Source organism: Clostridium nigeriense (assembly GCF_050585265.1).
GTDB classification, from domain to species: Bacteria; Bacillota; Clostridia; order Clostridiales; family Clostridiaceae; genus Clostridium; species Clostridium nigeriense_B.
Genome location: NZ_JBNOOE010000020.1, coordinates 1 through 53,806, shown reverse-complemented (window position 1 = coordinate 53,806; position 53,806 = coordinate 1). Strand labels below are relative to the sequence as shown.

General features: G+C 29.3%; 49 protein-coding genes and 1 riboswitch. Of the genes, 45 read left to right on the top strand and 4 right to left on the bottom strand.

Annotated features, from left to right (window positions below):
• Nucleotides 1-271 (bottom strand): HTH domain-containing protein (locus ACQPVP_RS14870; RefSeq protein WP_430851238.1); only part of this gene is annotated, 271 nt, incomplete at its 3' end.
• Between the two features lie 232 nt (nt 272-503).
• On the opposite strand from ACQPVP_RS14870, the gene ACQPVP_RS14865 reads away from it, so the two are divergent.
• The 7 genes from ACQPVP_RS14865 to ACQPVP_RS14835 all read left to right on the top strand — a co-directional run bounded on the left by ACQPVP_RS14865 (nt 504) and on the right by ACQPVP_RS14835 (nt 8,450).
• Nucleotides 504-713: a helix-turn-helix domain-containing protein gene (locus ACQPVP_RS14865; protein ID WP_430842928.1), complete on the top strand. Its 210-nt coding sequence runs from the start codon at nt 504-506 to the stop codon at nt 711-713.
• 11 nt (nt 714-724) lie between these two features.
• The gene (locus ACQPVP_RS14860) at nt 725-1,411 is read left to right on the top strand and encodes a response regulator transcription factor (protein ID WP_430851236.1); all 687 of its coding nucleotides are present in this window, start codon (nt 725-727) and stop codon (nt 1,409-1,411) included.
• A 4-nt stretch (nt 1,412-1,415) separates the two neighbouring features.
• Nucleotides 1,416-2,681: a sensor histidine kinase gene (locus ACQPVP_RS14855; RefSeq protein ID WP_430842932.1), complete on the top strand. Its 1,266-nt coding sequence runs from the start codon at nt 1,416-1,418 to the stop codon at nt 2,679-2,681.
• 113 nt (nt 2,682-2,794) lie between these two features.
• A complete protein-coding gene (locus tag ACQPVP_RS14850) occupies nt 2,795-3,469 on the top strand; it encodes an ABC transporter ATP-binding protein (RefSeq protein ID WP_430842934.1) in 675 nt (224 codons plus the stop codon).
• A complete protein-coding gene (locus ACQPVP_RS14845; RefSeq protein ID WP_430851234.1) occupies nt 3,466-5,895 on the top strand; it encodes an ABC transporter permease in 2,430 nt (809 codons plus the stop codon). The genes ACQPVP_RS14850 and ACQPVP_RS14845 overlap by 4 nt, the downstream gene beginning before the upstream one ends.
• Before the next feature lie 565 nt (nt 5,896-6,460).
• On the top strand, nt 6,461-7,450 hold the full coding sequence (locus tag ACQPVP_RS14840) for a lactate/malate family dehydrogenase (RefSeq protein WP_430851232.1): 990 nt from the start codon (nt 6,461-6,463) through the stop codon (nt 7,448-7,450).
• 187 nt (nt 7,451-7,637) lie between these two features.
• Complete coding sequence (locus tag ACQPVP_RS14835; protein WP_430851230.1) at nt 7,638-8,450, top strand: alpha/beta hydrolase; 813 nt, start codon at nt 7,638-7,640, stop codon at nt 8,448-8,450.
• A 44-nt stretch (nt 8,451-8,494) separates the two neighbouring features.
• Here the strand turns inward: ACQPVP_RS14835 and ACQPVP_RS14830 are convergent, their stop codons facing one another.
• Entirely contained in the window at nt 8,495-8,704 is a 210-nt protein-coding gene (locus tag ACQPVP_RS14830) for a cold-shock protein (protein WP_430842752.1), read from the bottom strand.
• A 255-nt stretch (nt 8,705-8,959) separates the two neighbouring features.
• Nucleotides 8,960-9,143, top strand: a riboswitch (Lysine riboswitch).
• Between the two features lie 143 nt (nt 9,144-9,286).
• Here ACQPVP_RS14830 and ACQPVP_RS14825 point away from each other — a divergent pair.
• From ACQPVP_RS14825 to ACQPVP_RS14780, 10 genes are all read left to right on the top strand, one after another.
• Nucleotides 9,287-10,108, top strand: a complete 822-nt coding sequence (locus ACQPVP_RS14825) for a transporter substrate-binding domain-containing protein (protein WP_430842754.1) — start codon at nt 9,287-9,289, stop codon at nt 10,106-10,108.
• A 43-nt stretch (nt 10,109-10,151) separates the two neighbouring features.
• Complete coding sequence (locus tag ACQPVP_RS14820) at nt 10,152-10,880, top strand: amino acid ABC transporter permease (protein WP_430851228.1); 729 nt, start codon at nt 10,152-10,154, stop codon at nt 10,878-10,880.
• A gap of 59 nt (nt 10,881-10,939) precedes the next feature.
• Nucleotides 10,940-11,674, top strand: a complete 735-nt coding sequence (locus ACQPVP_RS14815; RefSeq protein WP_430851226.1) for an amino acid ABC transporter ATP-binding protein — start codon at nt 10,940-10,942, stop codon at nt 11,672-11,674.
• A gap of 300 nt (nt 11,675-11,974) precedes the next feature.
• The gene (locus ACQPVP_RS14810; RefSeq protein WP_430851225.1) at nt 11,975-12,568 is read left to right on the top strand and encodes a type IV toxin-antitoxin system AbiEi family antitoxin domain-containing protein; all 594 of its coding nucleotides are present in this window, start codon (nt 11,975-11,977) and stop codon (nt 12,566-12,568) included.
• Between the two features lie 58 nt (nt 12,569-12,626).
• Complete coding sequence (locus ACQPVP_RS14805; RefSeq protein ID WP_430851224.1) at nt 12,627-14,156, top strand: DUF1538 domain-containing protein; 1,530 nt, start codon at nt 12,627-12,629, stop codon at nt 14,154-14,156.
• A gap of 13 nt (nt 14,157-14,169) precedes the next feature.
• The gene (locus tag ACQPVP_RS14800; protein ID WP_430851223.1) at nt 14,170-14,877 is read left to right on the top strand and encodes a hypothetical protein; all 708 of its coding nucleotides are present in this window, start codon (nt 14,170-14,172) and stop codon (nt 14,875-14,877) included.
• Nucleotides 14,878-14,938: 61 nt separating this feature from the next.
• Nucleotides 14,939-15,505 (top strand): dihydroxyacetone kinase transcriptional activator DhaS, encoded by a 567-nt coding sequence (dhaS, locus tag ACQPVP_RS14795; protein WP_430851221.1) that lies wholly within the window; start codon nt 14,939-14,941, stop codon nt 15,503-15,505.
• A 91-nt stretch (nt 15,506-15,596) separates the two neighbouring features.
• Nucleotides 15,597-16,049, top strand: a complete 453-nt coding sequence (locus tag ACQPVP_RS14790; RefSeq protein ID WP_430851219.1) for a metal-dependent transcriptional regulator — start codon at nt 15,597-15,599, stop codon at nt 16,047-16,049.
• A gap of 37 nt (nt 16,050-16,086) precedes the next feature.
• Entirely contained in the window at nt 16,087-17,529 is a 1,443-nt protein-coding gene (locus ACQPVP_RS14785) for an FAD-dependent oxidoreductase (protein WP_430851217.1), read from the top strand.
• Complete coding sequence (locus ACQPVP_RS14780; RefSeq protein ID WP_430851216.1) at nt 17,519-18,406, top strand: tocopherol cyclase family protein; 888 nt, start codon at nt 17,519-17,521, stop codon at nt 18,404-18,406. The genes ACQPVP_RS14785 and ACQPVP_RS14780 overlap by 11 nt, the downstream gene beginning before the upstream one ends.
• A 74-nt stretch (nt 18,407-18,480) precedes the next feature.
• Here the strand turns inward: ACQPVP_RS14780 and pflB are convergent, their stop codons facing one another.
• The gene (pflB, locus tag ACQPVP_RS14775) at nt 18,481-20,712 is read right to left on the bottom strand and encodes a formate C-acetyltransferase (protein WP_430851214.1); all 2,232 of its coding nucleotides are present in this window, start codon (nt 20,710-20,712) and stop codon (nt 18,481-18,483) included.
• A 224-nt stretch (nt 20,713-20,936) separates the two neighbouring features.
• Between pflB and ACQPVP_RS14770 the strand changes: the two genes are divergently transcribed.
• The 10 genes from ACQPVP_RS14770 to ACQPVP_RS14725 all read left to right on the top strand — a co-directional run bounded on the left by ACQPVP_RS14770 (nt 20,937) and on the right by ACQPVP_RS14725 (nt 30,838).
• A complete protein-coding gene (locus ACQPVP_RS14770; RefSeq protein WP_430851212.1) occupies nt 20,937-21,257 on the top strand; it encodes a (2Fe-2S)-binding protein in 321 nt (106 codons plus the stop codon).
• Nucleotides 21,258-21,551: 294 nt separating this feature from the next.
• On the top strand, nt 21,552-22,304 hold the full coding sequence (locus tag ACQPVP_RS14765) for a DeoR/GlpR family DNA-binding transcription regulator (protein ID WP_430851210.1): 753 nt from the start codon (nt 21,552-21,554) through the stop codon (nt 22,302-22,304).
• Nucleotides 22,301-23,206 carry a 1-phosphofructokinase gene (gene pfkB / locus ACQPVP_RS14760; RefSeq protein ID WP_430851208.1) on the top strand — a complete coding sequence of 302 codons (906 nt, stop codon included), beginning with the start codon at nt 22,301-22,303 and terminating at the stop codon, nt 23,204-23,206. The genes ACQPVP_RS14765 and pfkB overlap by 4 nt, the downstream gene beginning before the upstream one ends.
• A gap of 15 nt (nt 23,207-23,221) precedes the next feature.
• Nucleotides 23,222-25,093 (top strand): PTS fructose transporter subunit IIABC, encoded by a 1,872-nt coding sequence (locus ACQPVP_RS14755; RefSeq protein ID WP_430851206.1) that lies wholly within the window; start codon nt 23,222-23,224, stop codon nt 25,091-25,093.
• 257 nt (nt 25,094-25,350) lie between these two features.
• Complete coding sequence (gene rbr / locus ACQPVP_RS14750) at nt 25,351-25,938, top strand: rubrerythrin (protein ID WP_430842783.1); 588 nt, start codon at nt 25,351-25,353, stop codon at nt 25,936-25,938.
• 216 nt (nt 25,939-26,154) lie between these two features.
• Nucleotides 26,155-27,810: an ATP-binding protein gene (locus tag ACQPVP_RS14745; RefSeq protein ID WP_430851204.1), complete on the top strand. Its 1,656-nt coding sequence runs from the start codon at nt 26,155-26,157 to the stop codon at nt 27,808-27,810.
• A gap of 13 nt (nt 27,811-27,823) precedes the next feature.
• Nucleotides 27,824-28,411 carry a response regulator gene (locus ACQPVP_RS14740; RefSeq protein ID WP_430851203.1) on the top strand — a complete coding sequence of 196 codons (588 nt, stop codon included), beginning with the start codon at nt 27,824-27,826 and terminating at the stop codon, nt 28,409-28,411.
• A 96-nt stretch (nt 28,412-28,507) separates the two neighbouring features.
• Nucleotides 28,508-28,948: a hypothetical protein gene (locus tag ACQPVP_RS14735; protein WP_430851202.1), complete on the top strand. Its 441-nt coding sequence runs from the start codon at nt 28,508-28,510 to the stop codon at nt 28,946-28,948.
• 667 nt (nt 28,949-29,615) lie between these two features.
• On the top strand, nt 29,616-30,311 hold the full coding sequence (gene sfsA, locus ACQPVP_RS14730) for a DNA/RNA nuclease SfsA (protein WP_430851201.1): 696 nt from the start codon (nt 29,616-29,618) through the stop codon (nt 30,309-30,311).
• A gap of 32 nt (nt 30,312-30,343) precedes the next feature.
• The gene (locus ACQPVP_RS14725; protein ID WP_430851200.1) at nt 30,344-30,838 is read left to right on the top strand and encodes an NAD(+) diphosphatase; all 495 of its coding nucleotides are present in this window, start codon (nt 30,344-30,346) and stop codon (nt 30,836-30,838) included.
• A gap of 222 nt (nt 30,839-31,060) precedes the next feature.
• Here the strand turns inward: ACQPVP_RS14725 and ACQPVP_RS14720 are convergent, their stop codons facing one another.
• Nucleotides 31,061-31,921: an AraC family transcriptional regulator gene (locus ACQPVP_RS14720; RefSeq protein ID WP_430851199.1), complete on the bottom strand. Its 861-nt coding sequence runs from the start codon at nt 31,919-31,921 to the stop codon at nt 31,061-31,063.
• A gap of 106 nt (nt 31,922-32,027) precedes the next feature.
• On the opposite strand from ACQPVP_RS14720, the gene ACQPVP_RS14715 reads away from it, so the two are divergent.
• The 18 genes from ACQPVP_RS14715 to ACQPVP_RS14630 all read left to right on the top strand — a co-directional run bounded on the left by ACQPVP_RS14715 (nt 32,028) and on the right by ACQPVP_RS14630 (nt 53,707).
• Complete coding sequence (locus tag ACQPVP_RS14715) at nt 32,028-33,821, top strand: L-fucose isomerase (RefSeq protein ID WP_430851198.1); 1,794 nt, start codon at nt 32,028-32,030, stop codon at nt 33,819-33,821.
• A 22-nt stretch (nt 33,822-33,843) separates the two neighbouring features.
• Nucleotides 33,844-35,319, top strand: coding sequence for a rhamnulokinase (locus ACQPVP_RS14710; protein ID WP_430851197.1), 1,476 nt, complete (start codon nt 33,844-33,846; stop codon nt 35,317-35,319).
• A 25-nt stretch (nt 35,320-35,344) separates the two neighbouring features.
• Nucleotides 35,345-36,025, top strand: a complete 681-nt coding sequence (locus ACQPVP_RS14705; RefSeq protein ID WP_430851196.1) for a class II aldolase/adducin family protein — start codon at nt 35,345-35,347, stop codon at nt 36,023-36,025.
• Nucleotides 36,026-36,197: 172 nt separating this feature from the next.
• Entirely contained in the window at nt 36,198-38,894 is a 2,697-nt protein-coding gene (locus ACQPVP_RS14700; protein WP_430851195.1) for a sigma 54-interacting transcriptional regulator, read from the top strand.
• Between the two features lie 323 nt (nt 38,895-39,217).
• Nucleotides 39,218-39,634 (top strand): PTS sugar transporter subunit IIA, encoded by a 417-nt coding sequence (locus ACQPVP_RS14695; RefSeq protein ID WP_430851193.1) that lies wholly within the window; start codon nt 39,218-39,220, stop codon nt 39,632-39,634.
• A 20-nt stretch (nt 39,635-39,654) separates the two neighbouring features.
• Complete coding sequence (locus ACQPVP_RS14690) at nt 39,655-40,452, top strand: PTS mannose/fructose/sorbose/N-acetylgalactosamine transporter subunit IIC (protein ID WP_430851192.1); 798 nt, start codon at nt 39,655-39,657, stop codon at nt 40,450-40,452.
• On the top strand, nt 40,439-41,242 hold the full coding sequence (locus ACQPVP_RS14685; RefSeq protein ID WP_430851190.1) for a PTS system mannose/fructose/sorbose family transporter subunit IID: 804 nt from the start codon (nt 40,439-40,441) through the stop codon (nt 41,240-41,242). The genes ACQPVP_RS14690 and ACQPVP_RS14685 overlap by 14 nt, the downstream gene beginning before the upstream one ends.
• 20 nt (nt 41,243-41,262) lie before the next feature.
• Nucleotides 41,263-41,760 (top strand): PTS system mannose/fructose/N-acetylgalactosamine-transporter subunit IIB, encoded by a 498-nt coding sequence (locus ACQPVP_RS14680; protein WP_430851188.1) that lies wholly within the window; start codon nt 41,263-41,265, stop codon nt 41,758-41,760.
• A gap of 30 nt (nt 41,761-41,790) precedes the next feature.
• A complete protein-coding gene (locus tag ACQPVP_RS14675) occupies nt 41,791-42,504 on the top strand; it encodes a sugar isomerase domain-containing protein (RefSeq protein ID WP_430851186.1) in 714 nt (237 codons plus the stop codon).
• A 21-nt stretch (nt 42,505-42,525) separates the two neighbouring features.
• Nucleotides 42,526-43,761: an alpha-L-fucosidase gene (locus ACQPVP_RS14670; RefSeq protein ID WP_430851184.1), complete on the top strand. Its 1,236-nt coding sequence runs from the start codon at nt 42,526-42,528 to the stop codon at nt 43,759-43,761.
• Nucleotides 43,762-44,497: 736 nt separating this feature from the next.
• On the top strand, nt 44,498-45,175 hold the full coding sequence (locus ACQPVP_RS14665) for a hydrolase (protein ID WP_430842797.1): 678 nt from the start codon (nt 44,498-44,500) through the stop codon (nt 45,173-45,175).
• A 135-nt stretch (nt 45,176-45,310) separates the two neighbouring features.
• Complete coding sequence (lysA, locus tag ACQPVP_RS14660) at nt 45,311-46,609, top strand: diaminopimelate decarboxylase (protein WP_430851183.1); 1,299 nt, start codon at nt 45,311-45,313, stop codon at nt 46,607-46,609.
• A 183-nt stretch (nt 46,610-46,792) separates the two neighbouring features.
• A complete protein-coding gene (locus ACQPVP_RS14655) occupies nt 46,793-47,017 on the top strand; it encodes a DUF3006 domain-containing protein (RefSeq protein WP_430851181.1) in 225 nt (74 codons plus the stop codon).
• The gene (gene lepB, locus ACQPVP_RS14650; protein ID WP_430851179.1) at nt 47,017-47,562 is read left to right on the top strand and encodes a signal peptidase I; all 546 of its coding nucleotides are present in this window, start codon (nt 47,017-47,019) and stop codon (nt 47,560-47,562) included. The genes ACQPVP_RS14655 and lepB overlap by 1 nt, the downstream gene beginning before the upstream one ends.
• Before the next feature lie 20 nt (nt 47,563-47,582).
• On the top strand, nt 47,583-49,517 hold the full coding sequence (gene ftsH / locus ACQPVP_RS14645; protein ID WP_430851177.1) for an ATP-dependent zinc metalloprotease FtsH: 1,935 nt from the start codon (nt 47,583-47,585) through the stop codon (nt 49,515-49,517).
• 128 nt (nt 49,518-49,645) lie between these two features.
• Nucleotides 49,646-51,751 (top strand): HelD family protein, encoded by a 2,106-nt coding sequence (locus ACQPVP_RS14640; RefSeq protein WP_430851175.1) that lies wholly within the window; start codon nt 49,646-49,648, stop codon nt 51,749-51,751.
• Between the two features lie 352 nt (nt 51,752-52,103).
• Entirely contained in the window at nt 52,104-52,577 is a 474-nt protein-coding gene (locus tag ACQPVP_RS14635) for a hypothetical protein (protein ID WP_430851173.1), read from the top strand.
• A gap of 20 nt (nt 52,578-52,597) precedes the next feature.
• On the top strand, nt 52,598-53,707 hold the full coding sequence (locus ACQPVP_RS14630) for an ABC transporter ATP-binding protein (protein ID WP_430851171.1): 1,110 nt from the start codon (nt 52,598-52,600) through the stop codon (nt 53,705-53,707).
• Nucleotides 53,708-53,806 lie beyond the last annotated feature (99 nt).

Here is a 53,806-nt window from a genome sequence, read left to right as displayed (position 1 = left end):
TTCTAGTATCGTCTAAACCTAATACTCCATTTTCTTTATATGCTTTTCTCCATCTAGCCCCTGCGCAGTCTATACGTGGTATTCCGATAACATCAACATCAAATCCAGCTTCCTCAAAAATAACTCTTGAAGTCTTTCCTTTACTGTATTCAGCGATAAAATGTATCTTAAATTCATTAGTATATGTTATTGCTTTATCACTTATTTTAAGAACATATTTATTCTTTGATAACTTATCTATTTCATAATTTGAGAATCTTATTTTACTCATAACTAATTCACCTCATAAATTTATTGTACAAAAAAAGAACCTATATAGATAGACTCTCTTTTATAAGTGTCTATCTTATAGGTTCCATTTTAGATGGGACTCCTGTCTTTTTATTGTTCATGGAACAGAAAAGTTACTGAAATCACATCTATGATTCTATTATTTCTTATTGTTACGTGGTATAATAAATTATCTTATTTGTGTAATTTACTTAAAAGGTGAGGTGGAACTTGTGATAAAGAATAATTTTGAAATTGATGTGAAAGTAAAATGTATGGAAGAAGGTCTTACACAAGTACAGTTGGCTGAAAAGGTTGGCACTTCTGCTCCATATGTTAATAGAATTATTAAGAATTCAGAGGGGATAATAAATAAAACTTTTGTATCTATGATGGAAGAACTAGGATATGACATAGAACTTACATACGTGAAACGTTGTTAGGAGGTGGTGTTATGCCAAATATATTAGTCATTGAAGATGATGCGAATGTAAATCGAGGGATAGCTTTTTCTTTGGAAAAATCAGGGAATGTTGTGTTTTCAGCTGAAACAATAAAGTCCGCAGAAGAGATTGCCATTGCTAATAAGATTGATCTTGTTATTTGTGATATTAATCTTCCGGATGGAAATGGATTGGACTTTGTAAAATGGATGAGAAAACAATACAGAACATATATCATTTGCCTTACAGCTTTAGATCAAGAGATAAGCCAAGTAATGGGGTATGAAGCTGGAGCTGACGATTATATCACGAAGCCGTTCAGCCTATCGGTACTTCTATTGAAAATTGAAGCTTATTTCAACCGTGTTAGAAATAGTAATGAAGAGAAAGAAATAACTTCAAAGGATATTCGAGTACTATCCAGGGAAATGAAAGTCTGGGTTAGAGAACAAGAAGTGTTGTTGACAAAAAATGAATGGAAAATGCTTTCTTTATTTTTAAGATACCCTAAACAGGTTTTATCCAAAAAGCAAATATTGGAAAATGTGTTTGATATTGACGGAGAGTTCGTTGATGAAAATACGGTTGCTGTAAATATTCGCAGACTTCGTGAAAAAATCGAAGAAGATCCAGCAAAGCCAATATATCTGAAAAATATACGTGGACTTGGTTATATATGGAATCAGGAGGTTGGTTAAGCTGGTGAATAAGTTAAAACACAAAAAGCAGCAGATTTTATGGTTGATATTTATAATCACCATAGCCTATGTTTTCAGTAACGGTTTAACAACATGGGTTTATTATAGCAATTACAATACAAGCATGAGTATTTTGGCAGAGGTGGCCACAAAATCCGGACAAGATGGAATTGATATTGTGGCAGATATTCTGAAAGATAATGGCATGAGTTCAGCAGAACAGGGAAAGCAACTACTTGAGAAGTATGGTTATTGGAAAAACGGAAAGAATATTTTATATCAGCAGTTTATTAAAAATATTACAGTAACAGCGTGCAGCAATTTCTTTTTATTTGCATTGCTATTCTATTTGCTGTTGTTATGGTATAGAAAAGTTCAAAAAAGAGAAAAATCCAAGTTTTTACAGATTGAGAGTACGATTACAAGTTTTCGAGAGAACAATTTTGAAGTGGCATTAGAAATGGATAATGAGGATGAACAGGAAATAATTAATTATCAGCTTGATGCCCTTGGTCATTATTTGAAATTGTTGAAGGAAGAAGCCAGATTGGAGAAAGAAGGAACTAAAGAACTAGTTTCAGACATATCACATCAATTAAAAACTCCTGTTGCGGCATTAGATGCATGCTTCAGCGTGCTGCTTCGTGAGAACCTGAGTGAGGAAGAACAAAAGGAGTTCCGTGTTAGATGCAGAAGTGCATTAGATGGATTAGAGATTCTGCTACATTCTTTATTACAAATTTCCAAAATGGAAGCAGGATTAATTCAAGTCAATAGAAAAATGCTCCCAATCATGGAAACAATAGTTAGCGCTGTAAATCGGGTCTATCCTAACGCAGCTTCAAAGGAAATTGAGTTTGTGTTTGACTATGATGAAGCATTAGAAAACTATGAAATTATGCAGGATAAAAAATGGCTGAGTGAAGCGATCATAAATGTTCTTGATAATGCAATTAAATACAGTCCGGCTAATTCGGAAATATTTGTCAGACTACAAAGACGAACAGGATTTACAAGAATTGAAATTGAAGACCAAGGAATCGGAATACCAAAGAAAGAATATCATAAAATATTCCAACGCTTTTTTAGAGGTTCCTTGTCTGAGGTTAATGAAGAAAATGGGTCTGGAATTGGATTATTTCTTTCGAGAGAGATTATTGAACAGCATGGTGGTACAATAACAGTGTCCTCTAATTTTGAAAGGAAAATGGAATTAAACAGGAAGTCTGGAAGTATTTTCATCATTCAACTGCCAGATTATGCTTCATAGATGGTGAGTAGAAGTCTTACAAAACTGTAAGACTTCTACTCATTTTTTGAAAGTGAAATGAAAGATACATTTGATAAGATACAGTAGAAAATAAAAATATGGAGGTCACTTTAATGAGCGTGATATTAGAAACAAATCAGCTATGCAAGTTTTATGGAACTAATGAAAATAGAGTAAAGGCTGTAAACAATGTAAATATTCAAATTAACCAGGGAGAGTTTGTTGCAATTGTAGGAAAGTCCGGATCTGGCAAAAGCACACTGCTTCATATGCTGGGGGGACTTGATACACCGACAAAAGGAAAAGTAATTTTATCAGGAAAAGATATGTACCAGATGAATGAGGATAAGCTTGCGGTTTTCCGCAGAAAAAAAATCGGTTTTATCTTCCAAGCATTTAACTTGGTTTCCTCTATCAATGTTTGGGAAAACATCGTATTGCCGTTGGGACTTGATGGAAAGAAAGTTGATGAAGCGTATGTGAACGATATTATTACCACTTTAGGTATTGAAAACCGCATTCATAACCTGCCAAATACATTGTCTGGAGGACAGCAGCAGAGAGTGGCGATCGCAAGGGCACTGGTAACCAGACCGGAAATTCTGTTTGCGGATGAGCCAACTGGAAATCTCGACTCCAAAACAAGCGATGAAGTAATCGCTCTATTGAAGATGACTGCAAAAAAATACGGACAGACCATTGTGATGATTACCCATGATGATGAAATCGCACAGGTTGCAGACCGCATTTTAATCATTGAAGATGGACAGGTGGTGGACTTTCGATGAAAATAATTAGCAAAATCTCATACAGCAACGATAAAAAGAACAAAACAAGAAGTATCCTAATTATGGTTGCTATCTGTTTAACGACTATGCTGCTTACGATTATTAGTACAATCGGAAATGGGGCTATCCGTCTACAACGAGAAAATGCAGCAGAAACTTACGGAAGTAACTATGGGCTGTTCCTGTCCGTAGACGATGAGCAGTTGCAGGAAATTAAGCGACGATCTGAAATAGATACGATTGGTATTATGTGTACGGCAGGTGTCTTAAAAGGAAATGAAAAAGGCGGTTTTGTCAGCGCAGATAATACTGTTATGGAAATGCTTCCTTATAACCAGGAATATAATTTAGAGGAAGGTTCTTATCCGAAAGGAAAACAGGACATTGCCGCAAGCAAGACTTTCTTTCAATCACAAGGTTATAGCAATGTAAAAATTGGGGATACCGTAACCCTTGACTACCGTTCTGGTAAGAAAGACGAATATGGAATGCAGAAATTTGTTGTAAGTGGTATCCTCTTTGATCGAGAGGAATATAGTATCGAGTCTTCTTATGTGGTTTTTTGCTCTTCCGAATTTTACAATAGCCAGTTCGCTGAAAATGAGCGAGAATACAATGTCTATTTCACATTGAGTGACGCTGTGAATGTTTCCATGAATAATGTTGACTCCGTACTTACGAAACTTGCGAATTCCTGTGGAATTGATAAAAGAAATTTGATTGTAAATGATTATTATCTGTCATGGACATTAGAACCGAGCTATGAAATGATTGCAGTATGTGGAATTCTAATTTTTGGAATAGTACTGTTCTCTGTCGTAGTAATCTACAATATATTCCAGGTTGGGATTGCTCAGAAAATACAAGAATACGGTAAAATCAAGGCGTTAGGTGCAACAAAAAAGCAAATGAAACAGTTAATCTTTTGGGAAGGAATGTTTCTTTCATTATTGTCGATCCCCGTTGGATTGGTATTGGGATTTTTTGTAGCAAAGGGAAGTTTTAGTTGGCTGATTGAGCAAGGTAACCAGGTATCTTCGGGAATGAAGAATAATCAAGTTCCATTATTCTCAATCACAATGATGTTGATTAGTGTGATTGTTTCCTTGCTTACGGTTATGTTGGCACTGCGAAAGCCGATGAAAATTGTTTCAAAAATATCGCCGATAGAAGCAACCAGGTATTTGGAGAATTCTACGAAGAAAAATCAAGGAATGCGAAAAGGAAAGAGAAATGTATCAGTCTTTTCAATGGCAATGGCAAATGTTACGGGCAATAAGAAAAGAACAATCGGTACAATTCTCACGATGGGATTATCCTGTGTGTTATTTGTAATAATTTCAAATTTTGTGGGTAATATTGATACCGAATATGAAGCAAGGCGAGGTTTGAACCACGGACAATTTGAATTAAAACTTGATTATTCGCTTGAATGGGATGAAGCATATCCCGAAAACAATTTGGACTCTATTCTTAGGAATAACCCCTTGAATGATACGCTTATTAAGGAAATCAAGAATGTTCCAGGTGTAACAAATGTGCAGACCAGAGAAGTTGCGGTTGCAAACATAAATGGTGTAAAGCAAGTTGTCGCTATCGTAAATAAAGAAGATTTTGAGAATATGCGTTATGAGGGCGATCTTGGTTCAATGAACTATGATGAAGCTGTAAAAAACGGAGATGTTTTCTTCGGTTGGTCTATGTGGATGGAGTCAGATGGATATTCGCTTAATGCTCCAGTTTCTTTTGAATTGGATAATGGAACAGAAAAATTGAATTATAGTGGAAAAATTGCGGGAGCATTTTCAAGTGCAGATACTTACCTTGTTATCCCAGAAGAAGTTTATCAGACAATGCAGCCGAATGGCTTATCTTATGGATATGTTTGGATTGACTGTGATGAAAATGATGTAGTTTCCGTTGAACAAAATGTAAGGAATCTGATTGCAGATACATCTTATGTCAGATTGAAAACATATCACGATGAGTTACAGACCGCTGAATTTGCAAGCAGAATGATGAAGCTTGGATGCTATCTGTTTATGGCGATTGTAGGATTGATTGGATTTATGAATTTAGCTAACACAATGATTATCAATATTACAACCAAAAAGCAGGAGTATGGAGTATTGCAGGCAGTAGGTATGACAAATAAGCAGTTGAACTTAGGCTTGCAGATACAAGGATTAGTTTTTACAATGGGAACAATATGCGTTGCCCTTGTTGTAGGCTTACCACTTGGTCATATGTTGTTTTCTTATGCGAAGCAGAAGGGTATTTTTGGAATGAATGTATATCATATTCCAGTTGTGCCGATTTTAGTAATGGTGCTACTGGTTGGAATTTTACAGATCATTTTGTCTTGCATTTTGAGTAACAATCTGAAAAAAGAAACTTTGGTAGAAAGAATCCGTTACCAAGATTAGATTTGATAATAAACTATAATGGATTTTTGACTATGCTTGGTATAAAATAATATATGTAGATTGACCAGTTGTTCGTACGGGCAACTAGTTTTTTAGAAAAATGGCAGAGTGGATAAAGTCTTTGTACCTAGACGTACTTGCTATCCTCTCAAGCCACGTGGAGACAGTAGTTAAGATATCACAAAAAAATAAATAGAAGTGCTTTAAGCACTGATAAATAAAGGGTTTCAGAATTGAAAAGCAACGATGCCTATTTAATGGCAAATGCTTTTGAGTTCAGAAAACCTTATTTTTTTAGTGGAGCTTTTAATTGGTAATACGAATATTTGTGAGGTTGAATAGAGTAGTAGAATCCTACTATATAATTAGTTATAAATTTATTGTTCACAGTAATTGTCAATTTGATTAAGGTTATTGAGAGAAATATAAAATTATGCTATTATGGTAATAATTTAAATAAATGTTTGTTAATGAGAATGAGAGCTGTGAAATGTATTGAATTTACATATAAATCATAAGTAATTATTCATAATTAAATAAAAAAATTGTATTGGGAGATGGTCATATGAACAAAAACAAATTAGTTGTTATAGGAGTAGGACATGTTGGATCTTATGTTTTAGCAGATGCAATGAAAATGGGTCTATTTGCTGAAATAGGAGTTATTGATATTTTAGAAAATGTAGCTTATGGAGAGGCTCTTGATCAAGCTCAAGCAACAGCTCTAACTTATATGAATAATGTAGATGTTAAAAGTGGAGGATATGAGCAATGTGCTGATGCTGATGTTATTATTGTTGCTGCAGGTCCTAGTATTATACCGGATCCTAATGATCCAGAGGGGGAACCTGATCGTACTTTGTTAACAAAAACAAATTGTGAAGTTATCCGTGAAGTTATGACAGGTATTACAAAATATACGAAAGAAGCAATTATAATTTTAATAACAAATCCATTGGATACTATGGTTTATATTGCTGAAAATGAATTTGATTATCCTGTTGGACGTGTATTTGGTACTGGAACAATGCTTGATTCTGCACGTTTACGCAAATTAGTAGCAGATACATATAGAATTGATCCTAAGTCAGTTACTGGTTATATGATGGGTGAACACGGTAGTACTGCTTTCCCTGTTTTAAGTCATGTTAATATTTCTGGTATTCCATTTACAGAATTAGATAAATATTTTGAAGGAGCAGCCGACATACAAGATCCTGAAGTGGTAAAGTCTTCAATTATTAGTGCAGCTTATAATGTATTTAATGGTAAAGGATGGACTAATGCTGGTGTTGCTCAAGCAGCAGTCACTATGGCAAAAGCAGTTTTATTAGATGAAAGAAGTGTTTATCCTGCATCTACTACTTTACGTGGTCAATATGGTCATGATGGTGATGTAGCATTAAGTATGCCATGTATTATAGGACGTGAAGGTATTTTAAAACAACTCCCTATAAATCTAAATGATTGGGAAATGCAAAAATTGGAAAAATCAATTGAATTTATTCAAGCAACTATGCGTGATGCTAAAACTGGTCCAGAGTTTATAAAATAAAATCCATAATATGAATGATAAAATTCAGTAAAGGGTTATCTTGCAAATAACCTTTTATAAATAAGCTAATAAAACTAATTAAATTCACCTATAGAAAATTATTATTATATAATATAAATTACATACAAAATACACATTTTTAGGTATATAATAATATAATAGTAATAATTTTTAAGGAGGAAATTATATGGTTTTATTTGAAGTAAATTATTTCTCAAATTCATTGGGGATTAATACTAATTTAAAAGTTATTATTCCACAAAGAGAAACAAATCAAATAGATGATAAGGATTATGATAATTATAATAAAGATGGATACCCAGTAATATATTTATTACATGGGTTAGGAAATGATGAAAGCATTTGGATGCGCAGAACTTCTATAGAAAGATATGCATCTAAATATGGTTTTGCAGTAGTTATGCCAACAACCCAATTAGGTGGTTATATAGATAATGCTTATGGAGCTAAATATTGGACATTTATTTCAGAAGAACTTCCGAGCTTTTGTAAGGAATATTTTTCTAACTTATCAGATAAAAAGGAAGATACATTTGTAGCAGGAGCATCTATGGGAGGATATGGAGCTTTTAAATTAGCCTTATCTAGACCAGAAAGATTTAAGGCAGCTGCAGCATTATCGGGACCATTAGATATTATAAATGAATCAAATCTTGAAAGGTTTAAAAGTAAAAGACCTTTTTGGGAAGAAATATTTGGAAAAATTGAAGATATAGGTGGATCTAAAAATGATTTGGTTTATCTTGTAGATTTGATATTGCAAAATAATGATATTAAGATAGAAGAAATACCCAAACTTTATTCATGGTGTGGAACAGAAGATTTCTTATATAATTGTAATTTAGAATTTGAAGAAAAAATTAAGAACTTAGGAATGAAGTTAGAGGCTAATTATTCAAAAGGTGATCATAATTGGAGTAGCTGGGACAGAGAAATAAAAAATGTATTAAAATGGTTTAGTCAATTAAGAAATAAATAAAAAATCTGTACTGGAAAATCAATAAACTTTCCAGTACAGATTTTTTATAGTTTTTGCACGTTTACAGCCATTAAGCCTTTTTCGTTTTCTTTAATATCGAAGGTTGTATTTTCTCCTTCATGAAGATCTTTATTAGGGCCTTTTTCTTTTATTTGAGAATGATGAACAAAAACATCATTACCTTCATTACAAGAAATAAAACCATAACCTTTCTCTGTATTGTACCACTTTACTATTCCGGTATAATTTGCCATTGCAAAACCTCCACTAATAAATTATCACTATATAGTATTTATAAAAAAATATATTTTAAACTTAAAATTAGATATTTCTTAAATAAAAATATAAAAACTTATATGAATAATCCTAAATTTTAACTTTATTATAGGGAATTTTTAATATATTAGTAAGAAAACTTAAATATTCTATGAAAAAATTTGAATATATTATTGACATATGAGATAAATAGATGTAAACTTTACTTAAAATTTAATAAATGCCTCACTTGATTGTGAGGTAGAGGCGCAAAATTTAACAGTCCTTAGGGGAGCTTGAGAGTGCTATGAAACTAAGGAGAAGGAAATTTTGCCGAAGCTTGTAATACTTCTCGATATTACTTGCTGGGTCTGTAGTTAAGAGCTGCAGGACTGTCTTAATAAGCTTCCCGGTTTATTAAGTTGTGCTATCTCAAATGGGAAAGATGAGGGTTTAACTAAGTAAGAATTCAAGCTGAGCCCAATTGCTCAGTTATTTTTTTTGAATCTTATCGCGAGTATTTAAGATAGCACCAGCCCCAATGGGTTGGTATTTTTTATTTAAAAAAAGGAGAGATAACTATGAAAAAGAAAATAGCACTATTATTTTTAGCTGTATTAACAGCAGCACTAGCACTAGTAGGATGTGGCTCAAAGAGCTCAGCAGATGACAATGTATTTAGAGTAGGAATGGAAGCAGGATATCCACCTTTTAACTGGACACAAAGTGATGATTCAAATGGAGCAGTTAAAATTGAAGGAAGCTCAGAGTATGCAGGCGGATATGATGTGGAAATTGCTAAGAAAATAGCAGAAGGTTTAGGAAAAGAATTAGTTATTGTTAAGACAGAATGGGATGGACTAGTACCTGCATTAACTTCAGGAAAGATAGATGCAATTATAGCTGGTATGTCTCCAACAGAAGAGCGTAAACAAACAATAGATTTTTCAGATAATTATTATCAATCACAATTAGTTTTAGTTGTAAAAAATGGAGGAGCTTATTCAGATGCTAAAACTTTAGCAGATTTTAATGGAGCAAAAGTAACAGGACAGTTAAATACATTCCATTATTCAGTAATAGATCAAATTCCAGGAGTAAATAAACTAGAGGCTATGGATAGCTTCCCTGCAATGAGAGTAGCACTTGAATCAGGAGTAATTGATGCGTATGTATCTGAAAAGCCTGAGGCTGTAAGTGCACAAGCTGCTAATTCTAATTTTAAAATGATTGAACTTGAGGATGGATTTGAGACAAGTCCTGAAGATACACAAACAGCAGTAGGTATTAAGAAAAATAGTGATTTAACAGAAAAAATTAATGGAATTTTAGCAGGAATATCAGAAGATGAGCAAACAAATATAATGAGTGAAGCTGTTAAAAATCAACCAGCAGCTCAATAAGCATTAAATTAATTAATTCGCTTTAAGTTTTAGGAGGATTAAGATGAGTATTGAATGGATAGTAAAAATACTTCAAGATAACTTACCTATGTTCTTACGTGGAGCAGGTATGACACTTTTTATTTCTATAATAGGAACTATAATAGGAACTTTAATTGGTTTATTAGTAGGTGTTATAAGAACTATACCTGTTCCAGAAAGAGGGGCTAAAAAGGTATTTCTTAAGATTATTAATGTAATTCTTTCAGTATATATAGAGTTCTTTAGAGGAACGCCTATGATAGTACAAGCCATGGTTATTTTCTATGGATCAGCACAGTTTTTAGGATTAGATATAAATAAAATAGTAGCAGCTTTATTTATAGTTTCAATTAATACAGGAGCCTATATGTCAGAAATAGTAAGAGGCGGTATTGTTTCAATAGATAAAGGGCAATTTGAAGCAGCTCAAGCAATTGGAATGACACATTCTCAAACTATGATTAATGTTATATTACCACAAGTTATTAGAAATATATTACCTGCAACAGGAAACGAATTTGTAATTAATATAAAGGATACATCAGTGCTTAATGTAATATCAGTGTCTGAATTATTCTTTACAACTAAGTCAATAGCAGGAAATAACTTTAGATATTTTGAATCTTTCTTCGTAGCATGTATTCTTTATTTCATAATGACATTTACAGTAACTAGAATATTAAGAGCTATAGAAAGAAAATTAGATGGACCTGACAATTATATTATGGCAGGAAATCAGATGCAGGTATAAAGACCTGAAGATGCTATTAGCAAAAATAAAAAATAGCATTAAACTTAGGAGGATAAATTATGGAAAAAGTAATTGATATAAAACATCTAAATAAGTCCTTTGGGAGCCATGAAGTACTAAAAGACATTGATTTCTCAGTAAATAAGGGGGAAGTTGTTTGTATAATAGGTTCCTCAGGATCAGGAAAATCCACATTACTTCGTTGTGTTAATCTTTTAGAAACTCCAAGTGGTGGTGAAATAATATATAATGGGGAAAATATTTTAGATGATAACCATAATATATATGAATACAGAACAAAATTAGGAATGGTATTTCAACAATTTAACTTATTTAATAACCACAATGTATTAAGTAATTGTGTTGTTGGACAAATGAAGGTCTTAAAAAGATCTAGAGAAGAAGCTGAAAAAGTAGCTATGAAATATTTGAAGGTTGTTGGTATGGACAAATATATAAATGCTAAGCCTAAACAACTATCAGGTGGTCAAAAACAAAGGGTAGCTATTGCCAGAGCTTTATCCATGGAACCAGATGTTATTTTATTTGATGAACCAACTTCAGCTCTTGATCCAGAAATGGTAGGAGAAGTTTTAAAGGTAATGAAGGAACTAGCAGAAAGTGGTCTTACTATGTTAGTTGTAACTCATGAAATGGAATTTGCTAGAGAAGTATCAGATAGAGTTGTATTTATGAATAATGGAGTTATTGAAGAAGAAGGAACTCCAGAGGAAATATTCAATAATCCTAAAAAAGAACGTACTCGTGAATTCCTAAAGCGTACTTTAAAATAATAATATAGAAGAATATAAGATTAATAAATTTTGAATGAGTTGTCTTTGTGGCGACTCATTCTTTATTTTTTAGAAGTTTATAAAAAAATGATTTTAATGCAAATAATATATTATATTTTTATATAATATTAATTACTAATTTCTATTTATTCTGATAATTAATTAATATACATATTTAAATGAATATATTAAAATAAAACAAGTTTTATGCAAAAAAAATGTATATTTAAAAATATTTAATTTACAAAAACAATAAAAAATATTATAATAATAGCATAGTTGTAAAGATAGGTGGTTAATATGTCTTACAAAGAAAAATTAGAAGAATTAATTAAAGAAAAAAAGGGTATTGTCTTAACAAAAGATGTTACCATGAAAGGAATCCCAAGGGAATATATTAGACAACTTGTGGATAAAGGAACTTTAAAAAGAATAGATAGAGGAGTATATATTTTTAAGGATTGTATAGATGATAAATTATATAGATTACAATCAAAATACCCATCTATTATTTTTTCGCATTTCACATCTATAGGGATACATAATTCAAAATCTAATAAGATATTAAATTATGAAGCAACTGTCCCATCTGGATATAACTCTCAAAATATTGAGGAATATGGTGTTAAAGTACATCATGTAAAGAAAGAATTATATGAAATTGGAATATGCACTGCTAAAACTGAATTTGGCAGAGATATAAAAATATATGATATTGAGAGAACTATTTGTGATATTTTAAGAAATAGAAATAAAATAGATATTACTGAAATAAATAATATTTTGAAGTACTATGCTACAAGAAATGATAAAGATATAGAAAAGCTTAAAATATATGCTAAAAAGTTCAGAATATCAAAAGTATTAGAATTATATATTCCATTTTTAATTTAATTATTTTTTACTGGTAGTATTTTTATAATATAAATAGTTTAATGACAGGAGGTAGAGAATGCACAGAAGTTTAGTAGAAAAATTTAAAGAGGCATTTACTTCGGTTTTACCAATCACAATTATTGTTATGTTACTTCATTTCACAATTTCGCCAATGCCACTTGGTACAGTTGTTCTATTTATAACTGGAACAATTTTACTAGTTATTGGAATGGGCATATTTACTTTAGGAGCTGATATGGCGATAATGCCAATAGGAGAATTTATAGGAGCAAGTTTAGTAAAATCTAGAAAGTTACTTATTTTTGTTATAGGTAGTTTCATACTTGGAGTAGCTGTTACCGTTGCGGAACCGGATTTACAAGTATTAGCTAAGCAAGTTCCTTCAGTACCAGATGTAGTCCTATTAGGGTCAGTTGCTATTGGAGTAGGTATCTTTTTAGTAATTGCACTTCTTAGAATACTATTCAAAATGAAACTATCCTATATATTATTAATAATGTATAGTATTGTTTTTTTAGTAGCAGCTTTTACATCACCAGATTATTTAGCAGTAGCTTTTGACTCTGGAGGAGTTACTACTGGTCCTATTACAGTACCATTCATATTAGCTTTAGGAATGGGTGTTTCAACAGTTCGTAGTGGTAAAAGTGCAGAAGAAGATAGCTTTGGATTATGTGGAATAAGTTCTATAGGACCGATTATTGCTGTTTTGATAATGGGAATATTTTTTGATGCATCAAACGGCGGATATGGATTTGAAACAGCTAGTACTGTAAATAATTTATCAGAGCTTTTATCATTATATAAAGATGGAATATTTGTATTTTTTGAGGAAGTTACAATAGCTTTTTCTCCAATAATATTAATATTCGCAGCATATAATATATTTTATTTAAAGTTACCTAAAAGACAAATTGCTAAAATAGCAGTTGGTATAGTCTATACAATATTGGGCTTAACAATATTTTTGACAGGTGTAAATATTGGATTTATGCCAGCAGGTAATTATTTAGGAAACTCACTTGCATCATTGTCATATAATTGGATTTTAATTCCTCTTAGTGTGTTAATTGGATTTTTTGTTGTGACAGCTGAACCTGCAGTTCATGTATTAAATAAGCAGGTAGAAGATATTACAAGTGGAGCTATTTCTAAAAAAATGATGATGGCTGGATTATCATTAGGAGTTGGTATTGCATTAGCTCTTGCTATGATAAGAATGATGTTTGGAATAAGTATTTGGTTCTTTCTTTTACCAGGATATATAATTGCTTTAACGATCACATTTTTTGTACCACAAATATTTACTGCAATTGCCTTTGATTCTGGAGGCGTAGCATCTGGAACTATGGCAGCAACCTTTTTATTACCATTTGCAATAGGGGTTTCTTCTGCGTTAGGAGGTAATCCTATGACTGATGCTTTTGGTATTATCGCTATGGTAGCTATGATGCCATTAATTACTGTTCAAATTATGGGTGTAATTTATATGGTGAAAATGAAGAGAAATAAGGATATAATTGATTATAAGGAAGATGATACAGAATTAAATGACGAAGATGATTTCGACATTATAGAGTATTAGGAGGAAAACTATAATGATTAATAAAATATCTGAAAATGCTCCATTAGTATTAATGGTTACTATAGTAAATAGAGATAAGCTAGAAAAGGTTGAAAGCTTTTTTACTAATGAAGGAATAACATTTAATCTTTCCTCATTAGGAATGGGCACTACAAATCCAACCATATTAGATTATTTTGGATTAGGAGAAGTAAGAAAGGTAATAGTATTAAGTACAATGCCATTAGGAGTATCTAAATCCATACTAAAGAAGTTAGAAAGTGAATTAAAGCTTGATAAAAATGGAAATGGAATTGCATTTACTATTACAATTACCAGCATATGTGGAAGCAGAACTTGTAGAGTTTTAACTGGAGCTTCACATATAGAAGGAGGAGATAATATGGAAGAATTAAATAAGCATGATTTGATTATAGCAGTAACTAATCGTGGATATTCAGATGATGTAATGGAAGCAGCAAAGCTAGGAAATGCTTCTGGTGGAACTGTAATTCATGCAAGAGGAATGGGGCTTAAAGAAGCAGAAAAGTTTTTTGGTGTAGCAATACATCCAGAAAAAGAGGTTATTTTGATATTAACGTTAAGTAAGTTTAGAGCCGATATAATGAAGTCAATTTGCAGTAAAACAGGTTTCCAAACAGAAGCTAAGACAATAGCATTTTCTCTTCCAGTAAATGAAGTTGCAGGATTACCAACATTCTTTCAAGAAAATAATATTTAATTAATAATTGACAACTATTTAGTTTTAGAATATTAAAAAGCTTTGGAGGGATGTATATTTAATGTCAAGATCTATTGCAACTAAAAAAATGTTAGCAGAATCATTAAAAAAAATAATGAAGACAAAACCCTTAAATAAAGTGTCAGTAAAAGATATAGTTAATGATTGTAATTTAAATAGGCATACTTTTTATTATCACTTTAAAGATATTTATGATCTTATTGAATGGATATATAGAACAGAGGCTATTGAAGGAATAGCAGGACATAAAAATTATGAAAATTGGACTGACGTTTTTTACAGTATATTTATATATATAGAAAATAATAAAGAGTTTTGCTATAATACATTAAATTCTTTAAGTAGAAATAATTTAGAGATGTATTTATTTTCTGTTATAAATAATTTTATTATGGGAGTAATAGAAGAAGTAGCTATTAATATAAATGTAAAAGAAAATGACAAAAAATTTATAGCGGATTTTTATACACATGCTTTTTCAGGAATTGTTATACAATGGATGAGGAATGGGATGAAGGAAGATCCAAAGGTATTAATAGAGAAGTTAAAGTATTTAATAGAAGGTAGCTTTATAAGAGCATTAAATAAATATGAAACAATGGCTTAATCGAATAGATTAAGTCTTTTTTTATGAATTTAATAATTATTATTAAATATAAATATATAAAGTTATTATTTTATATATGGGGGATTAAGGTATGCCTAAAGGATTTTATACATTTAATAATTATTTAAAAGGGAATACAAGTTTAATTACGGCTTCTATGGAAGACTATATTGAAATGATTTATAGATTATCTAGTGAAACAGGTTTTACTAGAGTTGGAGATTTATCTAAAGCTTTAAATGTTAAGCCATCTTCAATTACAAAGATGATTAAAAAGTTAGATGAACTTAATTTGGTTAATTATGAGAAGTATGGATATATTAAATTAACTTCAAATGGAAGTAGCTATGGTGAATATTTATTATATAGACATAATACTATAGAGAAGTTTTTAAAAACTATAGGAGTTAATGAAAATATATTAGAAGAAACTGAAAAAATAGAGCATGTACTAAGTAAGGAGACTTTTGAAAGAATTGAATATTTTATAGAAATTATTGAATATCATCCAATAATTAAAGAAGAATTAGGGAATAATATATAATATAATAGTTTACTTAATTTTAAATAGGAGTGATTAGATGAATTCAATTTGGAGTGAAAGCTATAATATAGAAAGTCGAATGGAGTTAAAGTATAAGGAGGAAGCAGAAGTTGTAATTATAGGGGGAGGAATAGCAGGTTTGCTTACTGCTTATATGCTTAAAGATAAGGGGATAGATGTTGTAGTGATAGATAGAGGCAGGGTTTTAAAAGGAAACACTTTAAATACTACTGCAAAGATAACAATACAACATAATATTATATATGATAAATTGATTAATGAGTTTGGAGAGAATAATGCGAAAAGATATGCTATGGCAAATATGCTTGCGTTAGAAAATTATGAGGAAATAATAAGTAAGAATAATATTGATTGTGAATTTGAAATCGAAGATGCATATGTATATTCTTTAGATAATCCTGAAAAAATTGAAAAAGAATACAAGGCGGCAATAAAACTTGGGATTGATGCTGAATTAGTAAATGAAATAGAACTTCCATTCAAAATTGCAAAGGCAGTTAAGTTTAAAAAACAAGCGAATTTTAACCCTATTAAATTTTTAAATTTTATAGCTAAGGATTTAACAATATATGAGAATACAAGGGCAATAGATATAAAAAATAATGTAGTAATTACAGATAAGGGAAGAATAAAAGCAAAAAATATAGTAGTAGCGACTCACTTCCCAATTATAAATACGCCTGGATATTATTTTTTAAGAATGCATCAAGAAAGAGAATACGTAATGGCTTTTAAGAATGCTCAAATTCTAAATGGAATGTATATAGATGAAAAGGATGGAGGATATTCATTTAGAAGATATAAAGACTATTTAATTTTAGGGGGAGCAGCAGGGAGAACTGGTAGTAATGAAGAAGGCGGTTCTTATAATAAGTTAAGGGAATTAGCTAAAAAACTTTATCCAGATGCTGTTGAGAAGTATCATTGGTCAGCTCAAGATTGTATAACTTCAGATGGTATTCCATTTATAGGAGTTTACTCTAAGGAAATGCCTAATGTTTACGTTGCAACTGGATTTAATAAGTGGGGTATGACATCTTCGATGGTATCAGCAATAATAATAAGTGGTATGATTACTGGAAAAGCATATACATTTAATGAAATATTTTCACCAAGTAGATTTGATATGACGGCATCTATAAAGAATTTGGCTAAGGATGGATTTGAAACTACATATAACTTTATAGCTCAAAAAATAAGAATTCCAATGGAGACTATAGATAATATAAAAAATGGAGAAGCTGGAATAGTTACATATGAAGGTAGTAAGGTTGGTGTTTATAAAAATAAAGAAGGAAAAGCATATACTGTATCTACTAAATGCCCTCACTTAGGTTGTGAACTAAAATGGAACGGAGATGATTTATCGTGGGATTGTCCATGTCATGGATCAAGGTTTGACTATAAGGGAAACCTTTTAGACTCACCTTCTATTAAAGAATTGAAATATGAAAAATAATAATTTCTATAAGAATAAAAAAACTTTTTTTGAGGGATGGTATTTTAAACATCAATCTAAAGATTTTAGCATTGCTTTTATTCCAGGTATCAATATAAGTAAAGATGGAAGAAAATATTCTTTTATTCAAGTTATTACAAAAGATAGTTCTTATAATATCAACTATGATTTTAAAGATTTTTCTATTAGTGAAGATAGGCTCACTATAAAAATAAAAGATAATATTTTTTCTAATAAAGGGCTTATATTGAATATAAAACATAAAGATATTACTGTAAAAGGAAGAATTATTTATAGTGATATTATTACAGTTAAAGGAGATATTATGGGACCATTTGCCTATTTTCCTTTTATGGAGTGTGTTCATGGAGTATTAAGTTTAAGTCATAAGGTAAATGGAAATTTATTTATAAATAATGAAGAAGTAAATTTTATAAATGCCAAGGGATATATAGAAAAAGATTCAGGAAAATCATTTCCAAAGACTTACTTATGGGTTCAAAGCAACGATTTTAAGATAGAGGACATGAGTGTCATGGTATCTATAGCAGATATACCTTTCTTAGGCTTTGAATTTAAAGGATGTATAGCGATAGTTTATTATAAAGGAAAAGAATATAGATTAGCTACATATAATGGAGTGAAGTTAATTTTATATGGTGAAAAGGGATTAATAATAAAAAGAGGGGCATATAAGTTAGAGATAGAAATAAAAAATTTATCTTCACAAAGTCTTTTAGCGCCTAATGGAGGAGAGATGATAAGAACTATACATGAAAATATATCATGTAGTGCTAGATTTAAATTTTATAAAAATAAAGATTTACTATTTGACTTAGAAAGTCATAATACTAGTTTTGAATATGTAGGGAAATAAGAAGTTTACTTATATAAATTTTGATAAGTATTTAAATAATAAAAGGTGCATACATTTGTATGCACCTAAATTAATTACATTGATTTGTGGAATGTTCTGTTTATAACATCTAATTGTTGCTCTCTAGTTAACTTAATGAAGTTTACAGCATAACCTGAAACTCTTATAGTTAATTGAGGATATAATTCTGGATGATCCATAGCATCTAATAGAGTTTCTCTATCAAATACATTTACGTTTAAGTGATGAGCATCTTGACCAAAATATCCATCCATTAATGAGCTTAAGTTCTTAATTCTATCTTCAGGAGTTTTTCCTAAAGCATCTGGAATTATTGAGAAGGTATTTGATATACCATCTTGTGAATGCTCATATGGTAATTTAGCAACTGAGTTTAATGATGCTAATGAACCACTATTATCTCTTCCGTGCATTGGGTTAGCACCTGGAGCAAATGGTTCTCCTGCTTTTCTTCCATCAGGAGTAGTACCAGTTTTCTTACCATAAACAACGTTTGAAGTTATAGTTAAAACTGATTGAGTATGATATGCATTTCTGTATGTCTTGTTCTTTCTGATCTTGTTCATCATGTTTTCAACTAGATATACAGCTATATCATCAACTCTGTCATCATCGTTTCCGTATTTAGGGAAATCACCTTCGATTTCGAAGTCTACAGCAATTCCTTCTTCATTTCTTATTGGCTTAACTTTAGCATATTTAATAGCTGAAAGTGAGTCAGCACAAACTGATAATCCAGCTATGCCACAAGCCATTGTTCTGAATACATCTCTATCATGCAAAGCCATTTGTAATTTTTCATAAGAATATTTATCGTGCATGTAGTGAATAACATTTAAAGTGTTAACATAAAGGTTAGCTAACCAATCAGTCATTATTTCAAATTTATCCATTACTTCATCGTAATTTAAATATTCACTAGTAATTGGAGCTAGTTTTGGACCAACTTGCATTCCATACTTTTCATCTCTTCCGCCATTTATAGCGTAAAGTAAAGTCTTAGCTAAGTTAACTCTAGCACCAAAGAATTGCATTTGCTTACCAACTCTCATAGCAGATACGCAACAAGCAATTGCATAATCATCTCCCCAATATGGAGCCATTAAATCATCATTTTCGTATTGAACTGAGCTTGTATCAATAGAAACCTTTGAGCAGAAATCTTTGAAGCCTTGAGGTAATCTAGTTGACCAAAGAACAGTTAGGTTTGGTTCTGGTGATGGTCCTAAAGTATATAAAGTGTTAAGAATTCTGAAGGAGTTCTTAGTAACTAAAGTTCTTCCATCTAATCCCATACCACCAATTGATTCAGTAACCCAAGTTGGATCTCCTGAGAATAAATCATTATATTCTGGAGTTCTTAAGAATTTAACAAGTCTTAACTTCATAACGAAGTGGTCAACTAATTCTTGAGCTTCTTCTTCTGTAATTAATCCAGCTTTTAAGTCTCTTTCAATATATATATCTATGAAAGTAGAAGTTCTACCTAGAGACATAGCAGCACCATTTTGGTCTTTTATAGCTCCTAAGAATCCAAAGTATAACCATTGAATAGCTTCTTTTGCATTATTAGCAGGCTTTGATATATCGAAACCATAAGTTTCAGCTAATCCCTTTAATTCTTTTAATGCAACGATTTGATCAGAAATTTCTTCTCTTAATCTAATTACATCTTCATCTATACATCTAACTTCTAAGCTCTTCTTTTGTGCAATTTTATCTTCTATTAATCTATCTACTCCGTATAGAGCAACTCTTCTATAGTCACCTATGATTCTTCCTCTACCGTAAGCATCTGGAAGACCAGTTATTACACCTGATTTTCTTGCAAGTCTCATTTCATCAGTATAAGCATCGAAAACACCTTGGTTATGTGTCTTTCTATACTTAGTAAATATTTCTGAAATTTTTGGGCTTACTTCATATCCGTATGATTTTGCAGCGTTTTCAGCCATTCTAATTCCACCAAAAGGCATAACAGCTCTTTTTAATGGAGCATCAGTTTGAACGCCGACTATTTTTTCAAAAGCTTCATCAATGTAACCAGCTTTATATTCATTGATACCTGAAATAGTTTCAGTATCAACATCTAAAACGCCGCCATTTTCTCTTTCTTTTTTGAATAATTCACTTACTTCTTCCCATAACTTTTTAGTTGCATCTGTTGCGCCAACTAAAAAACTGTCATCGCCAGTGTATGGAGTATAGTTTAATTGAATAAAGTTTCTAACATCAACTGATTTAGTCCATTGACCTTCTTTAAAGTTGATCCATTCTTGCTTCATACATTGCACCCCTTTTTTATAATTTACGAATATTTTTGCAGATGGAAATTATTCTCAATGAATAATTTTTATCAATTAGATAATAACATTAAATAATAAAAAGTGCAAGTAGAACGTTTAATAATTAACAAAGTATTCCATTTTCAAATTTTAATATATTGATTATATAAACTTGCACACATATAATTATAAGGTATAATTATAAAAATTTGGAGGTTTTTTTTATGGGTGCAGGTAGAAAAATTTGCAGATGTAGAAATGTTAGTTATTTAGATATAAGACATGCAATGAAAGCAGGAGCTAGAGATATAGAAGATATAATGGAAAATACAGGGGCAGCTACTTGCTGTGGAGGTTGCACAAGTGAAGTATTATCAATATTAGAATCTGTATGTAGTTGTAATTCTGTTTCTATGCAAGAAGTAGTGGAAGCTGTTAAAAGTGGAGCAGATACAGTTGAAAAGGTAGGAGATATTACTAATGCTGGAACTACTTGTGGAAGATGTAGTTCTTTAATTCAAAATATTATTGATTTAAAAAGATAAAGCATTTCTTAGAATAGCTTTTTATAGTTTTAGCTTTTAGTTCTAAAGTACTTCTATTAATTTTGCCAGGACTTCTATATTGTAATGGAATAAGCAAAATTGATAGGGGTACTTTTTTATACAATTTGTAAAATCAGTGGTATTAATTTTAAATTTTATTTAATTAAATTAAGTATATTTGATTGAAAATTAGATGATTATAAAGAAAAATATGATTATTTTTGAATGAAAATGACTGAAAATGGTTGAAAGCGATTTAAAAATATTATATTATTTGGTTAGGGAGTGATTTTTATGTTGACGGAAGAAAGACATAAATTTATTTTAGATGAGCTTAGAAGGAAATCAGTAGTATATGTAAGTGAACTTGTAAAGATGTTGGATACTTCAGAATCAACTATTAGAAGAGATTTAACTTTTTTAAATTCTGAAGGAAAGCTTAAAAAAGTTCATGGTGGAGCTACTTTACTTGAAAGAGAGTTCAATACTAAAGATGACTATGTATCTATTAGAGAAAATCTAAATATGAAGGATAAGGCAATCATTGCAAGATATGCAGCTGCTTTAGTTAAAAAAGATGACTTCGTATATATAGATTCAGGAACTACGACAAATTTAATGATAGATTACTTAGAAGAAAAGAATGCAGTATATGTAACTAATGGTATAAATCAAGCAAAAAAATTAATTAGTAAGGGATTTAAAACTTATATTATTGGAGGAGAACTAAAAAGCTCTACTGAGGCAATAGTAGGAGTAGAAGCTATAAATAGCTTAAAAAAATATAATTTTACTAAAGGTTTCTTTGGAACTAATGGTATCTATGAGTATAGAGGTTATACAACCCCAGATATGAGAGAAGCATTGGTAAAAGAAGAAGCAATTAAAAGAACTAGAAATCCGTTTATATTAGCAGATAAAACAAAGTTTAATGAAATAAGTTGTATTACATTTGCCGAGTTAGATGAGGCTGTAATAATTACTACTAAATTAGAAGATACTAGATATTATGATGAAACTAAAGTTGTGGAGGTACTAAATTTATGATTTATACTATAACATTTAATCCAGCTCTTGATTATATAGTTAGAGTTGATGAATTTAAATTAGGTCAAGTTAATAGAACATCTTATGAAGAGATTTATGCTGGAGGAAAAGGAATAAACGTTTCTATAGTCCTAAATAATTTAGATGTAGAAAATATAGCATTAGGATATATTGCTGGATTTACAGGAGAAGAAATTGAAAGCAAAGTAAAGGATATGGGATGCAAGACAGACTTTATAAAGCTTGATAATGGTATGTCTAGAATAAATGTTAAGTTAAAATCTAATGAAGAATCAGAAATAAATGGTCAAGGACCAGATATTAATGAGAGTGATTTAAATAAATTATATGGAAAGTTAGATTTATTGAAAGAAGGTGATATTCTAGTTTTAGCAGGAAGTATTCCTAAAACTCTTCCAGAAAATATATATGAAATAATAATGGATAGATTAAAAGATAAAGAAGTTAAGATAATAGTAGATGCAACAGGAGATTTATTACTAAATGTATTAAAATATAAGCCATTTTTAATTAAGCCAAATCACCATGAATTAGGAGAATTATTTAATATTGAAATCAAAAATGAAGAAGAAATAATTAAGTATGCAAAAGAGCTTAAGAAAATGGGAGCAATGAATGTATTAATTTCTAGAGCTGGTGATGGAGCTATATTTATAACTGAAGATAACAGAGTTATTAAATCAGAAGTTCCAAAAGGTAAATTGGTTAATTCTGTTGGAGCAGGAGATTCTATGGTTGGAGGATTTGTGGCTGGTTATTTAAAAAATAATAACTTAGAAGAAGCCTTTAAAATGGGCGTAGCAACAGGAAGTGCCAGTGCTTTTTCAGAAGGTTTAGCAACAAAAGATAAAGTTTATGAATTATTAAAAGAAATACAATAATTTGGAGGTTTAATTATGAAAATTACAGATTTATTAAGTAAAAAATCTATTGCGATAAATCCTAAAGTTTCATCAAAAGAAGATGCTATAAATACGTTAGTTGACTTAATGTATTCATCAGGAAAGTTAAATGATAAGGAAGAATATAAGAAGGCTGTTTTAGCGAGAGAGGAACTTAGTACTACAGGAATAGGGGATGGAGTAGCTATTCCACATGCAAAGACTAAGGCTGTAAATGATGCTGGATTAGCAGCAATGATAGTTAATGATGGAGTAGACTATGATTCATTAGATGGAAATCCTGCTAAAATATTTTTTATGATTGCAGCTCCAGATGGAGAAAATAATCTTCATTTAGAAGTATTAGCAAGACTTTCTACAATGTTAATGGATGAAAAGTTTAGAAGTGCATTAGAAAATTCAAAGTCTCCGGATGAGTTTTTAAATTTAATAGATGAGTTTGAAAATGCAAAAGTTAATAAAGTTAAGGAAGAAAGCAAAGATGGATATAGAGTTTTAGCAGTAACAGCATGTCCTACAGGAATTGCACATACTTATATGGCTGCTGAAAGTTTAGAAGAAAAAGGTAAGGAGATGGGAATCTCTATAAAGGTAGAAACTGACGGATCAGGTGGTGCTAAAAATATATTAACTTCTAAGGAAATTGAAGAAGCAGAATGTATAATTGTAGCAGCTGATAAAAAAGTAGATATGGCAAGATTCGATGGTAAGAAGGTAATTCAAACTAAAGTATCGAATGGAATACATAAGGCAGAAGAATTAATAAATAGAGCCGTTTCAGGAGATGCGCCTATTTATCATCATAATGGAGCAAAAGCTTCAGAAGAGGATAATTCAGAAGAGAATGAAAGTATAGGACGTCAAATTTATAAGCATCTTATGAATGGTGTATCTCATATGTTACCATTTGTAATAGGTGGAGGTATATTAATTGCTTTAGCATTCTTATTTGATGACTACAGTATAGATCCTAATAATTTTGGAAAGAACACTCCATTTGCAGCATTTTTAAAGACTGTTGGAGATACTTCATTTAATTTCATGTTACCAATACTAGCTGGATACATTGCAATGAGTATAGCTGATAGACCAGCCCTTGCTGTAGGGTTTGTAGGTGGTATGCTTGCAAATCAAGGTGGTTCAGGATTTATTGGAGCATTGCTTGCAGGTTTTATTGCTGGATATTTAATGTTATGTTTAAAGAAAGTGCTTTCTAAACTTCCTAATAGCTTAGAAGGATTAAAACCAGTATTATTATATCCTTTCATTGGAATATTATTAATAGGAGCGGTTATAATTTTTGCAATTAATCCACCAGTAGCAGCATTAAATAATGGAATTACTAATACTCTAAATAACATGGGAGAAAGCAGTAAGATATTACTTGGTGCAGTTTTAGGTGGAATGATGGCCTTTGATATGGGTGGTCCTTTAAACAAGGCAGCTTATGTATTCGGAACAGCATCATTAGCTAATGGACAATTTGAATTTATGGCAGCAGTTATGATTGGTGGTATGGTTCCACCATTAGCAATAGCTTTATGTAGTACATTCTTTAAAAAGAAATTTACTGAAAAAGAAAGACAATCAGCATTAACTAACTATATTATGGGATTATCCTTTATAACTGAAGGGGCAATTCCATTTGCAGCAGCAGATCCACTTAGAGTAATACCTTCATGTGTAATAGGATCAGCAACAGCAGGTGCTTTATCAATGTTCTTTGAATGTTCATTAAGAGCTCCTCATGGAGGAATTTTTGTATTACCAGTTATAACGAATCCATTTGGATATTTTATAGCTTTAGTTGTTGGATCTGTAGTAGGAATGATAGTTCTAGCACTATTAAAGAAAAGTAAATATTAATATAATTATGAAAAGCCATGAGATTTTCTTATGGCTTTTTAATTTTTTATTAGTTATAAAAATGGGTGTATAAAGTAAGTATTCTGGAGAAAATCGAAGAAAAATAAAAGAATATTCATGGGGAAAAAGAAATAAAAGAAAATGTAACAGATAATTGTTATTATTTACAAAATAAATATTTGAATAATAAATCTATATGTAATATAATATAATTATAGGAAAAAAATACAAGAATTATATATAGGAGTGTGGTAAAAATGAAGAGTTTAAAAGGAACAAAAACAGCTGAAAATTTAATGAAGTCTTTCGCAGGTGAATGTCAAGCTAGAACAAGATACACATATTATGCAAGCGTAGCCAAGAAAGAAGGATATGTCCAAATTTCAAACATATTTATGGAAACTGCTGAACAAGAAAGAGAACATGCAAAGAGATTTTATAGTTTCTTAAAGGATGAATTAGCAGGTGAAGCTATAGAAATTAACGCTGGATATCCAGTAGCATTATATAATGAAACAGCTAAGAACTTAAAAGCTGCAGCAGCAGGAGAAAATGAAGAGTGGACTCAACTTTATCCAGAATTTGCAAGAGTAGCTAGAGAAGAAGGATTCCCAGGAATTGCTATAGCTTATGAAAGAATTATTGAAGTAGAAAATATGCATGAAAAGAGATATAATAAATTACTTAAGAATGTAGAAGAAGGAAAAGTATTCAAAAAAGATGAAGTAGTTCTATGGAAGTGTGGTAACTGTGGATATATTTTTGAAGGAGAAGAAGCTCCAGAAGTTTGTCCAGCATGTTTACATCCAAAAGCATATTTCGAAGTATTCTCAGAAAATTATTAATAGACAAGCAAGGCTTAAGAGTATATCTCTTAAGCTTTTTAATTTATAATATCTTATTTATGAATTATAAGACTACATATTATTTAATGTATTATATAATATGTAGTCTTATTTTTCTTTAGGAAATTACACTGATATACTTTTTATTTGAAATAATATTATATAATGTACTTTAATGTATAATAATTATATAAATAAAACCGAAAGGGGAATAGTATGTTTAATTCCTTAAAGAAAAAGTTTAAAAAATTATATATTTTTTTAGTTTTGATTATAGTTTTTATAGGTGTAGTATCTACTTTGAATGCAGAAAGATTAAGAATTTCTATAGATGGTATGATTAGTAATAGCTATAAAAGTATTAATTCAACAAATGGAATGATTGATGCTATTAATAATCAAAATAGAGCAATACTAATTTATCTTCAAGGTAATAAAGAAGAAGCAATAGATATATTTCATAGTAATGATGATGAATTTTATAAATGGCTTTATATTGAAAAAAGCAATATAACAGAGCAGGGGGAAGAAGAGCTTGTAGATAAAGTAAATATTGAGTATATTCAATTTAGTAAATTATTTTCATCTTTACAGGATTATAGTAATGGTCAAAATCATGATGAGCTAGTTAACTTTTATCAAGAAAAGATATCTCCCCAAGTATTAGTAGTAATTGAAAATTTAAAAACTTTATCAAAATTAAATGAAAATAGTATGTACATTAATCAAGATTTAATTAAGACTAGAATAGGAGAATCTATATATTTTATATTTTCTATATCTTTAATAGGTGCTATAGTTTGTGCAGTTATATCAATAGTATTAACAAATAGATTTTTTAAACCTATAAATTTATTAGTTGATTCTATAAAAGATCCAATATTATTTTTAGATAAAAATAATAAGATAAAATTTATTAATGATGATGGTAAGAAATTATTAGGAATAGAAAATATTAATTATGAAAATAAAAATTTCTTAGATGTTTTAAATTTGCCAGAAGTATATAATTTTATAAAGGATCCAATAAAAAATGAAGGCTTAAATAAGATTATAGAGTTGAATTTTAATAATAAGAGGTACTATTTTAATTTAACTATATCAGTTTTTAAAGGAAAAGATAATGAAGTAGAAGGAATAGTATTAATATTGAAGGATATAACTAATTTGAAAGAATTAGAGGTAGTTAAGAAAAATTTTGTTGGAACAATATCTCATGAATTAAAAACTCCTTTAACCTCAATTATGATGGGAATTGGGCTTATTAATAATAAAAGTATTGGAAAGTTAAATGATAAGCAGCAAAATATAGTTGACACGATAGAAGAGGATGTACAAAATTTAAATGATTTAGTATCAAATTTATTAAAAATATCAGAGATACAAGCAAATAAGGATAATTTTAATATTAAAAATAATGATATAAATAAAATAATGGAAGAGGTTTTGATGAATTTTGAACATCAAGCTAAGGAAAAGCATATTTCTTTAGAACTAAATTTAAAGGAAAAGCTCCCGTATATAATGATAGATAAAGAAAAGATAAAATGGGTATTAAATAATTTGATTTCTAATGCTATTAGATATACTGATTCGGGAATGGTTAAATTAGATGGAAGTTTTGATGAAGAAAAAATATATATATCTGTAACAGATACGGGTAGAGGTATACCAAAAGAATATTTAAAAAAAGTATTTGAAAGATTTGTTAGAGTTGAAGAATTTGAAATTCCAGAAGAGAGTACAGGGTTAGGACTTGCTATAGCAAAAGAAATAGTTGAAATACATGGAGGAAAGATCTGGTGTGAAAGTAAGGTAGGGGTAGGAAGTAAATTTATTTTTACAATTCCATTATATTTGAATAAACTTTAGGGAGTTGATTTTGATGAAGAAGGTTTTAGTAATAGATGATACAAAAAACATAAGAATGTTATTAAGCACTTGTTTAGAACTTAGGGGATATAGTGTAATAACAGCTGATAATGGTATAGAAGCATTAAAAATTATAAAAAATCCAGAAGAAGTTGTAGATTTAATTTTTTTAGATGTTAGAATGCCAGAAATTAGTGGAACAGAAGTTTTAAAAGTTATTAAGGAAGAGAGAGCAGAATGTCCAGTAGTAATTATGACGGCTTTTGCTACAGTGAAAAATGCAATAGAATGTACAAAATTAGGGGCATTAGTATATCTGCAGAAACCTTTCTCACCAGATAGAATTAATCTTGTTTTAGATGAAATTGAAAGGAAAGAGGATAGTAAAGAGTTACATAAATCTTCTATAGATATATTAGAGAAGGTAAGAGGATTATTAAAGGATAGCAATAATGCCTTAGAAGCCCATGAATTATTGAAAAGGGCTATTGGTAGAGATCCATATAATAAGGACATATATTTATTAATAAGTAAGGTCAATAAGATATTAGGTAATATTGAGGAAGCAATAAGGTTTGAAAAGATATATGAATTGTTTTAAATATATATTAATTTAATGTTTAATATGTTTTATATTTAGTGTAACTAAGATATAATTTATATATTAACAAATTTATATAATTGGGAGGGAAGAATTATGTTTTTAAAAGAATTAAATAAAGATGAAGCAATGTGTTTTTTGAATTTAGTATCAATTTTTGCTAAAGTTGATAACAAGTTTGCAAAGGAAGAAAAAGTATTAGTAGATGAATATAGAGAAGAGCTAGGGATACATAGCGAAGAAATAACAACTATAGAATATGATGAAATAATAAATATACTTAAGGAATCATCAGATAGATCAAAAAAAATTATTTACTTTGAGCTAGTTGGATTAGCACTAGTAGATGGAGAATATGAAGATGAAGAAATTGATTTTTTAGAAAAAATTGCAGCTGAATTTAATATAACTAGAGCAAAGAAATTTGCAATAGCTAATTATTTTTACAATTTCAAAGACGTATATGATTTTACAACAGTAGATGCTGATAATAATATTGAACTATTAAAGAATCAAGCAGAAGCAATCATAAATTAAATATATTGAATTAAAGAAATTTTAATGGGCAAAATAACACCAAAATAGGATGTGTTATATGAATGATAAAATGATAATATGCTTGGAGGTTTACCTGTAAATACAAATAGAGAGGTTCCAACTCCTAATATTAATTCACAATCAATAATTGCTCTAGTTGAATAATAAAGAAAAAAATATAGTGGGATATGCGATTAAGCATATCCCAATTTTACTTTTTAGAAAATCAAAGTTACCAATAAGTTATTGATAACTTTAATATGTGGATAAGTGAAGAATGGTATGTTAAAATTGTGGAAAGTTATCCACAAAATGTGGACAAGTTCGAAAAACTGTTGAAAACTTTCAAAAACATATTGACACAATATATATGTACTGAATATACGTTTGTAACAATATGATGATTTTTGATGAAGGATAGTAGTATATGGTGCATGGATTAAAATGATAAAAATTCTATTTTTATACATAAGGATAAAGTTATTCACAGTTTGGACAGAATGTGGATAAAAACTGTGGATAATGTTACAATTATAATGGAAATATAGTAAAAATAGTATGTTTAGAAAAACAGCCTGTGGAAAACTTTTTTATTATTAGTGGATAATTAGAAAATATTTAGAGAAAAATGTAGAAAAACCTAAGAATTTTAAAAAGGAGAAACAAAATGAAATTTGATAAAAATATTTTTGAAGGGATATTTATAAGTAGACCTAATAGATTTAATGCAAAAGTATCACTTAATGGTGAAGAAATAGTTGTTCATGTACCTAATACAGGTAGATGTAGGGAAATATTAATGGAAGGAACAAAGATCTTCTTAAGAGAGGAGTTAAATCCAACTAGAAAGACTAAGTATGATTTAATTGCAGCAATGAAGGGTGATGTTCTAATAAATATTGATTCGCAAATTCCAAATAAGGTAGTTAATGAAGCTTTAGAAAATAAAAAAATTGAAACTTTACATAAATATAGTAAAATAAACAGAGAAAAGACTTTTGGGAAAAGTAGATTTGACTTCAAATTATCTACAGAGAATGAAGAGGAAATTTATTATTTAGAAGTTAAGGGAGTAACTTTAGAAGATAAAGGGCATTGTAAGTTCCCTGATGCACCTACAGAAAGGGGAGCAAAGCATATTTTAGAACTAATTGAAGCAAAGAAGCAGGGATACGGGGCTGGAATTTTATTTTTAATTCAATTAGATAATGTTAAATCCTTTTCGCCTAATGATATAACAGATCCTGAATTTAGTAATGCTCTAAGATTGGCTAAAGATAGTGGCGTTGATATAATGGCATATAATTGCATTGTTGAAAAAAATTCAATTGAATTGAATAAAGTAGTTGATATAATATTGTAATTAATAAAGTTTTAATAGTTAAGAGGTGGAATATGAAGTATAAGTTTTGTCCTATATGTGGAAGGGGTTTAGAAGAAAAATATAGCTGGGATGAGGGGGGAGTACCGTATTGTTCTCATGATGATATTATGTTCTTTGATACTCCTAAGCCGTGTATTATGGTAGCAATCTTGAAAGAAGATGAGATATTATTATTAAAGCAAAGTTATATATATGAAAATTCTAAGGTTTTATTATCAGGGTATGTTGGACATAATGAAACAGCTGAGGAGGCAGTGTATAGGGAGGTTAAAGAAGAAGCTGGAATAGAAATTAAAAATATTAGATATTTAGGCTCGGATTTTGTACTAGATAAAGAAATATTAATGATAACATTTATGGCTGATTTTGTTTCGGGGGAAGTTAATAAATCAGCAGAAGTAGAAGGAATTGGATGGACAAAACTTTCTAATGCCTTAGAAGAAATGAAGGAAGATATTATTGGAACAAAAGTTGTTGAAAAAGTTTTAGAATTAAAAGTGTGTTAGAATAAAAAATATATCTTGTATAAAAGCTATTCTATAAGTAATTTTTATAGATAGTCTATTATAAGTTGAGATTAATAAAAATAAAAGAATAGATTATTTATTTTCAGCGTTGTAAAAAGTTAATATTTTTATAGTAGAGTATTTAAACTCCAACTAATATAAAATAAATTAGTTGGAGTTTATAATTTATATATAAAATATGTATATTCTATAGAGTGCATTTTATTTTCTAGAATTATAATCTTTTCTATATTTTTTAGGGGTAATTCCTTTGATCTTTTTAAACGCTTTTATAAAATAGCTTAAGTCATTAAAACCACAACTAAAAGCAATATCTGTAACTGAAAGGTTTGTAGTAGTTAATTTATTACAAGCAATTTCTATTCTATAGTAATTAAGATATTCAATAGGAGTTTTTTTTATCATTCTATAAAAAAATCTACATAAATATTTAGTGGACATTCCTGCTGCTTTAGATAAATCATCAAGAGTAATATCCGATGAATAAGAAGTTTCTATAAGATTAATAGCTTTCTTAAATTTTAATATTTGAGATTGTTTTAACTTAGTGACGTTATTATATGAATAAAAATTATTTTTTATTATTAATCCTAATAATTCGTAAAGCTTACCTTGAACTATAAACTCATATCCTGAATATTTCTGATTTATAGCATCAAATAAATCACATGTAATATCATGTATTTCAATATTTTTTTTTGAAAAAAAGTCATTAATTATTAATGTATGATCAATTATTTCAGATATTATTTTCTTACATATATTATTATCTTTTAAAATAAAATTAATATCAAAAACAATACATTCATAGATACAATTACTAGGATTTCCACCGTGCAAAACACCATCATGAATTAAAATTACATCTCCTGCTTGAGCAAATAATTCTTTCTCATCTAATAAGAGTGTAAATGTTCCTTCTAATATTCTTATTATTTCATACTCGATATGCCAATGATAAGGCATCATATAGTTGATATGGTTTTCGTCTACATGATAAAACTCTATTGGAAAATCAAATGTACCTCTTTGTTTATTTTCTTTAAAATCTAAATATTTCATAAATCTCCTAAAAGTGAATATTGTTATATTTTATGTCAATTATAGCACAAGTAATGTGAAGAAAACAGCTATATAATAACATTAAGAAAAACATAGGAGGGATACAATGTTTAATAATAGATTAATTGGTGATTATCCTGTTATTGGTATAAGACCTACCATAGATGGGAGAAGAGGAGTATTAAAGGTAAGGGAATCTCTTGAAGAACAAACTATGAGTATGGCAGAAGCCACAGCGGATCTTTTTAGAAATAATTTAAAGTATTCTAATGGAGAGCCTGTAAAGGTTATAATAGCTGATACAACAATAGGCGGAGTAGGAGAAGCAGCTGCTTGTGCTAATAAATTTAAAAAGGAAGGTGTAGATATAACATTAACAGTGACCCCTTGCTGGTGCTATGGATCAGAAACAATGGATATGGATCCTATGACTATTAAAGGTGTATGGGGATTTAACGGAACAGAGAGACCAGGAGCAGTTTATTTAGCAGCAGTTTTAGCAGCACATGCACAAAAGGGGTTACCTGCGTTTGGAATATATGGACATGATGTTCAAGAATCAGATGAAAAGGAAATACCAGAAGATGTTAAAGAGAAGTTGCTTAGATTTGGAAGAGCAGCAATAGCTGTAGCAACAATGAGAGGAAAATCATATCTTCAAATTGGATCTATATGTATGGGAATAGCAGGTTCAATTATTAATACTGATTTCTTTGAAAAGTATCTAGGTATGAGAGTGGAGTCAGTTGATGAGGTTGAAATAATTCGTAGAATGACAGAAGGAATTTATGATGAAAAAGAATATAATGAAGCTTTAAAATGGGTAAAGTCTAATTGTAAACAAGGTTTTGATAAAAATCCAGAAAGAATTCAAAAATCTGAAGAAGAAAAAGAAAAGGATTTAGAATTTGTAGTTAAGATGATGTGCATAATAAAGGATTTATATAATGGAAATCCGAATCTTCCTAAAGGGTGTGAAGAGGAAATGATTGGACATAATGCTATTGCAGGAGGTTTCCAAGGACAAAGACAATGGACCGATTTCTATCCGAATTGTGATTTTGCCGAGTCTCTTTTAAACTCTTCTTTTGATTGGGAGGGCGCAAGAGAAGCTTATATACTTGGTACAGAAAATGATACTTTAAATGCTGTAAGTATGCTATTTGGAAAGCTATTAACAAATACAGCTCAAATTTTTGCTGATGTTAGAACTTTCTGGAGTCCTGAAGCAATAAAAAAAGCTACAGGATATGAATTAGAAGGTATGGCTAAAGAGTCGGGAGGAATAATTCATTTAATAAATTCTGGAGCTGCTTGTTTAGATGCTTGTGGAAAGATAAAAGATAGCAATGGAAATTCTGTTATGAAACCATTTTGGGAAATGACGACAGAGGACCAAAAAGCATGTCTTGATGCAACAACATGGAATGCTGCTGATACTGGATATTTCCGTGGCGGTGGATTCTCATCAAGATTTATAACTGAAGCAGAAATGCCTGTTACTATGGCAAGATTAAATATTGTACAAGGGTTAGGACCAGTATTACAGTTAGTTGAAGGATATACAGTAAAACTTCCGGATGAAGTATCAGATATTCTTTGGAAAAGGACAGATTACACTTGGCCATGTACATGGTTTACACCAATACTAACAGGAAAAGCTCCATTTAAATCTACTTATGATGTAATGAATAATTGGGGAGCAAATCATGGAGCAATAAGTTATGGACATATTGGTGCTGATTTAATTACATTATGTTCAATGTTAAGAATTCCTGTATGTATGCATAATGTTTCAGAGGACAAAATATTTAGACCGGCATCATGGAATGCTTTTGGATCAGATAAGGAAGGTCAAGATTATAGAGCTTGCGCAGCATACGGTCCAATGTATAGATAAAAGGTGATAGGAGTGCTTTAATATGGGTAAAGAGGACAAAGTTCTTGCATTTGATTTAGGTGGATCTAGTGGTAGAGCAGTTATTGGAATTTTTGATGGAAATAAAATTAAATTAAAGGAAATTCATCGCTTTTCTAATGATCCTGTGACAGTAAACGGAACTATGTATTGGGATATTTTAAGATTATTCTATGAAATTAAGCAAGGGTTATTAAAAGCAAAAAAATATGGAAAAATTAATAGCATAGGGATAGATACATGGGGAGTAGATTTTGGGCTTATAGATAAAGAGGGTAGATTAGTAGAAAATCCAGTTCATTATAGGGATAAAAGAACTAAGGGAATAATGGAGAAAAGCTTTGAAAAAATAGATAAAAAAGAATTCTACAAAATAACTGGAAATGAATTTATGGAAATAAACACTGCTTTTCAATTATTGTATTTAGTTGAAAATAGAAGAGAGTTAATAGAACGTGCAGATAAAATGTTGTTTATACCAGATTTATTTAATTATTTTTTATCAGGAGTGAAATCTACAGAATATTCAATTGCATCTACTAGTCAATTACTTAATATTAATAAATGCGTTTGGTCAGATAGGGTTATTTCAGCTTTAGGAATACCAGAAAATATACTGCCTGATATTATAGAGACAGGAAATAAAATAGGAGAGTTAAAAGATGAAATTTGTGAAGAATTAGGAATAGAAAAAACTAACGTAGTTTCTATTGCAAGCCATGATACAGAAAGTGCATTACTTTCTGTATTAGCACAAGAAGAAGATTATATATTTATAAGCTGTGGAACTTGGTCGCTATTTGGAACTGAATTAAAAAAGCCTATGATAAGTGAAAAATCAAGTCAATATAATATAACGAATGAAGTTGGATATAATAAAAAGTACTTTTTTCTAAAAAACATAATTGGATTATGGCTTATTCAAGAAAGTAGAAGACAGTGGATTAAAGAAGGAAAAGAATTTGATTTTGGTGAATTAGAAAAAATGGCAAAGGAAGCAAAGCCTATGAAGTGCTTTATAGATACTGATGCAGAGGAATTCATGTCAGAAGGTAATATACCTAAAAAAATACAGGAATTTTGTATTAGAACTAAGCAAGAAGTTCCTGAGACAGTTGGAGAAATTGTTAGATGTATAAATGAAAGTTTAGCATTTAAATATAGATATTCTTTAGATCAAATAAAAGATTGTACAAATAAATTATATAAAAATATATATATGATTGGAGGCGGAGTTCAAAGTAGTTTATTATGTCAATTAACAGCTAATGTATGCAATTGTAATGTTGTTGCAGGACCAATTGAAGCAACAACAATTGGAAATATAACTTTACAGTTGTTAGCTGACAATAAGATAGATAGTTTGAAAGAAGCTAAGGATATAATAAGAAATTCTCAAGATACTAAAAATTATTATCCAGAAAATGATGATGCTTGGGAAAAATCATATAAAAAATTTAAAAATATTATTAGAAAATAAATTTATTGACTAGGAGGAAATTTTAATGAAACACATGGAAATAAGGGAACAAATTTGTGATGTTTGCCATAAGATGTGGCAATTAGGTTGGGTAGCAGCAAATGATGGTAACGTATCTGTTAAGCTTGATGATGGAACATTTTTAGTTACGCCAACTGGAATTAGCAAAAGCTTTATAACTCCAGAAAAGATACTTCAAATAAATAGTGATGGTGATATAATAGAAGCCTCAGAAGGATACAAACCATCTTCAGAAATAAAAATGCATTTGCGTTGTTACACTGAAAGAGATGATGTTAGGGCTGTAGTACATGCTCATCCACCAACTGCAACAGGTTTTGCTGTAGCACATTTAGATTTAGATAGATATACAATGATTGAAACAGTTGTATCATTAGGATCAATTCCTATTACGCCATATGGAACACCTTCTACTTCGGAGGTACCAGATTCAATTGCACCTTATTTATCAGAGCATGATGCAGTACTTCTAGAAAATCATGGAGCATTAACTGTAGGATCAGATTTAATTAATGCATATTACAAGATGGAAACTTTGGAACTTTTTGCGAAGATAAGTCTAACAGCTCATCTATTAGGTGGAGAAAAGGAAATATCAAGAGAAAATATAGATAGACTTATTGGAATGAGAAAAGATTATGGAATAACAGGGAGACATCCTGGGTTTAAAAGATATAGGAAATAGGTATTATAAATTTAAGATAATTAGAAATGATTATCTTAAATTTATTTTTTTTATATGCCGTGCTATAATATTTTATAAAATAGTAATTATTGTAATTATAAAGAATAATTAGTATAAAAATGTATTAATTTTATTAAATAATATAAATAACAACTTTGGTGGGGTGCTATATTTGAAGAATGAAGATAAAATAAGGATGGTTATATCAACTTTAAGTAAAGATATTGTAAATAAAGGCGGAAAAGGAGTTACAGCACAAGATATAAGTGAGGTATTAGGAATAAAAAGAAATGTTATAAGTCACTTTCTTAATAAAATGGTTGAAGAAGGAACTGTTATAAAGACAAGAACAAGACCTGTTTATTTTTTATATAAAGAAGTGGCAGAGTCATTAAATACAAATAAATTAGATTTAGAAGAAGATGTATTTAAAAAACTTATAGGCAGCAATGGAAGCTTAGCAGAAGCCGTGGAAGAATGTAAATCTGCAACATTATATCCTAACAATGGATTACCAATACTATTAACTGGTAGTAGTGGTGTTGGAAAAAGCTTTATGGCTAAACTTATATATGAGTATGCGAAATCTAAAAAAGTTATAAAAGAAGATGCTAAGTTAATAACTTTTAATTGTGCAGAGTATTCTAATAATAAAGAATTATTATCTTCAAAGTTATTTGGATATGTAAAAGGTGCTTTTACAGGAGCAGATATAGACTCAAAAGGAATAATTGAAGAAGCTGAAAATGGATATTTATTTCTTGATGAAATTCATAGATTATCACCAGAAGGACAAGAAAAATTATTTTTATTACTTGATAAAGGGATTTTTAATAGAGTTGGTGAAAATGGAAGTGTTAGAAAAAGTAATGTTAGGCTAATATTTGCAACAACTGAGAAATTAGATAAATTTTTAATTGATACTTTCATAAGAAGAATACCAATAATTATTAACTTGCCTAATGTAAATTGTAGACCTATTGATGAAAGAATAGAGCTTATAAAGAGATTTTATAAAGAAGAAAGAGATATATTAGGGAAAAATATAATTGTTGATGAGAAAGTTATTAATATTTTATTAGCTATGAATTCTATTGGAAATGTTGGAGCTCTTAAAAATGCAGTTAAATATAGTTGTGCAAGTAGCTTTATGAAAAATATATATGGCGATGTTATAGTTGAAGTTAAACATTTACCTAAGAATATAGTTAACTTAAAAGAAGTAAAAAGTATTTATAATTTAAAAAATATGTATATTACTGAAGGAGATAATACATTTGATGAAGTATCAAAGTTTGAAACAGAAAAAACATACAATAAATATATTAGCTATATGGATGAAATATACGAAGAAACTGAAAAGTATGAAGAAAATTTAATAAGCTCTGAAGAATATAAAAAAATATTAAGTGTGAAATTGAATAAAATAGATTCAATTTTTATTGAAGCAAGTGGTAATTTAGATAATAGTACAGGATTTAATGTTTTAATAAATACAATTGAAATAGCTTTAAAGGATTTAGAAAACAAATATGGAATGAAATTTTATAAAAATACAGCAAGAGCAATAGGAAATATCTTTATATTTTTTAAGAATAATAAAAATGCAAATAACATGGGGATTGTTTCAATTGAAGAAAGTATATTAAAAATAATAAAATCTAAAAATTTTAAATATAATTATATAGCAAAAAAATTTTTGGAAAATATTAAACAGAGTATAGGGATAAGCTTTGGTATAAATGAAGAAACATATATTAGTTTATATATTTTTTTACTTATAAAAACAAATCATTTGAGTGACATAGATGCGTTTATAGTAGCACATGGTCAATCAACAGCAACAAGTATAGCAAGTGCTGTAAACCAATTATTAGGTCAATTTATATTTAAGTCTTTTGATATGCCTATATATATGAAGCCACAAGAAATAATAGAAGATATAAAAAGTTATATCAAGAATTTTACTAATAGTAGTGGAATAATATTTTTGGTTGATATGGGATCATTATTTGAAATACATTCAAGTGTTAAGGAAATTTTAGATAGTGAAGTAGCAGTAATTAATAATATTAGTACTCAGTTAGCACTAGGTGTTGGAGAGATGATAATAAAGGGTGATGGAATAAAAGAAATAATAGATAAAACAGTAAAAAATACAAAGATAAGTTATAAATATTTTGAAAGTAAGGAAAAAGAAAAGGCTATTATAACTAGTTGTGCAACTGGGATTGGTGTGGCAAATAAGTTAAAAGATATAGTAAAGGGATGCATAGATGATAAATCGATAAAAGTAATTTCATACGATTTCTTTAAATTAAAAAATAATGGTATGAGTGATCCTATATTTGATGAATATGATGTACAGTTAATTATAAGTACGTTAGATTTAACAATATCAGGTGTTGAAGTTTTAAAATTAAATGATTGTTTAAAGAATGATGGAGAAGCAAAACTAAGGGCATGTTTCAAAAAATTAGTTAAGAATAAAAGCATAGATGCTATAATAAATGAATTAATAAAATTACTATCTCTTCAAAATATAATAAGCAGAATGATTATTTTAAATCCTAAAAAAGTAATTGATGATGTAGAAAGAATAATTAATATAATAGAGAATCAATTAGAAATAAAATTAAATAGTGATTTAAGATTAAGTCTATTTATACATACAGCAATAATGATAGAAAGAGTTGTATTAGATAAAAATTCAAAAATTGAAGATGATACAATATGTGTAAAATATGATAAAAATCAATTTGAGATTTTAAAAAATATTTTAGAAAATGAATTGAAGGAGTATTCCATATCTATACCTGCGAATGAAATTGCATTAATGTTAGGGATTATAAATTTTAAATATTCATAAAGTTACTTATATGTAATACACAAAAAAGAATTAGCACGAGTTTTGCTGATTCTTTTTTGTCTTTTCAAAGATTTATGGAAAATAATATATTAAATTAAATAAAACTATGACACAAAATTAGTAAAACTATGACACAAACTTTTTGTAATATTATTTTAAAGAATGCCAAAGCAGTAAATAAGCCAATTATAAAGAAATTATAGTATTTTGAAAAGCGTTACAGAAATTGGCATAGATATTGCTCTATAAATAAATGAGAAATTAAAATAAAACACATAAAAATAGCAATAATTTAGTAAATAAAAAAAGAAGGAGGGAAAAAGTTGTACGAAATAATTGTAGCAACACATGGAAAACTTTCAGAAGGATTTAGAGATACTATTGATATGATAATGGGTGAACGAAAAGGATTATATTTCATAGAGTTCTCACAGAATGATGAAATAGAGAATTTAAGAGAAAAGTTCATAAATATTACAAATAGTATAAAAGAGGAAAATGAAATATTGATTCTAACAGACTTATTTGGAGGTACTCCATGTAATACAGCAATAAAAATAGCATTAGAAAGTAAACTAAGGATAAAAATATTATCTGGAGTTAATTTACCTATGCTTATAGAGGCTGTTTTAAATCAAGATAGTATTTTAGATGGAGTTATTGAATCAATTTTAAGCTCTTCAAAACAAGGTATAATGAATATTGAGTTTAATTCTCAAGTATCAATGGAAGATGAGTAAAAATTAAGGGGGAAGAAAATATGAAAGTTGAATTTTGGCAAATTATACTATTGACTTTGTATGCTTGGTTTGCAGTTTGGGATTCATTAAATCCACAAATTGGATTTAATAAACCTGTAATAGCTGGATGTTTTGCAGGTTTAGTATTAGGAGATATAACAACTGGGTTAGCTGTTGGAGGAACATTACAGCTTATGATTCTAGGTGTAGGAACTTATGGTGGAGCTACTGTTCCAGATTATATGTCAGGAGCATTAATAGGGACAGCCTTTGCAGTAATTTCTAATCAAGGACTAGAATTTGCTTTAGGATTGGCAGTGCCAATTGGATTATTATTAGTACAATTTGATATATTAGCGAGATTTTCAAATATAGTGTTATTACATAAAGCTGAAGCATATGTTGAAAAAAGACAATATAGAAAAATGGAAATAATGAATTTATTAGGAATAGTAACATGGGGATTATCTAGAGCTATACCAGTATTTTTTGCATTATATTTTGGAAATGATATAGTACAAAATATATTAAATGTGTCTCCTGAATGGTTACTTGGAGGTCTTAAAGTTGCTGGAAGTGTATTACCTGCTTTAGGTGTAGCTATATTATTAAGATATTTACCAGTTCAAAATTTTATTGGATATTTATTAATTGGTTTTGTAGCAGCAGCGTATTTATCAGTGCCAATGTTAGGAGTTGCAATAGTTGGAGTAGGATTAGCAATTATAAATTATAAAAGATCATCAAAGATAGTTCAAGAATCGGTAAATAATGTTCCAGTTTCAACTGAAGGGGGAATAATAGATGAAGATGAATAATGGAAAGGCTTTAAATAAGAGTGATATTAACAAAGTTTGTTGGAGATGGATTCTCAATGGTGAAAGTGGTTGGACTTATGAAAAAATGCAAGGCTTATGTTATGCATATACTATGATGCCGGCATTAAAAAAGATGTATAAAGATGATGATGAATTAAATATGGCAATTAAAAATCATTTTCAATTCTTTAATTGCAACCCAACTACAGCTCAATTTATTCTAGGAGCTAACCTAGCAATAGAAGAAGAAAGTGGAATAGAGGGCAAAGAAGCAATAGCAGCAATTAAAACAGGATTAATGGGTCCATTAGCTGGAGTAGGAGATACTTTATTCGGTGTAATATGGGAAACTGTACTAGGATCTGTTGCGGCTTATATGGCATTGCAAGGAAATTATTTCGGAGTAATTATTTGGATAATTGCAGGATTGGCAAAGTTATTTATTTCTAAAGCATTTATAAATATAGGATATAGAGAAGGTCTTAAGTTAGTTGAAAATATTGGTGGAAAATTAAAGAATATAGCAGAAGCGGCTAATATTTTAGGATTAACAGTAATTGGAGCACTAATACCAACTGTAGTTAGCTTAAAAACAGCATATGTATATCAAAATGGTGACGTTACAATGGAACTTCAAAGCATATTAGACCAAATTATGCCAGGGTTGATTCCAGTTGCTTTAGTTGCATTTGTATATTGGATATTAGGGAAGAAGAGAATGACTTCAACAAAGGCAATTATTTTATTAATAGTAATGTCAATTATAATTCATTTATTAGGAATTGCTTAATATGTAAGGAGTGAATAAATATGAACAGTATAGTACACATAAGAATAGATGACAGATTATTACATGGACAAGTTGTTAACTTTTGGGGAACATCATTAAAAGTAGGTAGAATAATGGTAGTTAATGATGAGGTAGCTAATGATGAGATGCAAAAGTCAATTTTAAGGATGGTTGCACCATCAGGAGTTAGAACATCAATAATTACTAAAGAAAAAGCAGCTAGAAATATATTAAATAATAGATATGAAGGCCAAAGAGTAATGATGATTGTTAAAAATCCAAAGGATATATTAGATTTAATGGATCTTGGATTAGATATAAAAGAAGTAAATGTAGGAAACATGGCTAATAGAAAAGATACTATACAAATAAAAAAATCTATAAGTTTAACAAAAGAGGAATTTAATGATTTTGAAGAGTTAGAAAAAAGAGGGGTAGTATTGACAGCTATAATGGTTCCTGACGAAAAGAAAACTTATTTAAAAGAATATATGGTAAAAGCTAAGAAAGATAAATAATAAATATGTTAATATTGAGAGGAAATAGATATGGGTGTATTAACAGACAGATATTTTAAGGCTATAGATGATTTGTTAGAGAAGTTAAAGATAGATCAAAATGAAAATATTATGAAAGCAGCTGAAATAATAGCAAGCAGTGTAATGAATGAAGGTATAATTCAAACTTTTGGAAGTGGACATTCGTATGGAACTGCTTTAGAGATATCAGGAAGAACAGGGGGATTAATTCCTACAAAGCTTTTAAGAGAACCTTCTACAGGAATGTATGAGAGAATTGAAGGTGTAGGGGAAATATTTGCTAAGGAATGTGATTTTAGAGAAGAAGATTGTATTATTATAATATCTAATTCAGGAAGAAATCCTATAAGTATAGAAATTGCTAAAGTAGCAAAGGAAAAGGGATTAAAGATAATAGTATTAACTTCATATGAAGTGTCAAAAAATATTAAATCAAGACATTCTTCAGGTAAAAAGCTTTTTGATTATGCAGATGTAATTTTAGATAATATGGGAGTATATGGGGATTCTGCTTTAGAAGTTGAAGGAATACCAGTTAAGGTTGGGGCTACTTCATCTATAGCTGGAGCTATGCTTTTAAATTCAGCAGTCCTTGAATCAATGGATTTAATGTTAAAACAAGGTTTTACACCTCCTGTATTTATGAGTGCTAATATTGATGGTGGGCTTGAGTACAATGACAAATTATTGTGCAAATATAAAGATAGATTAAATAGATTATAAAAGAGTATTGGAGGATATCAAATGATACTTAAACCAGAGTTAAGAATTGAAAATTTTGAGCAGATGGCATTTGGATTATTTATTCATTGGGGATTATATTCGTTAAAAGAATCTGGTGAATGGCTTATGGAAATACATGGAATACCTTCAGAGGAATATGAAAAGTATGCAGAGAAATTTACAGCAGAAAAGTATAACCCTAGAAATATAACAAAGCTTGCAAAAAAGGTTGGAATTAAATATATAGTTCTTACAACTAAACATCATGAGGGATTCTTTTTATATGATACTAATGGACTTTCAAATTACGATGCACCGCATAGTGGGGCAAAAAGAGATTTATTAAAAGAATTTTTAGAAGCCTGTAGAGAAGATGATATAGTTCCAATACTTTACCATGCAACCTTAGATTGGCATGAAAAAAATTATAAGACTGATTTTAATACTTATCTTGAGTATTTAAGAAAATCAGTAGAAATTCTTTGTACAAGGTATGGCGAAATAGGTGGATTTTGGTTTGATGGCAATTGGGATAAGAGAGGTGCAGATTGGAAACTTGATGAATTATATGGAACTATAAGAAAATATCAGCCTAATGCAATGATAATAAACAATACTGGTTTAAGTAGGCGTGGGCAGCTTGAGCATAATGAGATAGATAGCGTTACTTTTGAACAAGGATTACCAACCCCTATAGATAGAAGTAAAATGAGTAAATATGTATCAGGAGAAATGTGTCAAACTATGAATTCTCATTGGGGAATAGCTAAAAATGATTTTAATTATAAATCGACAGCTCAGCTTATAGAAACCTTATGTGCATGTAGAAAAGTTGGAGCAAATTATCTTCTTAATGTTGGACCTGATAAAGATGGAAATATAACAAGAATGCAAGAAGCTATGCTTGAAGTTATAGGACAATGGATGAATATTAATGGTAAAGCAATATATGAAGGAAGACCTTGTGAAATAAAGTCTCAAGGAAAGGATTTTGCATTAAAAACAAAGGAAGGGAAAATATATTTATTTATTCATGACTTAAAAATTGTTGGAAATAAAAATGTCACATTAGGTGGAGAAGGAGATAATCCAAGGACTTTCACTAATTTCTTTGAAAAGGTAAATGGAATTAGGTGGATAGACAATAATGAAGAATTAGAATTTACTCAAAATAATGAAGCAGGATTATTATGTATGAATGCAACAGGATATAAGTATGGAACTAATTTAGTTGTTAGAGTAGCTGAAATATATTAATCAGGACCACCCGTTAAATGGGTGGTTTTCTATTCCTATAACAATATGTAAATAGTTCTTAAAATGGCTTGTTACAAAAATCTTTTCTTTCTTCATGCTTACATAGTTTTCTAAATTTTTTTCTTACATCAGCTTTATTTACCATCATTCCAACTAGGGAAAGATAAGCATCTGATTAGTATTCCCCACCTAAGTGCCAGTAGCATTCTTTAAACTCATGTTGACTTTTGTATTTAATATATTATTTAATAATTTTAGTTCATAGTAGGCACAATATTATTAAATTTCAACAAAATAATAAAGTAATTAGAAGAAATGTAACTATACTACCAATTTTAATGTAATCTCAAATTTATATATCTTGAATTGATATTATTTTTTAATTCTTAAAAAAATTTTATTTGAGAGTCTAAAATAAATACAAAAATGATATACAGTGGGTATAATTTGTTTTTTCTTATATAAATAACCTCTTAAAATTTTTAATAATATTTATTATAATAAAATTAAATATTGATTATATAGCAATAATTTTATAAAATAATTTAGCTATATATATCTTAGTATAGGATAAAGGTAGTATAATGTAATTATATATAAATGGTAATAAGCACCCTTTTATTTAAATGAATATATTAAATTTTAATCTTACATTAGCGTAGGGTGTAGAGTATTAATTGAAACATATATAGTTAAAAAAGTAATAGAGAAAAACAGAAAATAGGAGGAGTTTTATATGGATGGGAAAAAAGTAAAGCATGTACCAGAGATAAAAGGGGCATTAAGAAGCCATGTAATTGAGGTCCCTTCTTGTATTAGAGACTGTAGCGGAATAAAAATATTTGGTAAGAGAATTAAGTCTTTATTATTTACGACAGATGTTGCTATTATAAAGAATACTAATGCTGATGCTATAATAGCTGTCTATCCTTTTACTCCTCAACCTATTATAACTCAAGCTTTAGTAATGGCGGCTGATGTACCAGTTTTTTGTGGTGTAGGTGGAGGAATAACTCAAGGTAAAAGAGTAGTTAATTTAGCGTTAGATGCAGAATTCAAAGGGGCGATGGGTGTAGTTGTAAATGCGCCGACTGCTAATGAAATAATAAGAAATGTAAGAGATTCTATTGATATACCAGTAATAGTTACTATAGTATCTGAATGTGAAAGCGCAGCAGAAAGAATAGAAGCTGGTGCAACTATAATAAATGTATCTGGTGGAAAGAATACCCCAAAAATTGTTAAAAAAATAAGAGAAGAGTTTCCGAATTTCCCGATCATAGCAACTGGAGGTCCAAGTGAAGAAACAATAATGAGGACTATTGAGGCAGGAGCAAATGCAATAACATATACACCACCACCATCAGGTGATGTAATGGGAAGTTTAATGGATAAGTACAGAGGGGAAAACTAAAAAAACACTTAATTAATATTTGTATAAATATAGAATAATTGTTAAGAAAGTGTATAATAATATATATGATAGTATAGCCACTATGTTTACCATAGTGGTTTTATTATAAGTAAAAAATATTGTTGGAGGAAATATATGAAGTTATTTGGGGCAAGCAAAATAGAAGAAAATGATTTATTCATAGGAGGAATAAAGGCAAGTGAATTAGCCAATAAATATGGGACACCACTTTATGTAATGGATGAGCAACTTTTAATCGATAAATGTAGGGGCTATATAAAAGCATTTAAAGTAAAAGAAGATAATAATAGAGTGGCTTTTGCAGGAAAAGCATTTTTAAATATAGAAATGTGCAAGATAATTAATAAAGAAGGTTTATACTTAGATGTAGTATCGGGTGGAGAGTTATATACTGCTTATAAGGCTGGATTTCCTATGGATAAAATATATTTTCATGGAAACAACAAAACTTTAGATGAAATAGATTTAGGAATTAAATTAGGTATAGGAAGATTTATAGTAGATAATCTTTGGGAAATGGCAAAGATTAATGAAATAGCAGAAAGATATAATAAAAAGCAAGATATATATTTAAGATTAACACCAGGAATAGAAGCACATACTCATGATTATATAAAAACAGGACAAATAGATTCAAAATTTGGTTTTGCACCTATTGAAAATATTATTATTGATGCGGTTAAGAAGGCCTTATCTTTAGATAATGTAAATCTAATAGGGCTTCATTGTCATATAGGATCACAAATATTTGAAACTGATCCTTTTGGGGATGCAGCAGAAGTTATGTTAAATTTTATAAATAACATAAAGCAGGAAACAGGTCATGTTATTGAAGAATTAGATTTAGGTGGAGGCTTTGGAATTTACTATTCAGAAGGAGATAAGCCTAAGAAAATAGATGATTATTGTGAAGTAATATTAGATAGAGTTAACAGAGTTTGTAACAAATTAGGACTTAAAAAACCTATATTGACTATAGAGCCAGGTAGGTCAATTGTTGCAAATGCAGGAACAACATTATATACAATAGGTTCAATTAAGAGTATTCCCGGAATTAGAAAATACTTATCAGTAGATGGAGGAATGACAGATAATATTAGGCCTGCCTTATATGGAGCAAAATATGAAGCATTAGTAGCTAATAAAGCTAGTGAAGAAATGAATGATAAAGTAACTATTGCTGGAAAGTGCTGTGAATCAGGAGATATATTAATTCAAGATATAAATATACAAAAGGCAGAAAGTGGAGATACTTTAGCTATATTATCTACTGGAGCTTATGGATTTTCCATGGCAAGTGGGTATAATAGAATACTTAGACCAGCAGTTATTTTTGTTAGAAATGGTGAGTCAAGGATAGCAGTAAAGAGGCAAAGCTATGAAGATTTAATAAAAGAAGAATTATCATCTTAAGTTTTAGAAGTAAATATGTTGTATTAGGCGATTTGAAGCTTTTCATGGAGCGACTAATATACTATATTTGCTTCTTTTTTATATGATTCCTATTTTGATAGCTTGTATGCTATTTAAAATTATTATAATATGATATACTAAAAGATAAGATGAAGAAGAGGAGGGATTTATAAATAAATAATTATGGAGGAAAAAGAATATATAGTTGATAGAATAGAAGGAAACTATGTAATTTTAGAAGGCAAAGAGGGTAATTTATTTAATGTTGAAAAAAGTTATATAATTGGTAATGCAAAAGAAGGAGATTTACTTTATAAAAAAGATAAAATATATTTTATAGATGTTGAAGCAACAAAACGAAGGAAGGAAGAAATAGATAATTTAATGAAAGGATTATGGGAAGAATAATGGAAAATCATATTGAAAGTGATGGAAAAGGAAAAAATTCTATAAAAAATTTTATATATGAATGGGGAATTCCTATAGTTTCTGCAATAATTATAGCACTTCTTATAAATAAGTACTTACTATTTAAAGTTTTGATTCCATCAGAATCTATGGTGCCTACTTTAAATGTTGGGGATAGGCTATTTGTAACAAGAGTATACAATTTAGATAAATTAAAAAGAGGCGATATAGTAGTATTTTACTCAGAAGAACTTCAGGCGGATTTAATTAAAAGATTAATTGGATTACCAGGAGATAAGATTAAGATAGAAAATGGTGTGGTATCTGTAAATGGAGAAGTATTACAAGAAGACTACATTGGAGCAGAAGATAATTTTAATGGTGAATATGAAGTTCCAGAAGGAAAATACTTCTTTTTGGGGGATAATCGACTTTATTCAAAGGATTCAAGATACTGGATTAATCCTTATATAGACGGTGAAGATATAACTGGAAAAGCACAGATTAAGGTATATCCTTTTGATGAGATTGGAAAAGTAAAATAGAATTTTAGAAAGGAAATATTATGAATAATAAGAACACTGAAGACAATAATAACAAAAATAAGATACAGCATACTATATTGTATGCAGTTTTAGCATTTCTATTTTTATATGTATTTACATCAACTAAAAATTTTATGACTACAGATGAAATAAGTTATAATAAATTCTTAAGCATGGTAGAGAATAATCAAGTAGAAAGTGTTACTATTTCATCAAGTGAAATAAAAATTATACCTAAAGAAAGCGAAGATAACACTTCAAAAAGGAAAGTATTATATACGGGAAATGTAAATGATCCAAATTTAGTTAATATTCTAAATGAATCAGGTATAGAGTATAAAGCTGAATCTATGCAAGAAAATTATTTTGCTGATTTTATATTTAGCTGGATTATACTTCCGGTGTTATTATTTATGTTTTTAAGGTTTATGGCAGGTAGAGTAGGTAAGAAAATGGGTGCTGGTCCTATGATGGGATTAGGAAAGAGCAATGCTAAAGTATATAAAGAAAATGATATAAAGATTACTTTTGATGATGTAGCAGGCCAAGATGAGGCAAAGGAGTCTTTAAAAGAAATAATAGACTATTTAAACAATGCTTCAAAATATACAGAAATAGGAGCTAAGCTACCGAAGGGAGCTCTTTTAGTTGGGCCTCCAGGAACAGGAAAGACATTACTTGCAAAAGCAGTAGCAGGTGAAGCAAATGTTCCATTTTTATCAATTTCAGGATCAAACTTTGTTGAAATGTTTGCTGGAATGGGAGCTGCAAAAGTGAGAGATTTATTTCAAGAAGCTGAAAAAAATGCTCCATGTATAATATTTATAGATGAAGTAGACTCAATAGGTAAGAGTAGAGATTCTCAACTACAAACTAATGATGAGAGAGAGCAAACTTTAAATCAATTATTGACTCAAATGGATGGATTTGATTCTACAAAAGCTATAGTAGTTTTAGCTGCAACAAATAGACCTGAAATATTAGATAAAGCTTTATTAAGACCAGGTAGATTTGATAGAAGAGTTATTGTAGATAGACCTGATTTTAAAGGTAGAGTAGATATACTAAAGGTGCACTCTAAAGGAGTTAAACTTGGTGATGATGTTGATTTAGAGGAAATTGCAAAAAGCACTCCAGGAGCTGTAGGAGCAGATTTAGCTAATATAGTAAATGAGGCGGCATTAGGAGCTGTTAAGCATGGTAGAGAATATGTTATGCAAGAGGATTTAAGAGAAGCTGTTGAAGTTATAATTGCTGGTAAAGAAAAGAAAGATAGAATTTTATCTCCAACAGAAAAGAGAATAGTAGCTTTCCACGAAGTGGGTCATGCTTTAGTAGCGGCTCTTTTAGAAAATACAGATCCAGTACATAAGATTACGATAGTTCCAAGAACTATGGGAGCTTTAGGTTATACTATGCAGCTACCAGAAGAAGAAAAATACTTAGTTTCAAAAGATGAACTAACTAATCAAATAATGGTTATGTTAGGAGGTAGATCTGCGGAAGAGGAAGTGTTTAATTTAGTTTCAACTGGAGCATCAAATGATATTGAAAGAGCTACTCAAACTGCAAGAAGTATGGTAACTATTTATGGGATGACAGATAAGTTTGATATGATGGCTCTAGAGTCAGTTCAAAATAGATATTTAGATGGAAGAGCTGTTAGAGAATGTAGTGATGAAACTTCAACTTTAATAGATGAAGAAGTATTAAACATAATAAGAACTTGCCACCAAAATACTAGAAAGCTTTTAAGAGATAATAGAGACTTATTAGATAAGATTTCAGAATACTTATTAGAGAAGGAAACTATCTTTGGAGATGAGTTTATGGAATTTGTATATGAAAAATATCCAGAGCTTAAAGAAAAGAAAGTTAAAAAGGCAATGCTAAATAGTTCTGATAATGAAGTACTAGCAACTATTGATGATAGTGGTGAATTAGTTACTGATTAAAATAATATTAATAATTATATTGATTTAGATAAAACAGAAGTTTAAAATAATAAAAGTTATTTAATTTAATGAGAGAGTGTACAAAATTTTTGGTACACTCTTTCTTAGTAAAAAAATTAAAGGAGGAAATGCTTTTGGATAAAATTGAATTATTTAAAGAAGAAGAAAATTTAGAGAAAACATTAGGTATTCTTAATGAAGAAACTCTAAATTATATAGAAAAGAGAAAAGCTATTTCAGATTATATACTTGATTATAGAAAAAAATATATTGAAGAATACAGAGATGATGAAGATAAATTAGTTGAATATTTTGATCATGAAAGATATATAAAGGAAGAAAGTTATAAGGCAATAGATAGGAAACTTTCAGAATTTATAAAATTAAAGGAATCTCCTTATTTTGGAAAAATAAATTTTATAGATGATGGATATGGTGAAGAATTATATATTGGAAGGTATGGTTTAACACCAGAAGGAAGTTATGATCCAGTTATAGTTGATTGGAGAGCACCGGTTGCATCTTTATTTTATAAAGGAATGTTAGGAAAAACTAATTATTCTAGTCCACAGGGAGAAGTACCAGTTGATATATTAGGTAGAAGACAATTAATAGTTAAAAAGGCTAAATTAGAAGGGTATTTTGATTCGGATATTAATATACAAGATGAAATTTTACAAATGGTTTTATCATCTAACTCAGGAGAAAAGCTTAAAGATATAGTAAATACTATACAAAAGGAACAAGATGAAATAATAAGAGCTGACAGAAGTAAAGTGGTTGTAGTTAATGGAGTAGCTGGATCAGGTAAGACTACTATTGCGCTTCATAGAGTTGCATATTTACTTTATAATTATAGACAACAGTTAACTGATAAGGTATTAATTCTTGGACCTAATGATATATTCATGGATTATATATCAGAAGTATTACCTAATTTGGGGGAAACTGCAGTTAAAAATGAAACTTTCTTATCTTTTGCATATAAGGAAATAGGTCTTAATGAAGAGGTTTTAGATATAACGTCTTATTTAGAACAAGTTCTAAGAGGAAATGAAGATGTAGTAAATGAAATAAAATATAAATCTTCTAAGGAATTTATTGATTTACTAGATAAGAAAGTAAATGAAATAGAAGAAGAATATTTTAAAATTAAATCAGTTAGCTTTTTAAATGAAGAAATAGTTTCTATAGATGAGATAATCGAATTATTTGAAAAGCATTATAAATATATGCCTATTTTTAGAAGAAGTCAGAAGATAAAAAGAATATTATTCTCTAAAGTAAAAGATAAAAGAGATGAAAAAGTTAGAGAAATTAATCAAAAGGCAAAAGAAGATATAGCTAAATTATCACCAGATGAATTAGTAGTTGAAGAAAATAATATTGAATTTAGAAGAAGGATAGCTATAAGAGATGTAGTTAGAGAAGTTATGAAATCTAAGGCTGATATAGAAGGCTGGATTGAAAATAAAGGAATAGTAGATATTTATAAGGAATTTATGAATATTGAAAAGCTCTCTTACTTAGACTTAGCAGGAATTATATATTTAATGATAAAATTAGATGGAAAGAAAGCTAATTATGAAATTAAGCATATAGTTATAGATGAAGCTCAAGATTATAATATGCTTCAATTTATGGTTCTTAATGAATTAACAGGTTGTAAAAGCTATACCATAGTAGGGGATTCAAATCAAAGATTAATTAAAGCAGAGGAAATTCCAGCAATGTTAAGGTTAAAAGATATTTTTGGAGGATTCTTTAACTTGTTTGAATTAAAGAAAAGTTACAGATCAACTTATCAAATTATGGAATATGCGAACAAGTTCCTAGATGAAAATTCAGTGGTTCCATTTGTTAGAAAAGGTGAGTTTGATGTTCTAGAAACAACAGTTCCAAAGAATGATATGGAAGATTTAATAGATGTTATATTAAATTTATTAGAAGATTATCAAGAAGAAAAGTATGAAAATGTAGCTATTATTACTAAAGATAAGGAGGAACTAAATATTATAGCTCCTGAACTTAAGAAGTATACAAATATATTAGCATTTAATAAATCAGATATAATTTATAGAGGTGGAAAGGTACTAGTACCATCATATTATGCAAAGGGATTAGAATTTGATGCAGTAATAATAGTTGATTTTGATGAGAGTACAGATAATTTAATTAAATATATTATGAGTACAAGAGCTTTACACAGATTATCAGTAGTTAAAGTTAGATAGAAGAATCTGCAGTAAAAATAAATATTGCATATGTAACTTGAAGTAATTCTATTAATTTTACAATTACTTGGAATTCAGAAACATAATAAAAATTCATAATTCTGAGGAATAAGGAATTATTACCTTCAGTGTATAAAGAGATAAATATTTTATGAGGTTGAGTTGAAGTTTACAACGGAGAAAGGAATATAATATTTATCTCTTTTTTGTAAGATATCACAATATATTTTTATATTTATTAGTCATAATTTAGGAAAATAAGTTGATATGTTTAATAAAATTGAAATAAATAAAAAAGATAATATAATTAAAATATAAGGTTTCTGTAAACGATATTAAGGGGGTGGGGAGAATGGATTGCTTTTATGAGCAATTTCAAACAAAAGACTATAAGGAAATTGAAAAAATAATAAATGTTATATCAAAAATAACCCTAGTACTAGCAATATTGTTTGCAGTAATGCTAAATATAGTAGGTGCAATAACTTTATCATTATTATATTTTATAACCTTTATAGTTGGTAGGAAGCTGATAGTAGAATATGAATATGAGCTTACTGGAGATGAACTTTCAATATATAAGATTATGAATAAGAGCAAAAGAAAAGAAATAGGAAGTTTCAGTGTAAGAGATATATCTGGTGTTAAAACATTAGATAGGATTAGTAGCAATACCAAAGTTGTAAAAGCATATTTAGAAGAATCGGGAATTAAGGCTATGGTATATATAGCTAAAACTTCAAATGGAGTTTTAGGATTTCAACTGGCAATGGATGAAAATTTATTAAATTTAATTAAAAGAGTTAACCCATTAGCATTTTATTAATATATTTGGAGGAGAGAAATATGGCAGGTTTAAAATTAAAAAATATTCAAAAGGTATATGAAAATGGTTTTCAAGCAGTTAAGGACTTTAACTTAGACATAGAAGATAGAGAGTTTATAGTATTTGTTGGACCATCAGGATGTGGTAAGTCAACAACTCTTAGAATGATTGCAGGATTAGAGGAAATATCAAATGGAGAATTATATATAGATGATAAGTTAGTTAATGACGTAGCACCTAAAGATAGAGATATAGCAATGGTTTTCCAAAACTATGCATTATATCCTCATATGACTGTATATGAAAATATGGCATTTGGTTTAAAACTTAGAAAATTACCAAAGGACGAAATAGATAAAAAAGTAAGAGAAGCTGCTAAGATACTAGATATCGAGCATTTATTAGATAGAAAGCCAAAGGCTTTATCAGGTGGACAAAGACAAAGGGTTGCAATGGGAAGAGCAATAGTTAGAAGTCCTAAAGTATTCTTAATGGACGAGCCGTTATCAAACCTTGATGCTAAATTAAGAGTTCAAATGAGAATAGAAATATCTAAGTTATATAACGAGTTAAATACTACATTTATATATGTAACACATGACCAAACTGAAGCTATGACTTTAGGAACTAGAATAGTAGTTATGCAAGATGGCGTAATTCAACAAGTTGCATCACCTACAGAAATCTATAATCATCCAGCAAATCTTTTTGTTGCAGGATTTATAGGAAGTCCTCAAATGAATATGACTTATGGAAGAACTTTAGTTGAAAATGGAAAACAATATGTTAAAGTATTTGATAAACTTATTGAAATTCCACAAGATAAGCTTTCAATTGTTAAAGAAAAGAAAGCAGAAAACATTGAAGTTATAGTTGGAGTAAGACCAGAAAATATTCATTATACTTCAGAAGAATTAGCAATGCCTGGAGTTGCAATATTTAAGGGAGAAGTTGACTTGATGGAAAACTTAGGAGCTGAAACAAATATTCATGTTAAGAAGGATGGAGCAAACTTCATTATTAAATCAAGATCAGCAATAAACTATAAAATTGGTGATACAATAGAATTCGGATTTGATGCTAATAAAATTCATATATTTGATAAAGAAGAACAAAATACAATATTCTAATAAAAAAGAGATACATTTTAATGCAATGTCACTTAGTTAACATTATGGCAGCCTAATAAAAACATGAAGCTATCGCTATCTGTATAAAAAATCCGCTAG

Coding starts and splice junctions, on each gene's coding strand:
- ACQPVP_RS14690 (WP_430851192.1), top strand. CDS start 39,655: ATGAAAGTTGAATTTTGGCAAATTATACTATTGACTTTGTATGCTTGG.
- ACQPVP_RS14850 (WP_430842934.1), top strand. CDS start 2,795: ATGAGCGTGATATTAGAAACAAATCAGCTATGCAAGTTTTATGGAACT.
- ACQPVP_RS14735 (WP_430851202.1), top strand. CDS start 28,508: ATGTTTTTAAAAGAATTAAATAAAGATGAAGCAATGTGTTTTTTGAAT.
- ACQPVP_RS14655 (WP_430851181.1), top strand. CDS start 46,793: ATGGAGGAAAAAGAATATATAGTTGATAGAATAGAAGGAAACTATGTA.
- ACQPVP_RS14745 (WP_430851204.1), top strand. CDS start 26,155: ATGTTTAATTCCTTAAAGAAAAAGTTTAAAAAATTATATATTTTTTTA.
- lysA (WP_430851183.1), top strand. CDS start 45,311: ATGAAGTTATTTGGGGCAAGCAAAATAGAAGAAAATGATTTATTCATA.
- ACQPVP_RS14845 (WP_430851234.1), top strand. CDS start 3,466: ATGAAAATAATTAGCAAAATCTCATACAGCAACGATAAAAAGAACAAA.
- ACQPVP_RS14790 (WP_430851219.1), top strand. CDS start 15,597: ATGCCTAAAGGATTTTATACATTTAATAATTATTTAAAAGGGAATACA.
- ACQPVP_RS14825 (WP_430842754.1), top strand. CDS start 9,287: ATGAAAAAGAAAATAGCACTATTATTTTTAGCTGTATTAACAGCAGCA.
- ACQPVP_RS14740 (WP_430851203.1), top strand. CDS start 27,824: ATGAAGAAGGTTTTAGTAATAGATGATACAAAAAACATAAGAATGTTA.
- ACQPVP_RS14765 (WP_430851210.1), top strand. CDS start 21,552: ATGTTGACGGAAGAAAGACATAAATTTATTTTAGATGAGCTTAGAAGG.
- ACQPVP_RS14835 (WP_430851230.1), top strand. CDS start 7,638: ATGGTTTTATTTGAAGTAAATTATTTCTCAAATTCATTGGGGATTAAT.
- ACQPVP_RS14680 (WP_430851188.1), top strand. CDS start 41,263: ATGAACAGTATAGTACACATAAGAATAGATGACAGATTATTACATGGA.
- ACQPVP_RS14630 (WP_430851171.1), top strand. CDS start 52,598: ATGGCAGGTTTAAAATTAAAAAATATTCAAAAGGTATATGAAAATGGT.
- ACQPVP_RS14710 (WP_430851197.1), top strand. CDS start 33,844: ATGGGTAAAGAGGACAAAGTTCTTGCATTTGATTTAGGTGGATCTAGT.
- rbr (WP_430842783.1), top strand. CDS start 25,351: ATGAAGAGTTTAAAAGGAACAAAAACAGCTGAAAATTTAATGAAGTCT.
- ACQPVP_RS14805 (WP_430851224.1), top strand. CDS start 12,627: ATGCACAGAAGTTTAGTAGAAAAATTTAAAGAGGCATTTACTTCGGTT.
- ftsH (WP_430851177.1), top strand. CDS start 47,583: ATGAATAATAAGAACACTGAAGACAATAATAACAAAAATAAGATACAG.
- ACQPVP_RS14755 (WP_430851206.1), top strand. CDS start 23,222: ATGAAAATTACAGATTTATTAAGTAAAAAATCTATTGCGATAAATCCT.
- ACQPVP_RS14815 (WP_430851226.1), top strand. CDS start 10,940: ATGGAAAAAGTAATTGATATAAAACATCTAAATAAGTCCTTTGGGAGC.
- ACQPVP_RS14670 (WP_430851184.1), top strand. CDS start 42,526: ATGATACTTAAACCAGAGTTAAGAATTGAAAATTTTGAGCAGATGGCA.
- ACQPVP_RS14725 (WP_430851200.1), top strand. CDS start 30,344: ATGAAGTATAAGTTTTGTCCTATATGTGGAAGGGGTTTAGAAGAAAAA.
- pfkB (WP_430851208.1), top strand. CDS start 22,301: ATGATTTATACTATAACATTTAATCCAGCTCTTGATTATATAGTTAGA.
- ACQPVP_RS14820 (WP_430851228.1), top strand. CDS start 10,152: ATGAGTATTGAATGGATAGTAAAAATACTTCAAGATAACTTACCTATG.
- ACQPVP_RS14685 (WP_430851190.1), top strand. CDS start 40,439: ATGAAGATGAATAATGGAAAGGCTTTAAATAAGAGTGATATTAACAAA.
- ACQPVP_RS14810 (WP_430851225.1), top strand. CDS start 11,975: ATGTCTTACAAAGAAAAATTAGAAGAATTAATTAAAGAAAAAAAGGGT.
- ACQPVP_RS14705 (WP_430851196.1), top strand. CDS start 35,345: ATGAAACACATGGAAATAAGGGAACAAATTTGTGATGTTTGCCATAAG.
- ACQPVP_RS14635 (WP_430851173.1), top strand. CDS start 52,104: ATGGATTGCTTTTATGAGCAATTTCAAACAAAAGACTATAAGGAAATT.
- ACQPVP_RS14675 (WP_430851186.1), top strand. CDS start 41,791: ATGGGTGTATTAACAGACAGATATTTTAAGGCTATAGATGATTTGTTA.
- ACQPVP_RS14840 (WP_430851232.1), top strand. CDS start 6,461: ATGAACAAAAACAAATTAGTTGTTATAGGAGTAGGACATGTTGGATCT.
- pflB (WP_430851214.1), bottom strand. CDS start 20,712: ATGAAGCAAGAATGGATCAACTTTAAAGAAGGTCAATGGACTAAATCA.
- ACQPVP_RS14665 (WP_430842797.1), top strand. CDS start 44,498: ATGGATGGGAAAAAAGTAAAGCATGTACCAGAGATAAAAGGGGCATTA.
- ACQPVP_RS14640 (WP_430851175.1), top strand. CDS start 49,646: ATGCTTTTGGATAAAATTGAATTATTTAAAGAAGAAGAAAATTTAGAG.
- lepB (WP_430851179.1), top strand. CDS start 47,017: ATGGAAAATCATATTGAAAGTGATGGAAAAGGAAAAAATTCTATAAAA.
- ACQPVP_RS14785 (WP_430851217.1), top strand. CDS start 16,087: ATGAATTCAATTTGGAGTGAAAGCTATAATATAGAAAGTCGAATGGAG.
- ACQPVP_RS14780 (WP_430851216.1), top strand. CDS start 17,519: ATGAAAAATAATAATTTCTATAAGAATAAAAAAACTTTTTTTGAGGGA.
- sfsA (WP_430851201.1), top strand. CDS start 29,616: ATGAAATTTGATAAAAATATTTTTGAAGGGATATTTATAAGTAGACCT.
- ACQPVP_RS14860 (WP_430851236.1), top strand. CDS start 725: ATGCCAAATATATTAGTCATTGAAGATGATGCGAATGTAAATCGAGGG.
- dhaS (WP_430851221.1), top strand. CDS start 14,939: ATGTCAAGATCTATTGCAACTAAAAAAATGTTAGCAGAATCATTAAAA.
- ACQPVP_RS14830 (WP_430842752.1), bottom strand. CDS start 8,704: ATGGCAAATTATACCGGAATAGTAAAGTGGTACAATACAGAGAAAGGT.
- ACQPVP_RS14715 (WP_430851198.1), top strand. CDS start 32,028: ATGTTTAATAATAGATTAATTGGTGATTATCCTGTTATTGGTATAAGA.
- ACQPVP_RS14800 (WP_430851223.1), top strand. CDS start 14,170: ATGATTAATAAAATATCTGAAAATGCTCCATTAGTATTAATGGTTACT.
- ACQPVP_RS14770 (WP_430851212.1), top strand. CDS start 20,937: ATGGGTGCAGGTAGAAAAATTTGCAGATGTAGAAATGTTAGTTATTTA.
- ACQPVP_RS14720 (WP_430851199.1), bottom strand. CDS start 31,921: ATGAAATATTTAGATTTTAAAGAAAATAAACAAAGAGGTACATTTGAT.